This window comes from Variovorax sp. J2P1-31 (assembly GCF_030317215.1).
In the GTDB taxonomy this organism is placed as follows: domain Bacteria; phylum Pseudomonadota; class Gammaproteobacteria; order Burkholderiales; family Burkholderiaceae_C; genus Variovorax.
In genome coordinates this window covers 954508-1012178 of sequence record NZ_JASZYA010000002.1, presented here as the reverse complement: position 1 = coordinate 1012178, position 57671 = coordinate 954508, and the positions used below count along the sequence as shown (strand labels likewise).

Sequence of the window (57671 nt, the reverse complement as noted above, 5' to 3'; positions counted from 1 at the left end):
AGCGCGCGCTTCCGCAGCGAGGAAGAGTCGGCCGCGCTGATCGCCCAGGCCGAGGCCGCGGGCGATGCCGTGGCCGCCGCGCGCTGGCGCAAGCTGGCCCACAACGCGCACTACTACGAAGAGGCACGCGCCTTCGGCAAGCTGGTGGCGCAGTACAGCCAGGACAAGGACCCCGAGGACAAGCTGTTCATCTGCACCGGCGGCGGCCCGGGCATCATGCAGGCCGCCAACCGCGGCTCGCACGAGGGCGGCGGCCTCAACATCGGCCTGGCGATCGCGCTGCCGATGGAGGAAGAGCCCAACCCCTACGTCACGCCGGCGCTGAGCTTCAAGTTCCATTACTTCGCCATCCGCAAGATGCACTTCATGATGCGGGCCAAGGCGCTGGTGGCCTTCCCCGGCGGCTTCGGCACGCTCGACGAGCTGTTCGAGGTGGTCACGCTGGTGCAGACGCGCAAGGCCAAGCAGGTGCCGATCGTGCTGTTCGGCTCCGAATACTGGAAGCGCCTGATCGACTTCGACTTCCTGGTGGAAGAAGGCGTGATCTCGCCCCAGGACATCGACCTGTTCCGCTACGTCGACACGCCCGAGGACGCCTGGGCCGCGGTCAAGCGCTTCTACGCGCTCTGACTTTTCCGCATCTCAGGCGTCGACGTCGTCGGCGTCGGGGTGCAGCGCCTGTTCGAAGAAGCGCGTGAGCGCGCGCACGCGCCGCCGGCGATCGGCCACCGGATCGGCCGCCGGCCCCATGGCCACCGCATCGTCGGCCACGCCGTGCAGCGCGTTGAACAGAATCACGGCCGTCAGGGTCGCGTCTTCCACGTCCCAGACGCCCGCCGCGTCGCCCCGTTGCAGCAGGCCCACGAGCTGGGTGATGACCGCGTTGTCGTTGCGCATGCGGCGGTCCTCGGGCCGGTACTCGTGGAACACTACGTCGTGCAGCGCGACGTTGTCGAGGTAGGTCTCCAGACCCGTCGCCACCCACGCCCTGAGGCGCGCGCGGTGGTTGTCGGCGCGGTGCCGGTCCATCGCCTCCTGCAGGCGCGTGCAGAAGCTGTCGACGAAGCGCTGCTGCAGCGCGCCGAGCAGCGCCTCCTTCGAGGGAAAGTACAGGTAGAAGGTGCCCTTGGCCACCTGCGCACCGGCCGCGATGTCGTCGATGCCGGTGGCGGCGATGCCCCTGGCGATGAACAGCCGCTCGGCCGCATCCATCAGCGCGAGGGCGCGGGTCTCGGGAGCCTTGGTGCGGCGGCGCGGCGCGGGCTCGGCGTCGGCATCGGCGATCGGGGGCACGGCCATCTCGCGCTTCGTCACGCTGCCGGCCTCAGCCCGCGACCGCGGTCTTGCGCGCGGCCCCCAGGGCCTCGCGCACGGCGGCCAGGTCGAAGGGCAAGCCGCGCGGCACCATCACGCGTTCGCCGATCCACGCCAGCGCCTCGTCGGTGTCGGCAAAGGTGCTGACCGGCACGCCGAAGAGTTTCTCGACATTCATCTTGCGCATCCTCTCGTACTGGTCGACGGGCACCACGCTGGCCATGCCCATCACGTGGCGGCGGATGTCGGCGCCGCGCGCCTGCAGCCACAGCTTGGCATTCTGGGCGCTGCCTTCGGGATGCACCAGCGCATCGGCGTCGGCGAACACCCGCAAGGACACGAAGGGCTCACCGCGGTCGAGCCAGCGGTTCCAGTCCTCGGTGAAGGCCTGCATGCCCTCGAGGGTCTGCGGTCCGGACGAAACGCTGATGACGAGCGGCCACTGGCCGAGGTCGTGATGGATCATGGAAAGCTCCTGGGAAAGAATCGAACGAAGGCGTGCGCCGAGGCGCACCGGCACCAGCGCGGCGGGCATGCGCGCTGGGCCTCAGGCGCGGGCCGGCCGCACGGCGCGGCGCGGCCTGACGCTCAGCAGCAGCCCCGCCGCCAGCAGGCCGGCCAGCCCGGCACAGGCCATGGCGGCCTGGAAGCCGCCCGCGAGCGCGCCGGCCAGAAGCTGGTGGGCCGTGGCCGCGTCGAGCGAAGCCAGCGCCCCCAGGTCATGGCGGCCGACCGCGGCCACCGCCGCCTGCTGTGCATCGAGCAGCCCCGCCTGCGCGAGCGCGTCGGCCAGCAAGGCGGTGGCGCGCGTGCTCATCAGCGTGCCGAGCAGCGCGATGCCGATCAGCATGCCGGCCTGGCGCAAGGCATTCGTGGTGGCCGAGGCCATGCCCGAACGCTGTGCCGGCACCGAGGCCATCACGGCCGTGCTCGTGGCCGGCACCGCCAGGCCCGAACCCGCGCCGAGGAACACGAAGAGCAGCGCCAGCCAGGGGTACGGCGTGTCGGCGGAGAACAGCGTGAGTAGCAGCATCGCGGCGCCGATGAGCCCGTAGCCCGCGACCATCAGCGTGTGCACCGCGTACCGCCGGGCCAGGCGGCCGAACTGCGAAGCCACCAGGCCGGTCGCGACGAACTGCGGCACCAGCCGCCAGCCGGTCTCGCTGGGCGACAGGCCCTGCACCTGCTGCAGGAACAGCGAGAAGAAGAACAGGCTGGCATAGGACGAGAAGCCCAGCACGAACGATGCGAAGTTGGTGACCGAGAAACGCGCATCGCGGAACAGCGCGAGCGGCAGCAGCGGCCGTTCGACCCGCGCCTCCACCCCCAGGAACAGCGCCAGCCCGACGGCGGCGGCCAGCAGCGCGGTCGCGGCCTGCGCCGAGCCCCAGCCGTGCTCGCCGGCCGCGATCAGGCCGTAGGTCAGCGCGCCGAGCCACAGCACGCTGAGCACCTGCCCCACCGGGTCGAGCGCCGCATGCTCGGGATGGGCGCTCTCGCGGATGCCCCAGAGCCCAAGGCCCACGGTCAACAGGCCGATCGGCAGGTTGATGAGGAAGATGCTCTGCCAGCCCGCATGGTCCACCAGCACCCCGCCCAGCAGCGGCCCGAGGATCAGCGACAGCGCGGTGAACGAGGACCAGCCGCCGATCACCCGCGCCCGGGCCGCGGGCTCGGGAAAGGCATGGGCCAGCAGCGACAGCGCGCCCGGAATCATCAGGGCACCGGCCAGGCCCTGCACCGCCCGCCCGGCCAGGAGCACGGGCAGGCTGCCGGCCAGCGCACACATCGCGGAGCCCAGGGTGAACACGCCCACGCCGACCAGCCAGGCGCGCTTGCGGCCGTAGCGGTCGCCCAGCGGGCCGGCCGACAGCATGAACGCCGACAGGCACAGCGCGTAGATGTCGATCACCCACTGCAGGCCGGCGAGATCGGTGGAGAGCGCACGCTGCAGGGTGGGCAGCGCGACGTTGACGATGCTCACGTCGAGCGTGGCGATGAAGCTGCCGAGGTACACGGCCGCGACGAGCGCGAGGCGCCGGCGCGGATCGGTCGCCGGCGGGGAAAGCGGGTCCATGGACGCCTTCAAGGTCATTGAGGAAGGCGTCGATACTGACTCGAAGTCAGTATTTCGTCAATCAAATGAGAATTGCTCTCATTTGAAACATGGTTTTCACCGGAGCGTCAGCTCAGAGCTTCAGCCCCCAGGTCGCGCGCGCCCCGACCACCAGCACGCCACCCACCACCCAGAACACGCCGGTGATGCCGATCAGCGCGCCGAGCGAGCCGAACAGCATGGGCATGGCCACGCTCGAGGCGTTGATGGTCATCAGGCGCAGGCCCAGCGCCTCGCCGTGCCGCGCGTGCGGCGTGATCTGGTGCAGCATGCTCATCACCATCGGCTGCACCGCCCCCAGCGCGAAGCCGAGCATCACCGAGCACAGGCCCATGGTCCAGGGCGACACCAGCAGCGGATAGATCGAGAACATCGCCGCCGTGACCAGCGTGGACGTGAGGATCACGCTGCGCTCCGAGGCGCGCGAGGCGATCAGGGGCAGCACCACGCGGATGACGGCCGCGGCGATCGCGAAGGCGCCGAGGATCGAGCCGATCACCGAGGCGCTGATGCCGCGCTCGTGCCCCAGCACCGGCAGCACGAAGGCATGCACGTCCCAGCTCGAGGACTGCAGCCAGTTGACGAACAGCAGGCGCCTGAACATCGGCTCGCGCAGCAGGTCCCAGGCGCGCGTGGGCACGGCGCCCGCGACGGCGACCACCAGCGGCGGCTCGTGCGCGCCGCGCGCCAGCATCCAGCACAGGAGGGGCAGCACCGCCATCACGCCGAAGCAGATGCGGAAGGCCATCAGGTCCGCCGGCGCCAGCCCGGCGTGGTCGATCAGCATGCCGGCCAGGAAAGGGCCGACGAAGTTGGCCGCGGCCGGCGCGATGGCCAGCCAGCTGAACACGCGCTTGAGCTGCGTCGAGTCGGTGGCCGAGCGCCCCACGTGGCGCTGCAGCGCGATCACCGTCGCGCCGGTGGCGCCGCCGGTCAGCAGGGCCGCCAGGCACATCACGGGGAAGAACGGGAAGACCATCACCAGCCCGGCGCCCAGCGAGGCCGCGATGACCGAGAACCACAGCGGTCGCTTGAAGCCGTAGCGGTCGGCGAAGCGCCCCGCGGGCAGCGCCAGGAAGACCTGGGTGAGCGCGAACAGCGCGATCAGCACGCCGACCGCGGCCGCGCTGTAGCCCTGCTGCAGCGCCAGGAGCGGCGTGGCCAGCCGCATGCCCGCCATGGTGGCGTGCAGGCAGACCTGGGCCCCGATGACGCGCAGCAGTTCGGCGCCCTTCACAAGGGGCCGTCGCTTTCCGTGTCGGCCGTGCCCGGCAGCAGCGCCTGCGACTGCGCCTCGGGCAGGGCTTCGACCTTGCGCAGCGCCAGGCGCATCTGCTTGGCGCGCGTGTCGGCCTTGTCGAGCGTGTCGGAGGCCTTGGCCACCTGCTCCTTGATGCGCGCCACCCATTCGCCGTAGCGCTCGAACTCGGTCTTGACCGCGCCCAGCACCTTCCACACCTCGGAGGCCTGCTGCTCCAGCGCCAGCGTGCGAAAGCCCATGTGCAGGCTGTTGAGCATGGCCAGCAGGGTGGTCGGGCCGGCCAGCGTCACGCGGTGCTGACGCTGGATCGCGTCCATCAGGCCGGGCCGGCGCAGCACCTCGGCATAGAGGCTCTCGACCGGCAGGAACAGGATCGCGAAGTCGGTGGTGTGCGGCGCCGCGAGGTAGTTCTCGGCGATGGACTTGGCCTCGGCGCGGATGCGCGCCTCCAGCGCCTTGGCCGCGAGCTCGGCGCCGGCGGCGTCGGCGCGTTCGTGGGCGTCGATCAGGCGCTCGTAGTCGTCGCGCGGGAACTTGGCGTCGACCGGCAGCCAGACCGGCGCCCCGTCCTCGCCGCGGCCCGGAAAGCGGATCGCGAAGTCGACGCGCTGGTTGCTGCGCGGCTTGGTCTCGACCTGCTTGGCGTACTGGTCGGGCGTGAGCACCTGCTCGAGCAGGGCCTCGAGCTGGACCTCGCCGAACACGCCGCGGGTCTTGACGTTGGTCAGCACGCGCTGCAGGCTGCCCACGCCAACGGCCAGCGTCTGCATCTCGCCCAGGCCCTTGTGCACCTGGTCGAGCCGGTCCGCCACCTGCTTGAAGCTCTCGCCCAGGCGCGCCTCCAGCGTGGTCTGCAGCTTCTCGTCGACCGTCTGGCGCATCTCGTCGAGCTTGGCGGCATTGCTCTGCTGCAGCTGCGCGAGCTGGGTCTCCATGGTCGCGCGCACTTCGGCCAGCCGGCGCGCGTTCGATTCCGACAGGCCCTGCAGCTGCGTGCTGAGGGTGTCGGCCAGCGTCTTCTGCAACAGCGTGAGCTGCTGCGCGAAGGCGTCGATCTGGGCGTTCTGCGTGCGTGTGGCCTCGGCCCCCTGCTGCACCAGCGCGGCCTGGAAGCTGGCGAAGTTCTGGCCCAGTTCCTGCCGCGTGCCGCGCGCGGATTCGCCGATCTCCTGGCGCAATCCGCGTTCGGTGCGTTCATGGCCCGCGGCGAGCGCGGCCGCCAACTCGGCGTGAGGGTCCGCCGGCGGGCGCCGCAACAGCAGCACGACCAGCAGGATGAAGTTCAAGGCCACCAGGGCCAGCAGGATCCAGAGTCCGGTTTCGGCAGTCGGCACGTGGGGGTGCCTCGCTTACTTGCTGGCGGCGATGGCGGGCGCGACGGGAACGATCGGCGTCAGCGGCCCCTTGCCGCCCAGGAAGGAGATCAGGTTGTCGGCCGCCAGGTTGGCCATGGCCAGGCGCGTGGGAATGGTCGCGCTCGCGATGTGCGGCGTGAGCACCACGTTGGGCACGGTGAGCAGGTCGGGGTGCACCGAGGGCTCGCCCTCGAACACGTCCAGGCCGGCGGCCGAGATGGTGCGCTCGCGCAGCGCCGCGGCCAGCGCGGCGTCGTCCACGATGCCGCCGCGCGCGATGTTGATCAGCGTGGCGGTGGGCTTCATCTGGCGCAGTTCGGCGGCGCCGATCGCATGGTGCGAGGACGGCGAATAGGGCAGCACCAGCACCAGGTGGTCGGCCGACCTGAGCAGCGCTTCCTTGCTCACGTAGTCGGCCTTGAGCTCGGCCTCGATGCCGGCGTCGAGGCGCGAGCGGTTGTGATAGATCACCTTCATGCCGAAGCCCAGCGCCCCGCGCCGCGCGATGCCCTGGCCGATGCGGCCCATGCCCAGGATGCCCAGCGTGCTGCCGTGCACGTCGGAACCGGCGAACATGTCGTAGCGCCAGGTCTTCCATTCGCCGCGGCGCAGGAAATGCTCGCTCTCGGTCACGCGGCGCGCGGTGGCCATCAGCAGCGCGAAGCCGAAGTCGGCGGTGGTCTCGGTCAGCACGTCGGGCGCGTTGGTCGCCATCACGCCGTGGCGCGTCATGGCCTCGATGTCGAAGTTGTTGTAGCCCACCGCCATGTTGGCGCAGATCTTGAGCTCGGGGCAGCCGGCCAGCACCGCCGCGTCGATCTTGACGCCGCCGGTGGTGAAGGCGCCCTGCTTGCCCTGCAGCCGGCGCACCAGTTCCTCGCCCTGCCATTCGACGTCGTCGGTGTTGGCCTCCACCTCGAAGTGAAGCTGGAGCTTCTCGATGATCTCGGGGAACACGGCGCGGGTGACGAGGACGTGGGGCTTGGGCATCGGAACGGACTCCAGGAAGTTCAACGGAAGAAGATGAAGGTGACGAGCACGAACAGCGGCAGCAGGCACATGCCCGACCACGCCATGTAGCCGAAGAAGCTGGGCATGCGCACGCCGCGGTCTTCGGCGATGGCCTTGACCATCAGGTTGGGCGCGTTTCCGATGTAGGTGTTGGCGCCCATGAACACCGCGCCGGCCGACACCGCCGCCAGCGTGCTGGCATAGGTGGTCATCAGCGCGACCGGGTCGCCGCCGGCGGTGTTGAAGAACACCAGGTAGGTCGGGGCGTTGTCCAGGAAGGAACTCAGCGCGCCCGTGGCCCAGAAGTACATCGCGGGATTGGGCTGGCCGTCGGCGCGCGTGACGGCCGCCATTACCGCGCCGAAGGGCCCGTTCGCGCCGGCCTTGAGCATGGCGATCACCGGCACGATGGTCAGGAAGATGCCGGCGAAAAGCTTGGCCACCTCGGCCATCGGCGCCCAGCCGAACTGGTTGGCGTCATGCACCGCGCGCGGCGTGATCCTGAGCGACAGCAGCGTCAGCGCCACCAGCCCCAGGTCGCGCAGCAGGCCGGGCAGGCCGACCGGCGTGCCATGCACCTCGAACACGACGGGCAATTGCCAGGTGCCGCTCATGAGCACCAGCGCGACCACGCCGCCGAGCAGCCAGAAGTTGAGCGCGCCGTCGAATCCGATGCGCCGGGTGTCGGGGGTCGGGTCGACCGGCAGCACGCCTTCCTTGCGGTAGAAGTGGCGGTCGATCAGCCAGAACATCGCCAGCAGGGCCGCGGTCACGAACAGCGTCTCGGGCAGGATGTTGCGCGCCGTCCAGAAGAAGTCGACGCCCTTGAGGAAGCCCAGGAACAGCGGCGGATCGCCCAGCGGCGTGAGCGAGCCGCCGATGTTCGACACGATGAAGATGAAGAACACCACCACGTGCGCGCGATGGGTGCGGTTGTCGTTGGCGCGGATCAGCGGGCGGATCAGCAGCATCGAGGCGCCGGTGGTGCCCATGAAGCTCGCCAGCACCGCGCCGATCGCGAGGATCGCGACGTTGAGGCCGGGCGCGCCCCGCAGGTTGCCGCGGATGTGGATGCCGCCGGCCACCGTGTAGAGCGCCGTGAGCAGCACGATGAAGGGCAGGTATTCGGCCAGCAGCGCATGCACGAACTCGGCACCGGCCACCGGCAGTCCGAACACCAGGGCGAAGGGAACCAGGAAGGCCAGCGCCCACCCCGCCGTGACCTTGCCGTAGTGGTGGTGCCAGAAGGCCGGCACCAGCAGCGGCATCAGCGCGATCGACAGCAGCATGGCGGCGAAGGGGATGCCCCAGGCCGCGGACAGCTGGCTGCCGTCGAAGGCCGCGGCCTGCGCCAGCGCGGGGCACAACAGCAGCAGCATCAGCGCCGGCAGCAGCACGCGCCGCGACAGCGGCGTGGCAGGAAGGCCGCGGCTCATGCCGCGGGCTGCGCGATCTCGAAGACCTGGCGCAGGTAGGCCAGGTAGCGCTCGTCTTCGCACATGTTCTTGGAGGGGGTGTCGGACAGCTTGGCGACCGGCTGGTCGTTGCAGCGGATCATCTTGATCACGATCTGCAGCGGCTCGTGGCCCAGGTCGTTGGTCAGGTTGGTGCCGATGCCGAAGGCCAGCTGGCAGCGGCCGCGGAACTGGCGGTAGAGCTCGATGGTGCGCGGCACGGTGAGCCCGTCGCTGAAGATCAGCGTCTTGGTCAGCGGATCGACGCGGTTCGCGATGTAGTGCGCGAGCATGCGCTCGCCCCACTGGAAGGGATCGCCGCTGTCGTGGCGCGCGCCGTCGAAGAGCTTGCAGAAGTACAGGTCGAAGTCGCGCAGGAAGGCGCTCATGCCGTAGACGTCGGACAGCGCGATGCCCAGGTCGCCGCGGTACTCGCGCGCCCACGACTCGAAGCCGAAGATCTGGCTGTCGCGCAGCCGCGGCCCCAGCGCCTGGCAGGCCTGCAGGTACTCGTGCGCCATGGTGCCCAGCGGGATCAGGCCCAGCTTCATCGCATAGAGCACGTTGCTGGTGCCGGCGAACTGCGGCGGCTTGGCGCCGAGCTCGGGCGGCGAGACGACCGGGCCCAGCCGCGCGCTGAGCGTGCGCAGCACCTCCTCGTGCCAGGACTTGGAGAAGCGCCGCCGCGTGCCGTAGTCGGCGATCTTGAGGTCCGACAGGCCCTCGGCCTGCAGCTCGCCGATCTTGGTCTCGAGCCGGCGGCGGCCCTCGGCCACGTCGGCCGAGCGCTGCGTGTTGCGGAAGTAGACCTCGTTGACGATGGCCAGCACCGGGATCTCGAACAGGATCGTGTGCAGCCAAGGGCCCTTGATGCTGATGTCGAGCTCGCCGCTGGGCAGCGGCGTGATGTCGATGTACTTCTCGTTGAGCCGGAACAGCCCGAGGAAGTCGACGAAGTCGCTCTTGATGAAGCGCATCGAGCGCAGGTAGGACAGCTCGGCGTCCTTGAACTGCAGCGAACAGAGGCCGCGCACCTCCTCGCGGATCTCGCTGGCGAAGCGCGCCAGGTCGACGCCGGGGTTGCGGCACTTGAAGCGGTACTCGACACGCGCCCCCGGGAAGTGGTGCAGCACGACCTGCATCATCGTGAACTTGTAGAGGTCGGTGTCCAGCAGGCTGTGAATGATCATGGTTCGGCGCGCTTGTCTCGGTGTCGTTAACGGCGTGCGCTCGATTATCACGGCCCCCGTCGGCTTGTGCCTACGGTCGCATCCCCGGGCGTCCTACCGGGTCGGGAATGCCACTGCTTCTACAGTGACTTCACACCGGCCGCAGAGCTCCACCGCAAGGCGGAGCGGCCATCGATTCACCGACCCTGAAGGAGACCGTCATGAACAAAGACACCATCGAAGGCAACTGGAAGCAGCTCAAGGGCAAGGTCAAGGAGCAATGGGGCAAGCTGACCGACGACGACTTCGACGTCATCGCCGGCAAGCGCGACCAGCTGCTCGGCCGCATCCAGGAACGCCATGGCATCAGTCGCGACGAAGCCGAACAGCAGGTCAAGACCTGGGAGTCGGCCGAAGGCCGCACCCCCAGCGCGCTCTGGTTCGAGAAGTACTGAGCGCCGCGAATTTCCCCTCTCCAAAAACCCACCCAAAACTCAACAGAGAACTCTCATGAAAAAACATCTGCTCATGCTCGCCATCGCTTCGACCTGCTTCATCGGCGTCCAGGCCAGTGCCCTGACCAAGGACGAATACAAGGTCGCCAAGGAAAAGATCGAAGCCGACTACAAGGTCGCCAAGGCCCAGTGCGACACCATGAAGGACAACGCCAAGGACGTCTGCAAGAAGGAAGCCGAAGGCACCGAGAAGGTCGCCAAGGCCGAACTGGAACAGCAGTACAAGCCCACTGACGCCCACGCCCGCAAGGTCGCCGAGGAAAAGGTCGCGATGACCTACAACGTCGCCAAGGAAAAGTGCGACGACCAGACCGGTGACGCCAAGAGCGCCTGCGTGAAGCAGGCCAAGGCCGACGAAGCCAAGGGCAAGGCCGACATCAAGGCCATGAAGAAGATGTAATTCGTCCGTCCCGGACGGTTCGATGCGGCGCCTTCGGGCGCCGTTCGTCTTTCAGGCCCGCAGCGACTCGACCACCTGGCGCAGCGCGTCGGGCAGGGGCACCGGGCGCTGCGTGGCACGGTCGACATACACATGGACGAAATGCCCCTGTGCGGCCGCCTCGGCAGCGCCCTCGGCGAACAGGCCGATCTCGTAGCGCACGCTCGAGCCTCCCGCATGCGCCACCCGGATGCCGGCTTCCACCGTCTGCGGGAAGGCCAGGGGCGCGAAGTAGTTGCAATGCGTCTCGACCACGAAGCCGATGGTCTGCCCCTGGTGGATGTCCAGTGCGCCGCGCTCGATCAGCAGCGCGTTGACCGCGGTGTCGAACCAGCCGTAGTAGACGACGTTGTTGACGTGCCCGTACATGTCGTTGTCGGCCCAGCGGGTCGAGATGCGGCGGAAGGCGCGGTAGCTGTCGCGCTGCGCGGGACGGGGGCGGGGGGACGGAGAAGACGTCATGGCGGCGCATTCTGCCAGCCCGGCCCCGCGGGGGCGCCGCCCCGATCTGGCGCAAACCGGCCCGGTTTTAGACAGCGCCTCCTAAACTGCGGCAACAGGCGCCCAAACCCTTGCTTGCCGCGCGCATCTCCCTATACTTGAGCCCATGCTGCACCGCAACATAGACGAGACAGGCGCAGCGCAAACGTGATCCATCCATCCACCATTTCTGGAGCTAACACCATGGCACTGACCGCTGACCAAATCCTCGCCGCCCAAAAAGCCAACCTCGAAACCCTGTTCGGCCTGACCTCGAAGGCCTTCGAAGGCGTCGAGAAGCTCGTCGAACTCAACGTGACCGCTTCCAAGGCCGCCCTGAGCGAAGCCGCCAACACCACGCAAGCGGTGCTGAGCGTCAAGGACGCCCAGGAACTGCTGGCCCTGCAAGCCAGCCTGTTCCAGCCCCTGGCCGAGAAGACCGCCGCCTACAGCCGTCACCTGTACGACATCGCCCAAGGCGCCGGCAGCGAATTCGGCAAGGCTTTCGAAGCCAAGGCCGCTGAAGCCCAGCAATCCTTCGTCGGCCTGGTCGACAGCGCCGCCAAGAACGCCCCGGCCGGTTCGGAAACCGCCGTCGCCGTGATGAAGAGCGCCGTCGCCGCCGCCAACAACGCTTTCGAGTCGGTCCAGAAGGCCGTCAAGCAAGCCTCGGACGTGGCCGAAGCCAACTTCAACGCGGTCTCGACCACCGCCGTGAACGCTGCCAAGACCACCGCCCAGACCGCTTCGCGCAAGCGCTGAGCCCCCGACGCAAGTTGTCTCCGGGTCCTCCGCGGACCCTTTCGAGGCCCCGTCTTTCGACGGGGCCTTTTTTCATGGGCGCGGGCCTGGCCCCCCCGGCCGGGCCAGTCTTCGATAATCCCCGTTCTACATCAGGAGATACGAACATGCAGATCGAAGGCAAGGTTTTCATCGTCACCGGCGCCGCCTCGGGGCTGGGCGAGGGCACGGCCCGGATGCTGGCGGCCCAGGGCGCCAAGGTGGTGGTGGCCGACATGCAGGCCGACAAGGGCGAGGCCGTGGCCCGCGAGATCGGCGGCGTGTTCGTGCGCTGCGACGTGACGCAGGAAGCCGACGGCCAGGCCGCCGTGGCCGCGGCCCTGAAGCTGGGCAAGCTGGTCGGCCTGGTCAACTGCGCCGGCATCGCGATCGGCGAGAAGACGGTGGGCAAGAACGGCCCGCACGCGCTGGCGGCCTTCAGCAAGACCGTGACCATCAACCTGATCGGCAGCTTCAACATGATCCGCCTGGCCGCCGACGCCATGGCCAGGAACGAGCCCGAAGCCACGGGCGAGCGCGGCGTGCTGATCTCGACCGCCTCGGTCGCGGCCTACGACGGCCAGATCGGCCAGGCCGCCTACGCCGCCTCCAAGGGCGGCGTGGTGGGCATGACGCTGCCGATCGCGCGCGACCTGGCGCGCAGCGGCATCCGCAACATGACCATCGCCCCCGGCATCTTCGGCACGCCGATGCTGTTCGGCATGCCCCAGGAAGTGCAGGACGCGCTGGCCGCCAACGTGCCCTTCCCTTCGCGCCTGGGCACGCCCGAGGACTACGCCAAGCTGGCGAAGCACATCATCGAGAACGAGATGCTCAACGGCGAGGTGATCCGCCTGGACGGCGCGATCCGTCTCGCGCCGAAGTAATCGGCCCCCCCCGAAGGCGTCGCGGCACTTCGTGTCCGCGTCGCCCGCCCCCAGGGGCGACACCTGCGGCCCGGCAAAGCCGGTTCCGCGGTGTCCCTGGCACTTTCCTGCGCGCTACGCCGTGGCCTGCCTGGCCTCCAGCCGCTCGTACTGCGCGATGACCTGGGCGCCGAAGAGCACCAGGGTGGCGGCGATTTCCAGGCTCAGCAGCACCACGATGGCGGTGGTGAGCGAGCCGTAGACCACGCTGACCTGCGACAGGGTCGAGAAGTACCAGACCAGCACGCGCCGCGTGATCTCCCAGAGCAGCGCGGCGGTCACGCCCCCCAGCAGGGCGTGGCGCAGCGAGAGGTGGCCCACCGGCATCACCAGGTAGAGCGAGGTCAGCATGAAGATCTCGCCCGCCAGCCCCAGCAGGTAGAGCAGCACGCCCGAGACGCCCGACAGCGACCAGCTGTAGCCGAACAGGTTGACGCTTTCCTGGCCGATCAGCTGCAGCGCACCCGACACCAGCGTCACCAGCAGCAGGCCCACGCACAGGAACAGGATGTAGAGGTAGGGCATCACCGCCGACACCAAGAAGTGCCGCGAGCGCTCGGCTTTGCGGTGGTGGAAGATGTTCGCCATCGCGCTCTCGAGCACGGTGAAGGCCAGCGAACTGAAGAAGATCATGGTCACCAGCAGCACCGGCCCGAGCACGTCGCGGTGGGCCAGGAAATTGCGCAGCTCGTCGACCACCGCGCGCGACTGGCCGGGCAGCAGCCATTCGAGGTAGCGCCCCACGGTGGTCAGCAGCTCGGCCTGCTCGATCACGTGCGACAGCGCGATCACGCTCAGGATCAGCAGCGGCACCATCGACAGCAGCGCGTAATAGGCCACCGCGCCCGCGAGCAGCAGGCCCTGGTTGGCCTTGAAGCTCTTCAGGGCCGACCACAGGAAGCGCAGGGGATGCTGGAGCAGCGGCGTGAGGTGGGCGAGGCGGAGGCTGGGCATGGAATGGGCGGGATGTCGACGCAGTATGCCGGGATGCCCGCGCGCGCCGTGTCAGCCGCTTGCGTATGATTTGCCGCTCCCCGCCACCATGACCATCCCCGCTTCTTTCATCCAGGAACTCATCGCGCGCGCCGACGTGGTGGAAATCGTCGGGCGCTACGTGCCGCTCAAGAAGGCCGGCGCCAATTTCATGGGGCTGTGCCCCTTCCATGGCGAGAAGTCGCCCTCGTTCTCGGTCAGCCCGACCAAGCAGTTCTATCACTGCTTCGGCTGCGGCGTGCACGGCAACGCCATCGGTTTCCTGATGGAACATGCGGGCATGGGCTTCGTCGAGGCGGTGCACGACCTGGCCGGCCAGTACGGCCTGCAGGTGCCCGAGGACGACGCCTCCCCCGAGGAGCGCGCCCGCGCCGCCAACCAGCGCCAGAAGCAGGCCACGCTGACCGACGTGCTCGAAAAAGCCGGCGAGGCCTACCGCAAGCACCTGCGACAGGCGCCCGGCGCCATCGAGTACCTCAAGGGCCGCGGCGTCTCGGGCGAGGTCGCCAAGCAGTTCGGCATCGGCTATGCGCCGCCGGGCTGGCGCACGCTGGCCGGCGTGTTCCCCGAGTACGACAACCCGCTGCTGGCCGAAAGCGGCCTGGTGATCGTGGGCGAGGACGGCGAGGACAAGCGCTACGACCGCTTCCGCGACCGCGTGATGTTCCCGATCCGCAACGTCAAGGGCGAGTGCATCGGCTTCGGCGGCCGGGTGCTGGGCGACGAGAAGCCCAAGTACCTCAACTCGCCCGAGACGCCGGTGTTCAGCAAGGGCCGCGAGCTCTACGGCCTGTACGAGGCCCGCGCCGCCTTCCGCGACCGCGGCTACGCGCTGGTCACCGAGGGTTACATGGACGTGGTGGCGCTGGCGCAGCTGGGCTTTCCCAATGCCGTCGCCACGCTGGGCACGGCCTGCACCACCGAGCATGTGCAGAAGCTGTTCCGCTTCACCGACTCGGTGGTCTTCAGCTTCGACGGCGACGCCGCGGGCCGGCGCGCGGCGCGCAAGGCGCTCGACGGCGCCCTGCCCTATGCCACCGACGTGCGCAGCGTCAAGTTCCTGTTCCTGCCGGCCGAGCACGACCCCGACAGCTTCATCCGCGAGCACGGCGCCGAGGCCTTCGCCCGCTTCGTGAGCGAGGCCACGCCGCTGAGCCGCTTCATGATCGAGGCCGCGCGCGAAGGCTGCGACCTGGGCAGCGCCGAAGGCCGCGCCCACATGACGGCCAACGCCCGCCCGCTCTGGAGCGCCATGCCCGACGGCGCCCTGAAGCGGCAGCTGCTGGGCGAGATCGCCGAGCTGGTGCAGCTGGGCGCCGCCGACATCGAGGCGCTGTGGTCCGCCGCGGCCCCGGCGCGCGGCGGGGCCCGCCGCGACGCGCCCCGCGAGGCCTCGCGCGACGCGCCGCCGGACTACCTCGACTTCCCGGAGGCTTCTTCCTCGGACTACCAGGGCTACCAGGCCCACCCGGGCCCGCAGGAGGGCGGCGGCCAGCGCTACGAGGACGACGGCACGCCGATCAGCGCGGGCTGGGGCAAGCGCAAGGACCGCGGCAGCTGGGGCGGCAAGGGCAAGGGCAAAGGCCAGGGCGGCGACTGGCGCAGCGCACGCGGCAGCTTCGGGTCCACCGAGGGCTCGGCGACCCGGCCGCGCCTGCGCCCGCCGGGCCGGGCCGACGTGGCGGCGCGGCTGCTGCTGTCGAACATGCACGAATGGGAAGCCCAGTCGCACGAGCTGCACGAGCTGCTGTGCGCACTGCCGGGCGAGCATGGCCAGCTGTTCACCTGGCTCGACGGCCAGATGCACGAGCATGGCGTCCAGCCCTGGGCCGCGCTGCGCGAAGGCCTGCGCGGCCAGCCTTTCGAGCCCATGGTCGAACGCCTGATGAGCGGGCCGGACGGCGGCCCCGTCGCCGATCCCGAGGGCGAGCAGGCGGCCGATGCCGCCAAGGAACTGCGCAACGTGCTCGACTTCATGCTCGACGACCTGCTCAAGGCCCGCCAGAGCGAGGCGATCGCCGCCGTGGGCAGCGATCCGCAGGCGCTGGAGCGCTACAAGGCGCTCGAGAAGCGGCGCCTGGAACTGCGCCATCGGCTCAAGCCTTCGGTGCCCGGCTAGACCCGGAAAACAGCGTGAACGGGCCCCGGCAGGGTAAACCACCCCTTGAAAAAGGGCTTGACGCTATAATGTAAGGCTTCGCCTCGCGGCGAATGGAAGCAAGAGCGACAGCAACACCTCCGGGCCGACCCCACGCGCAATGCACTTCCCATAGGGAAACGGGTCAATACACCGCAAGGATTGCATACCAAATGTTCGCCCTACATCTTGCTTCTTGAGGGGACTTCGGTTCGCTCGCACGACAGAGCCCTGCTCCCTCGTGTCGACGTGGCCCGCTTCCTCGTGACTTGTGTCCGTGCCCGCGCCGGGTCAGTGGCGCCTGTGATTCCGCTTGTTTCATTCTTGTCCTACGAGGTCGTATGCCCAGTTCAAAGAAGCCTGCCGTGTCCGTCGCCAAGAAACCCGCCGGGGCCAAACCGTTGAAAGCGGCAGCGTCGCCTGCACCTGCAAAGAAGAGTGCCTCCGCGTCCAAGGCGACTGCCGCAACGAAAGTGAAACCCGTGCCCACGAAAACGCCTCCTGCCGACCCGACCAAGACCGCCGCCGCCAAGGCCGCCGCCCCCGCCACCGCCAAGAAGGTCGGTCGCCCTCCCAAAGCCGCCGGCACCGCCACGGCTGCCACCGGCGCCAAGCGCGGCCGCAAGCCCAAGGCCGGCGCCGACGCCGGTGAGATCGAAGAGGACTTCTCCGACGTCGAAGCCGAGTTCGCCGAGGAAGAGACCACCACCGCCAGCACCGAGACGGCCACGGTCGAGAAGGTCAAGCCGCTGCGCATGAAGATCAGCAAGGCGAAGGAACGCGCCTTGATGAAGGAATTCGGCCTGGACGAGACCGTCCTGTCCGAAGAGGACATGGCCAAGCGCCGTTCGCGCCTCAAGACCCTGATCACGCTGGGCAAGACCCGCGGCTACCTGACGCAGGGCGAAATCTCCGACCACTTGCCCGACAAGCTGGTCGACGCCGAGACCATGGAAGTCGTGGTCACGATGCTCAACGACATGGGCGTGGCCGTCTACGAGCAGACGCCGGATGCCGAGACGCTGTTCCAGAACAACGTCGCGCCGACCGCCGCCACCGTCGAGGAAGCGGAAGAAGAAGCCGAAGCCGCGCTGTCCACCGTGGACAGCGAATTCGGCCGCACCACCGACCCGGTCCGCATGTACATGCGCGAAATGGGCACGGTCGAGCTGCTGACCCGCGAAGGCGAAATCGAGATCGCCAAGCGCATCGAAGGCGGCCTGATGGCCATGATGGAAGCGATCTCCGCATCGCCCGCGACCATCGCCGCGATCCTGGAAATGGCCGGCACCATCCGTGAAGGCAAGGTCGTGATCTCGACCATCGTCGACGGCTTCTCGAACCCCAACGAGGCCGACGACTACGTGGCCGAGGAAGACTTCGACGAATTCGACGAGGAAGACGACGACGACGGCAAGGGCGGCTCCAAGGCGCTGACCAAGAAGCTGGAAGAACTCAAGCGCGACGCGCTCGAGCGCTTCGACCGCATCGCCGCCATGTTCGAGAAGATCCACAAGATCTACGAGAAGGAAGGCTACGGCACGCCGGCCTACGACAAGGCGCAGCAGGCCATGTCCGACGAGCTGATGACCATCCGCTTCACGGCCAAGACCATCGAGAAGCTGTGCGACCTGGTGCGCACGCAGGTCGACGACGTGCGCAAGAAGGAACGCGAGCTGCGCCGCATCATCGTGGACAAGTGCGGCTTCCCGCAGGAAGACTTCATCCGCGACTTCAGCGGCTACGACAAGAACGGCAACCGCATCGCCTCCAACCTGCTGAACCAGAAGTGGGTCGAGAAGCAGGCCGCGGCCGGCAAGCCCTGGAGCACCGTGCTCGCGCGCAACATCCCGCCGGTGCAGGAACTGCAGCAGAAGCTCGCCGACATCCAGTCGAGCGTGGTGGTGCCGCTGACCCAGCTCAAGGACATCAACAAGCGCATGAACGACGGCGAACGCTCGTCGCGCGATGCCAAGAAGGAAATGATCGAGGCCAACCTGCGCCTCGTGATCTCCATCGCCAAGAAGTACACCAACCGCGGCCTGCAGTTCCTGGACCTGATCCAGGAGGGCAACATCGGCCTGATGAAGGCGGTCGACAAGTTCGAATACCGTCGCGGCTACAAGTTCTCGACCTACGCCACCTGGTGGATCCGCCAGGCCATCACGCGCTCGATCGCCGACCAGGCCCGCACCATCCGGATCCCGGTGCACATGATCGAGACGATCAACAAGATGAACCGCATCTCGCGCCAGCATCTGCAGGAATTCGGCTTCGAGCCCGACGCCGGCATCCTGGCCGCGAAGATGGAGATCCCGGAAGACAAGATCCGCAAGATCATGAAGATCGCCAAAGAGCCGATCTCCATGGAAACGCCGATCGGCGACGACGACGATTCGCACCTGGGCGACTTCATCGAGGACAGCAGCAACACGGCGCCCATCGAGGCCGCGATGCAGGCCGGCCTGCGCGACGTGGTCAAGGACATCCTCGACTCGCTGACGCCGCGCGAAGCCAAGGTGCTGCGCATGCGCTTCGGCATCGAGATGTCGACCGACCACACGCTGGAAGAAGTCGGCAAGCAGTTCGACGTGACGCGTGAACGCATCCGCCAGATCGAGGCCAAGGCGCTGCGCAAGCTCAAGCACCCCTCGCGTTCGGACAAGCTGCGTTCGTTCATCGACACGCTGTAAAGCCCCTAGGCGCACTTCCTGACGCAGTGGACGCGGAAGTGACGCAGAGATCGCAAAAAAGGAACCCCATACTGGCGGTTCCTTTTTTTGCTTCTGCCTCTTCCGCGCCTTCTGCGAAACCTTGGCGTCCCCTGCCTTCCGTACCCGTTTTCCATGAATCCTGACGCACAAACCCTCTGGAAAGCGCCCCGCTGGGCCCTGGCGGTGCTGCTGGCCGTGCTCGGCATGCTGGGCCCGTTCTCGATCGACACCTACATCCCGGCCTTCTCGGGCATCGCGCGCTCGATCGGCGCCACGCCGGTCGAGATGCAGCAGACGCTGTCGGCCTACCTGTTCGGCTTCGCCTTCATGAACCTGTTCCACGGCGCGCTGTCGGACAGCTTCGGCCGCCGGCCGGTGGTGCTCTGGGGGCTGGCGGTGTTCACCCTCGCCTCGCTGGGCTGCGCGCTGTCGCAGACCATCGGCCAGCTGGTGCTGTTCCGGGCGCTGCAGGGCCTGTCGACCGGCGCGGGCATCGTGGTCTCGCGCGCGGTGATCCGCGACATGTTCCCGCCGGCCGAGGCGCAGAAGGTGATGGCGCAGGTCACGATCTACTTCGGCGTGGCGCCGGCCATCGCGCCCATCGTGGGCGGCTTCCTGTTCGTGCACGCGGGCTGGCACAGCATCTTCTGGTTCCTGGTGGGCGTGGGCGTGGTGCTGTTCGTGGCCAACTGGAAACTGCTGCCCGAGACGCTGCACCCCACGCATCGCCAGCCCTTCCATGCGCGCCACCTGATGCGCGGCTACTGGGACCTGTGCTCCGACCCGCGCTTCCTGCTGCTCGCGCTCGCCAGCGGCGTGCCCTTCAACGGCATGTTCCTCTACGTGCTGTCGGCGCCGGCCTTCCTGGGCGACCACCTGCAGCTCGCGCCGACCCAGTTCTTCTGGTTCTTCCTGCTGACCATCGGCGGCATCATGGCCGGCGCCTGGGCCAGCGGCCGCATGGCGGGCAAGGTGCCGCCCAAGCGGCAGATCCGCGACGGCTTCGTGATCATGCTCGCGACCTCGCTGGTCAACGTGGCGGCCAACGCGCTGTTCGCGCCGCATCCGGCCTGGGCCATGTGGCCGATCGGCTTCTTCGCCTTCGGCTGGGCGCTGATGGTGCCGGTCGTGACCCTGCTGGTGCTCGACCTGCACCCCGAGCGCCGCGGCATGGCCTCGTCACTGCAGGCGGTGATCGGCTCGACCGCCAACGGCCTGGTGGCCGGCCTGATCGCGCCGCTGGTGATGCATTCGACGCTGGCCCTGGCCATCACCTCGATCCTGATGATGGGGATCGGGCTGGTGGCGTGGGTGTGGCTGCACAAGCGCTGGCCAGAAATCGGGCGCCAGGTGACTGAATATTAGCCCCCCGAAGGCTCGCGGCACTTCGTGTCCGCTTCGCCCTCCCCCCAGGGGGCGACACCAGCGGCCCGGCAAAGCCGGTTCCGCGGTAGCACTTGGCTCTCCCCCGAGGGCTCGCGCACTTCGTGTCGCTTCGCCTTCCCCCTTCCGGGGGCGACACCAGCGGCCCGGCAAAGCCGGTTCCGCGGTGTCCCTGGAAAAGACCGGACGTACTCAGGCGGCTGCTGATGCAGTCCGGCGCTTGGCGTCGTGGTACTGCCCCGTGCCGCGCACCAGCACGCGGTCGCTCGGCAGCACGTCGCCGGGCTGGTGTTCGGGTTGGCCGGCGATGCGTTCGTAGATCGGCGCGAAGTCGATCTTGGCGAGTTCGAGCAGCTGGGCCAGGCTGTCGATGACGAAGTAGCTTTCCTGGAAATCGTCGATGCGGTAGTTCGTCCGCATCACGCGTTCCAGGTCGAAGCCGATGCGGTTGGGCGAGGCGTCCTCGAGCGAGAAGACGCTCTCGGTGCGCGAGGACGCGATGCCCGCGCCGTAGATGCGCAGGCCGTCGCGCTGCTGGATCAGGCCGAACTCCACCGTGTACCAGTAGACCCGCGCCAGCTTGTCGAGCACGCCCAGCTCCTTCGCGCGGAGGCCGCCCTGGCCGTAGGCCTGGATGTAGTCGGCGATGGACGGGTTCATCAGCATCGGCACATGGCCGAACACGTCGTGGAAGACGTCGGGCTCTTCCAGGTAATCGAGCTCGTGCGGCTTGCGGATGAAGTTGCCCGACGGGAAGCGCCGGTTGGCCAGGTGCTCGAAGAACACCTCGTCGGGCACCAGGCCCGGCACGGCCACCACCTGCCAGCCGGTGCGCTGCATCAGCACCTCGCTGAGTTCCTCGAAGTCGGGAATGCGCTCGGCACCGATGGGCAGGTTCTTCATGCCCTCGACGAATTCGTCGCAGGCCCGGCCGGGCAGCAGCTTGGTCTGGCGCTCGAACAGCGTCTTCCACACCGCATGCTCGGCCGGCGTGTAGTTGCTCCAGCCCTGGTCGATGGTCCAGTCCGGACGCTCGGGCGGGGCCGCATCGCCGGCCGCGAGCCCGTGCTTGGTCCCTTCGGCGGCGAGCATGTTCAGGCCTCGGTGGTGTCGAGGACGCCGCGGCGGATCTGGTCGCGCTCCAGCGATTCGAACAGCGCCTTGAAGTTGCCCTCGCCGAAGCCTTCGCGGTAGTCGCCGCGGCGCTCGATGAACTCGAAGAACACCGGGCCGAAGGTCGGCGTGGAGAAGATCTGCAGCAGCAGGCGCGCATGGCCGCCTTCGGTGGTGCCGTCCATCAGGATGCCGCGCGCCTGCAGTTCCGCCACGTTCTGGCCGTGGCCCGGCAGGCGGCCGTCGAGCATCTCGTAGTAGATGTCGTTGGGCGCGGTGGCGGTCTGCACGCCGGCCAGCGCCAGCTTGTCGACCGCGTCCTGGAGGTTGTCGCAGATCAGCGCGATGTGCTGGATGCCTTCGCCGTTGAACTGCATCAGGAACTCCTCGATCTGGCCGCCGCCCTTCTTCGATTCCTCGTTGAGCGGGATGCGGATCATGCCGTCGGGCGCGGTCATGGCCTTCGAGGTCAGGCCGGTGTACTCGCCCGAGATGTCGAAGTAGCGGATTTCGCGGAAGTTGAACAGCTTCTCGTAGAAGTCGGCCCAGAAGGTCATGCGGCCGCGGTAGACGTTGTGCGTCAGGTGGTCGATGAGCTTCAAGCCGTGGCCGACCGGGTGGCGCTCCACGCCTTCGATGAATTCGAAGTCGATGTCGTAGATCGACTTGCCTTCCTCGAAGCGGTCGATCAGGTACAGCGGCGCGCCGCCGATGCCCTTGATGGCCGGCAGGCGCAGTTCCATCGGGCCGGTGGGGATCTCGATCGGCTGGGCACCGAGTTCGAGCGCGCGGTTGTAGGCCTTGTGGGCATCCTTCACGCGGAAGGCCATGCCGCAGGCCGACGGGCCGTGCTCGGCCGCGAAGTAGGCGGCCGCGCTCTTGGGCTCGCGGTTGACGATGAAGTTGATGTCGCCCTGGCGGTACAGCACCACGTCCTTCGAACGGTGCTTGGCCACGAGCGTGAAGCCCATCATCTCGAACACCGGTTCGAGCACGCCCGGCGTGGGCGATGCGAACTCGACGAATTCGAAGCCTTGCAGGCCCATGGGGTTGTCGTACAGGTCGGCCATCGTGTGTCTCCAGAAAATGCGGGTGGGGTTGCACTCGATGCTAGGCCCTCGCCACACACGATTCCTGCAACTTGGGGCCGCACCGAGGCAGGCAACGCAGGATTCCTGCAAAATATAGCGCATGAGCGCTCCAGTCGAACTCGACACCATCGATCTGCGCGTGCTTCGCGCGTTGCAGGCCAACGGCCGCGCCACCTACGACGAACTGGCGGCGCAGGTCAGCCTGTCCTCGTCCGCCACCTTGCGGCGGGTCAAGCGGCTGGAGGAATCGGGCGTGATCCAGGGCTATGTGGCGCTGCTGCGGCCCGAGCGCGTGGGCCTGCCGCTCACGGCCTACATCAACGTGCGGCTGGAAAAGCACACCGAGAGCCACAAGCGCAACCCGATGGACGCCTTCCGCGCCTCCATCCAGGGCTGGCCCGAGGTGATCGAGTGCGCCTCGCTCACCGGCGACATGGACTACCTGCTGCGCGTGGTGGTGGCCGACATGGCGCACTACTCGCGCTTCGTGATGGACACGCTGCTCAAGCACCCCAGCGTGCAGGACTGCAAGACCAGCTTCGTGCTCGACAAGGTCAAGACCACCACGGCTTTACCGATTTAGCCCCCGCGCAATGCGGGGGCCGCCCGATCAGAACTTCCCGAGCACGTTGAGGAAGAAGCCCTTGCTGCGGTAGCTCAGGTCGGTCAGGTCGTCGGAGTAGTCGGTGAAGTTGTAGCCCACGCCGACCTTGAAGTTCTCGTTGACGTGGTAATAGCCGGCCGTGAGCCAGCCGGTCTTGCGGTCCTGCAGTTCCTTGGCGCGCAGCGAGCGCAGTTCCAGCATCCAGTCCCAGTTGCGCACCAGCTTCCAGTCGACGCGGACCACGGCGAGTTCGGCCGTGCTCTTGAACCAGGGCGCCGAGTTGTCGCGGCTCGCGCGCAGGTCGCCGCGGCGCCAGGCGTATTTGCCGCCGATCGTCCAGCGCTGGTTGATGTCGTAGGTCGCATCGACCGCGAACACGTGGCTGCGCTGCTGGTAGTCGATGCCGGTGCTGTTGACCGTGCCCATGTTGCTGTCCAGGCCGGTGTTGACCACCTGCCCCGGCGACGAGAGGTCGTAGAGGAAGGTGTACTTGAACAGCAGGTTCAGCTTGTCGTTGAGCGCCGGGCGCAGGCCGTAGCCGATCATGGCCTCGGTGTACTTGGCGGCATTGAGCGCGCCGCTGCTGCTGTCGCTGTCGGCCCAGTTGAGCTTGCCGATCCAGCGCGCGTCCCGGTCCACCTTCCAGCTGAAGGAATTCTTCAGCAGCCAGCTGGTGCGCTCTTCCACCGCGCCCGCGTCCTTGCGGTACTCGATGCCGCCGCTGTACTTGACGGTCTCGCTCGAATAGCCGGCCGTGGTGGCCACGGCCTCGCGCTTCATCACGCCCAGGGTCTCGGCGCCGATCCAGCCGTTCTCGAAGTTCAGGCCGAAGGTCCAGCGCGTGTCGGGCGCGTACTGCACGCCGTAGGCATGGGTCAGGCCTGGCTGGGTGCCGGTGCTCTGGCGGTGCTCGGTGAACAGCGTGAGCCCGTCGCCGACGCGCGAGCGCGCGCCGGTCACGAGGTTGCCGCCGCGGCCGATCAGGTTCTCGTCGGTGCGGCCGGTGTCGGCCACATAGGTCATGTAGACGCTGGAGCGGTCGTCGTACTGGTAGTCGACGCCGGCCTTGCCGGCCGCGCCGCCGTCGCCGCCCGAGACCTCGGCGCGCAGCGCCAGCTTGTCGTTCACGCGGTACTTGCCGCCCAGGCCCAGGCGGTCGTTCTCCTGCCGCGTGCCGGTCGTGCGCAGGCTCTTCTGCGCGAAGCCGTAGAGGCTGTAGCGCTCGGCGCCGGTGTACTCGAGCTGCACCGCGGCATCGGTGCGCTCGCCGTGCACCGCCTGCGTGCTGGGCAGCGAAGGGCTGGTGATGACCGCGTCCCCACTCTTCTCGTCATGGCGCAGGCCCAGGCCCAGCTTCCACGCCGGCGCGAACTGCCAGCCGTACTGCACATCGAGCACGTCGCTGTTGTAGCCGTCGCGTTCGTCGCGGCGGTCGGCCTTCAGGCGCAGCTCGCCGGTCTCGCCGATCGGCACGTTGGCCGAGGCGCCCACCTGCGTGGTCTGGTTGCTCGCGTACTGGCCGGGCGCGGAGAAGCCCGCGTCGCGCGACTGGGTGTAGGCGCCGATGCGGCCGCCCGAGGCGATGCCGAAGTCGCGCAGGTCGCCCTGGCCTTCGAGGCGCCAGGCGTTGGCCCGGCCCGACGGCCCGTTGCCGAACTGCGTCGAGCTGAAGTTGAAGCCGCCGTCCAGCGAGTTGAGCTGGTGCGTGCCCGGGCCTTCGCTGCGCGCGACCTCGGCCTTGAGGTAGGTGCTCTCGGTCTTGCGCAGCGTGAGGTCGGCACCGGCCAGGCGCTGGTCGGCGCCGATCTGGTCCTGGCGTGCGGCGGTCACGCCCACGCCCACGTGGTCGTTGGCCCACCACGACACGCGCGCGCCCGTCGCCATGGTGTCGAGCGAACTCGTGAGCGGCGTGTACTCGTAGTCCACCACCAGGTAGACCGGCATGCCCGCGAAGCCGCCGGCGCGCACCAGCGAGCCGTCGTCGGCCAGGCTGGACAGCGGCGAGGACAGCAGCACACGGCCCTGCAGGTAGTCGATCTCGTAGTCGGAGGTCGGCACCAGCTGCGAGCGCTTGAGCACGAAGCCCGAGTCGCGGTCGCGGATCTCGATGCTCACGCGCTCGGCGCCGCGCGTGATGTCCTGGTTGCGCAGGTAGTAGAGCGAGCCGCCGGTGCCGCGGAATTCCTCGCGCGCCGCCAGCGTGCCAGGCTCGGCCGCATAGGCGTCGACCTTGAGCCGTGCCTCGCCGAAGGAGGTGGTCTCGTCGCCCAGGTAGCGGCCGTAGAAGCCGTAGAGGCCGCGGCTGATGCGGGTCAGTTCGGTGTCGCCGAAGTTGAGCTTGAAGTTGCCCCACATGGCCTGCGAGCGGCCGTCGTCCACGCGCAGGTAGAAGCGGCCCTGGGTCGGCGCGTCCTCGATCGAGGTCGAGTCGTCGCCGAAGGTGCTCCACGACTCGGTCGGGTCGAAGCGCCGGAACAGCGAGGTCGGGTCCTTGTGGTCGAGGTTGCGGAACATCTCGTCGAGCGGACGCTCCTCGGTGTCGAGGCTGGCGGTCAGTGTCCACCGGTCGTTGAGCTGGCCCTTGGCATAGCCCGCCAGGCGGCCTTCGCTCCAGCTGCCGCCGCCGTAGCGGTTGCGGTCGTTGGTCACCAGCGCGGCCGGGCCGCTGACGCTGTTCTTGCCGATCGTGAGGTCGGCCTGGCCGATGAAGAACCAGTCGCTGGTCGGCAGGTCGAAGTCGCGGCGGTAGATGCGCGCGGCGCCCTGCGCGTCGACCACGGCGATCTCGCCGGTCTGCACGCGGCGCGGCACCAGCTGCTGGAACACGAAGCGGCCGTTGTCGTCCACCGGCACCGCGAAGCCCAGTGCGCGCACCGTCTCGCCCGGGCGGATCGACGCGCCGCTGGCGGTCACCGTGCCGGCCTGCAGCGGGATGTTGGCGATCGCGAGGTTGCTCTTGCCGTAGGCCTGCAGCAGCTCGCGCTCGGGCTCGGGCGTCTTGAGGTCGGGCACGTGGCGCTCGGCCACCGACAGCGACAGGTCGTCGGTCTCGTCGAAGCGGCCCTGGCGGTCGTAGACGCGCAGGCGGTAGTAGATCTTGCCGCCACCGGCGTCGGCGTGGCGTTCGAGCAGGCCGGCGGGCACGGTCCACTCGCCGCGCATCTCGGCGTCGAGCGGCACGGTGGCCAGCGGACGGCGCTGCATCACGTCGTTGGCGGTGAACAGGCGCAGCTCGGCCTTGGCGGTGAACAGGCGGTAGTTGCTGTAGCCGGCGAAGCGCACGGTGTCGCCGGCCACCACGGTGGCGGGCCATGCGGCGGCGCTCAGGCGGCGCGGTGCCGACAGGTTGTCGTACTGCAGGCGCAGCTGGTTGCGCTCGAGCTGCACGTCGACGCAGCGCTGGCGGTCGGCGCTGGTGGCGGCGATGCCGTCGGCGCCCAGCAGCTGGCCGTCGACCGTGATGCGCAGCGGCGCCTCGTCGGTGCCGAAGGCGGTCAGCGTGCCGCAGGCCGTGGGGTCGGTGGCGGGCGTGCCGGGGCGCACGATGGCCGGCGTCACCTCGGTCCAGTAGACGCGCACCTCGACGCGCCGGTTCGCGGCCCAGTTGGCCGGGTCCTGCGCCGGCGTGGCCAGCGGCTCGCGCTCGCCGCGCGAGGCGGCACTGGCCGCGCCCGCGGGCAGGCCCAGCTGCTGCGTCAGGTAGCGGCCCACCTGCTCGGCGCGCGCCAGGCCCAGGGCCTGGTTGTCGACGAAGCGCGGCTGCAGCTGCGGGCTGATGCGCTGCACGTCGGTGTGGCCGACGATCTCGAAGCGCAGGCCGGTGCGGCCCTTCACCTGCGCCACGATCTGGTCGAGGCGCTCGCGGTCGTCGGGCCGCAGCAGGTCGGCGCCGGAGGCGAAGCGCGGCGTGCTGCTGTCGCTGCGCGGCACCTGCTGCGCGGCGATGGTGCTGGCGGGCGTGCCGCCCACGCGCTCGCGCGGGTCACCCAGCACGAAGACCGCCTTCGGCAGTTCGCGCTCGGCGCTGCGCGGAATAACGTCGGTGCCGGAGATCTCCACCGCGCGCGGGTCGGCCGCGCTGCGGTCGAGCATGCGGCCGCGCACTTCGGCGCTGCCGTGGCGGCTGTCTGATCCCGGGGTCTGGGCCGCGGCCCAGCCCATGGCGAAGCAGGCACTGGTGACGGCGCTCGCCAGGGCGATGCGCTTCGGAAGCTTTCTCATGGAGGCTCGCTGGGTCGAAATCGGTTGCGGGGTGTCGTTCATGGCGGTGGGGGCTCCGGGCCTCATGGCGTCACGGAGGCGGGCACCAGCTCGACCTCGATGTCCAGGTTGAAGAGAGGCGCGTCACCCTTGTCGACGCGCGCGCGGCCGAGTTGCTTCCAGCGCGCCAGCAGCTCGGCCTTGAGCGCCGCGGTCCGGGCCTCGCCCAGCGACGCCGGCTCGCCGGCCGCGGCGCGGTAGGCCAGGCGCAGCACCGAGGGCTTCTCGGCCAGCGCGGTCACGGTCTGCGCGATCTGCGCCGCGTGCTCGGCGCGCAGCGCGGTGCCGCCGGCGTCGAAGGCGTTCGACTGCAGGGCCAGACGCACCACGCGGTGCACGGTGGCGCCGAAGTTGACCTTCAGCACCTTGCCGCGCGTGGCGCGTTCGGCCGCCGGGTTCTCGCTGGTGGTGCGGTAGCCCGAGGGCAGCGTGCGTTCGTCCACCTTGAGCACCAGGTTGCTGCCGGTGCCTTCCTTCGGGATCGCGGCGCAGGCGATGTGGTAGCGGCCTTCGGCATCGGTGGTCACCAGCACGCCGTTGACGGTCGCGACGCGCACGTTGGCCAGGCCCGGCTCGCCCTGGTCCTGGTAGCCGTTGGCGTTCTTGTCGTCGTACACGGTGCCGATCACGTCGGTGCAGTCGAAGAGCGCATCGGGGATCACGCGCACCGCCGCCGTGGCGAGGTTCGACAGCACGCGGCCGCCCACGCCCTGGTTGACGATCACCTGGTTGACGTACTCGCCCTCGCCCACGCCCACCCCCACGCCGGCGACCATCACGTATTCCTTGGTCTCGTTGCCGGCGAAGTTCTGGCCGGGCACGATCAGCTGGCGGCCGTTGACCTGCGGCACCACCGGCAGCGCCACGCCACCGGGCAGCGTGCGCACCGAGAGCGAGCCCTGCACGTAGCGGAAGCCCGGCGGCAGCGTGTCGACCACCGCCAGGTTGCTCAGCGGCACACCGCGCGTGTTGCGCGCCGTGATGCGGTAGGGCAGCAGCTCGCCCTTCTTGACCGTCAGCTTCGAGGTGGTCTTGCGCAGCTCGATCAGGGTCGAGTTGGCCGGGTCCAGCGGGATGTTGTTGGCCACCACGCGCTGTCCGCCGCCCGCGGGCATCTGGAAGCTCAGGTAGTAGCCCGCACCCGCGACCAGCGCACCGCCCGGGCTCATCACGCAGGGGTTGGTCTGCGCCGGCACCGGGCCGTTGGCCGGCGCCGAGCAGTTCTGCGTGCCGAAGGTGCCGGCCGCGGCCGGGAAGATCGACGACGGCAGGTAGGCGCCCGGCGGCGTGATCGCCAGCCGGTACTCGCCTGCCGGCGCGCCCGGCAGCAGGAAGAAGTCGTAGCCGCCGGCCACGCCGGTGGTGTAGCTGTCGCGGCCGTCCAGCAGATGCTGGGCCGGGTCGAAGCCGGGCGGGCCGACCAGGGTCACGACCGCGCCGGGCACGGGCGTGGCGCTGATGCTGTCGTAGACCACGCCACCCGGGTCGTAGGGCAGGTCCTGCTGGACGATGTTGGCGCCCGGCGTCACGCGCACCTTGATCGAGTAGCGCGGGTCGCTGGCCGGCGGCGTCGGGTAGGCACCGCCCGCGCCGTTCTGCGCCGGGTCGGTGGGCCAGGTGCCGCCGACGATGCGGCCGTCGGGCGTGCGGAAGCGCACGCGGTACTCGCCCGGCGTGAGGTCGCCGAAGCGGTAGCTGCCGTCGGCGCCGGTGACCACGCTGTACTGCGGCACCAGCGCGTTCTCGGCGCAGGCGTTGCCGCCGTCGGCGCAGCGCATCAGCTCGACGGTCCAGCCTTCGCCGCCGCCCTCGCCGCCGTCCTTCGTGCGGTTGTGGTTGGCGTCGAACCAGACCTTGCCCGAGAGCGCCGCGGGCTGGTTGCTGCGCTCGCTGAAGTCGTAGCCCGTGCCGTCGACGGCCGGGGTGTTGAACTTCACCACGATCACGTTCGGGCCCTGCGCCGTGCCGCCCAGCGTGCCGGGCTTGGCGATGCCTTCGTCGTAGCCCGCGGGCTGCGTCTCGGTCAGCGTGTAGCCGTTGCCGTCGGGCATCGGCAGGTTGGGCAAGGTGTACTTGCCGTTGGCGTCGGTGACGGCGGTGCGCGTCACCGGGTTGCCGGCCGCGTCGGTGCCGGTCAGCGTGATCGTCACGCCGGCGATCGGCAGGTCCTGCGGGTCGCGCGTGCCGTTGCCGTTCGCGTCGTTGTAGACCGCGCCGGCCAGCGAGGCGCCGCGTTCGCCGAAGTTGTAGTCGTCGCCGTTGCCGCCCGCATAGGCGATGGCGCCGATCACGTCGTTGCCCAGCGTGCCGCTGCGCACGCCCTCGAGCGTGCCGACCGCGTCCAGGCCGTCGGCGTAGGTCACGGGTTGCGTCTCGCGGATGGTGTAGCCCGCCGCGTCGGCCGGCAGCAGGCCGGTGAAGACGTAGCGGCCGGTGGCGTCGGTGACGACGGTGGCGTTCACCGCCAGTCCGCTCGCGGAGCGGCCGGTGAGCGTCAGCGTCACGTTCGGGATGCCGGGCTCGCCAGGCTGGCGCACGCCGTCGTTGTTGCCGTCGACGTAGACCCAGCCGGCGATCTGGCCGCCGAGCTCGCCGAAGTCGTAGCCGATGCCCACCTCCTCCGAGGCCAGCACGATGTCGCCGATGCGGTCGTTCACGCCGCCGGGGTTGGCGGTGCCGCGCGGCACGCCGCCCACGGTGCCGACGCTCTCCCTGCCGTCGGCCATGCCGGCGGGTTGGGTCTCGTCGATGCGGTAGGTGCCGGGCAGCAGGGTCTTGGTGCTGTAGAGGCCGTCGACGTCGGTCGTCAGCGTCTGCGTCACGGTGTTGCCGAGGAAGTCGGTGCCGGTGACGGTGACGGTCACGCCCGCGATGCCGGGCTCGCCCGTATCGCGCACGCCGTTGGCCGGCGCCACGTCGGCATAGACATGGCCCGACAGGCTGGCCGGCTTGACGGCCGAGAAGTTGTTGCCGGTGGAGCCCGCGCCGTTCGCGCCCAGCACGATGTTCTGGATCACGTTCGAGGTCGAGCCGCGCGGGCCGGAGGTGGTGCCGTTGCCGGTGGCCGGCACGCTGCCCGGCGCGCTGTTCGTGCCGCTGACGGTGCCGGCGCGCGTGAGGCCCGGCTCGTAGCCCGCGGGGCGCGTCTCGGTCAGCGTGTAGCTGCCCGGTGCGAGGTTGGGGAAGCTGTAGTCGCCGTTGGGCGCGGTGGTGGTCGTGCGCGAGACCGCATTGCCGTTGGCGTCGGTGCCGCTCAGCGTGACGGTCACGCCGCCCAGGCCGGGCTCGGTGCCGGTCTGCACGCCGTCGCCGTCGCGGTCGTAGTAGACCCGGCCGCTGATGCCGCCCGGCACCAGTTCGCCGAAGTAGTAGGGGCCTTGCGACAGCGGCGGTGCCGTGCCCGAGACCGTCACGCCGGTGATCACGTCGCCGCCGGGCTGCGCCGTGCCGGGGTTGCCGTTGGCGTTGGCCTTGCCCGGCGCGTAGTTGGCGGGCTGGGTCTCGGTGATGGTGTAGCCGGTGCCGTTCGAGGGCGGCACGTTGCGGAACTCGTAGCCGCCCGGCGTGCCGGTGGGCACGGCCAGCAGGTTCACCGGGTTGCCCGCGGCGTCGGTGCCGGTCAGGCGCACGATCACGTTGGGGATGCCGTTCTCGCCGGCCTGCGGCACGCCGTCGTTGTTGTCGTCGACGAAGACCTGCACCGGGATGCGGGTCAGCAGTTCGCCGAAGTCGTAGCCGGTGGCGGCCACGCCCGAGCCCAGCGCGATGGCCGTGATCTGGTCGCTGGTCGCGGTGCTGCCGCCCGCGCTGCCCGCGGTGTCGGGGCCGTCGGCGAAGTTCGCGGGCTGCGTCTCGGCCAGCGCATAGCGGCCCGGCTGCAGGTCGGGGAAGCTGTAGTTGCCGGTGCCGGCCGCCGTGGTGAGGGCGATCGGCGTGATCGCGTTGCCGAACATGTCGGTGCCGCTCAGCGTCACCGTCACGTTGCCGATGCCCGGGTCGCCCGCGCTCGACGCGCCGCTGTAGTCGGCGTCGTGGTAGACCCGGCCCGCGATGGATGCGGGGCGCACCTCGCCGAAGTTGTTGCCGCTGGAGGAGGCGCCCGCGCCCAGCACGATGTTCTGCACCGTGTTGGCGTTGGAGCCGTTGGGCCCGCTGGTGACGCCCGCGCCGGTGGTCGGCACGATGCCGGCGTTGCCGGTGCCGGTGACGGCGCCGGCGCGCGTGATGCCCGGCTGGTAGGCCGCGGGCTGGGTCTCGGTCACGGTGTAGGTGCCGGGCGGGACGGTGAAGGACCAGTTGCCGCTGGCGTCGGTCACGACCGTCATCGGCGGCACGGCGTTGCCTTGGGCGTCGGTGCCGGTGAGCGTGAGGGTCACGCCCGCGATGCCGGGCTCGCCCGCGTCGGGTTGGCCGCTGCCGTTCAGGTCCTCGTAGACCCGGCCGCTCAGCGTGCTGTTCTGCACCGTCACCTGGCCCGCGTTGTGGTTGTTGCCCGCCATCGGATCGCTGCCGCCGTTGGTGTCGCCCGAACCGGTGGTGACGATGGTCGCGGTGTTGGTGAAGACCGCGTTCTGCGCCGGCAGGTTGCTCGGCGTGAAGCGCACCGGGATGCGGACCGTGGCCGTGCCGCCGTTGGGCATCGAGGCGATCGGGCAGACCACGCTGTTGCCGCCGACGGTCGCGACGCAGCTCGGCGCGGCCGGCGTGAAGCTGCCGCCGGTCACGGTGAACACCGGCGCCGCGGCGATCTGCATGCCGCCGGGCAGCGTGTCGCGGAAGGTGGTGTCTTCGGCCGCCTGCGGCCCGTTGTTGCGCACCTGCACCAGCCAGTCGAAGACCTGGGTGCCGGCCACGGTCGTGAGCGGTGTCGTGGTGCCGCTGGCGACGGCCTGCTTGCCCACCACCTCGACGTCGGCGCGGAAGCGGAAGGTGGTGTTCTCGCCGATGGCGTTGTTGCCGGGCTGGGCGTCGTACTGATCCAGCGAAGCGTCCGCGAACGAGGCCTTGACGTTGTTCGTGAAGATGCCCTTGCCGACGCCCTTGAGCACCACCGTGAACTGCAGCGTGCTGAGCTCGCCGGTGTTCCCGCTGCCGCTGCCGCCGAGCACGGGCACGTTGAACACGACCTGCCCGCCGGGCTGGCCGACGGTCACGCCGCTGAGGTCGATGGTGGTGCCGGGCGGTGCATTGGCCGGAATGGCGGCAGAGACGAAGGTGGGCGCCGCCTGGCCGGGGATCGTGCCGACGGTCGGCAGGGTGTCGACCAGCCGCACGTTCTCGGCGGTCGAGGGACGGTTGTTCGACAGCGTGATGGTGTAGCGCACTTCCTCGTCCGACATCGCCGGGTCGACCGAGTCGGTCTTGGCCACCACCAGGTCGTAGTCGGGCGCGGTGACGTTCGCCGGCGCCGAACTGCTGTTGTTGTTGTTGACGTTCTCCGGCGTCTTCGTGGAGACCACCACGTTGTTGGTGACGGTGCTGCCGTTCAACACCGCCAGCGGACGCATCTCGACCCGGACTGTCTGCTGCGCACCGCGGGCGATGCTGGTCCAGCTGCAGGTCAGCTTGTTGTTCGCTGACGGACCGACCGGCTGCGTGGTGTTCGGCTGCACGGCACATGTGCCGCCACCGCTCGGCGTGGCCGAGATGAACATCAGGTTGGGCGGCAAGGTGTCGTCGATCTGCACGTCGTAGGCCGTGCTGTAGCTCAGGTCGGCGAAGGTGCGGTTCTTCGCGGTGATCACGTAGGTCAGCAGCTGCCCGACCTTGACCGGCGTGGGGTTGGCGCTCTTGTCCACGGTCACGTCGACCAGCGCCGTGTAGTAGGCGGTCGCGTCGGCCTTGTTGTTGGCGAGGTTGGGGTCGGCCGGCGTGGCCGCCAACGCGTTCGCCGTGTTGGCGATCGAGAAGTCGTGGCTGGTGGCCGACGTGCCGTTGCCGTAGTGGCGCACATCCACCGCGATCACCGGGCACAGGGGCAATGCACTCGGTGCCTCGGTGCTCGCGCGGCAGACCGGCAGCGTCGTGATGTTGCAGTCCTGCAGCGGGGCATCGCCGCCGGCCGCGCCGGGCGTGCCGACGCTGCAGCTGCCGCCGAAAGTGGCGCCGTTGGGCGTCTGCAGCACCGTGCTGGCGCTGGACCCCACCACGCTCCGGAAGGTGTCGGTGACCGCCACGTCCCGGGCCACCGACTGGCCGCGGTTCACGATTTCGATCTCCCACTTCACCGGCTGGCCGGCCACCTGCCGGTTGCCAGCGGTACTGCCGATGCCGACCACGCGCTTGAGCACGAGCACGTCGGCCTGTGTCGCCGACTCGTCGATGCCGGTGCCGATCGTGGTGCAGTCGTTGCCGGTCTGGGTGTCGGGATCGGTGCCGTTGCCCAGAGCGACGTTGACGCAGGCCTGGTTGCTGATCGGGCCATTCGCCGGCAATGTCGGGACGATGGACGGGATGTTCACGGTGCCGCCCGACGCATTCACGGGGAGATCGGCGCTCAGCGTGCGTTCGCACGACACCAGGGCCGGGCCGTTCACCGGGTAGGCGGCGGGCACGCCTCCGTTCACCGTGCAGACGTAGCCGGTGCCCGAGGGCCGGGCGGTGATCTGCACGCCGGCCGGCACGTTGTCCACCAGCGTGATCCTGCTGCCGCTCAGCAGGCGGGTGCCACCGAGGTTCATGGAGCTCAGCACGTAGTTGAACGCCGTGTTCAGCGGCACGTTCAACTGGCCCGTGGACAGGCTCTTGCCGACGCGGAAGTCGGTGTCGGACAGCGCCACGTTGGCCGCGGCCGTGCCGGTCTTCGAATCCGCCAGCGGGCCGCCGGAGCGCACCGTCGCGCTGTTGGTGATCGGTGCGCCGGGCGTCATCGCGGTCACCGGCACGACGATGTTGCCGAGCGCGACGTTGGAGCCACCGGCGCCGCCGATGTCGACGCGCGTGCAGGTCACGGTCTGGCCGTCGACCCTGCAGGTCCAGCCGGCGGGCGCGGCGATGGGCGGTTCGATCCGGAAGTTCGCCGGGATCTCGTCGGTGACCGTCACGCCGACCGGTGGGCTGCCGCTGAACGACGGCGACAGCGTGAAGTTGAAGCGCTGGCCGGTCAGGATCTGGCCGCCGTCGTGGCTCTTGGCCATCGCCAGCGCACTGCCCGCGCTCACCGTGGTGTTGGCGGTGGCGGCGTTGTTGCTCGAGACGCCGTCACCGACGCTGCCGGTCGGCGTCACGCTCGCCTGGTGGGTGATCGTCGAGCCCGTGGCGGCGCTGACCGTGCCATTGACCGTGAAACTCTGGCTCGCCCCCAGCGCCAAGGCGCCGGCCGTACAGCTCAGCGTGTTCGCGGCGATGGCGCAGCCCGCGGGCGCTTGCGTCACGCTGAAGCCCGGCGGCAGCGGATAGGTCAGCGCCGAACCCGAGCTCGCATCCGGGCCGTTGTTGGTGAGCCTGAACACCACCGACTGCGTGCTGCCGCTGCCGGCCGTGCTCGGCGCGGTCATGACGAGCGCGATGTCCGCGCCCTGGTTCACCGTGATGGTCTTGGGCACCGGCGGGTTGCTGCCCTGGGGCGTGGCCACCACGGTGAGCGTGCCCTGGGCCCGCGTCTGCAGCAGCACCTCGAACACCCGGGTCTGGCCGCCGGCCAGCGTGATGCCGCTGCAGCTGACCGTGCCCGGCCCCGCGTCGCCCACCGCCACGCTGGACGTGCAGCTGCCCACGGGCACGGCGCCCGTGCCCCGGTAGACGGTGTTGGCCGGGATCGTGAAGGTGAACGAGGTGCCCGGCGCGCCGACCGCGTTGCCGTTGTCGTCCGAGACGCCGATCGCCGTGCTCACGGTGCCCCCCGCCGGGACGATCTCCGGCGTGGGCACCACGCTGGAGATCTGGGTGGCGGCCTGCGCGGCGCCGGCCATCAGCAGCGACGAGGCGGCGAGAAGGACGAAGCGCCTGGCGGCTTGCGCGGCGGTGGCGAGGCCCGTGAGGGAACAGACTCTCGAAATACTCAGGATGGTCATTGCGTGCGGTCGGTCATGAGTGACGCCGCCCGGATGCCGCGCATGGCGCGCGGCGTCCGTCGTGGGCGGCAGTGCTCCGAAAAACCTCCTTGCGCGATCAAGCGCGTTGCGGGGGAGGCTTTCGACGGCCGCGATTGTTCTTGTGCATCCCGGTTACATTCAAACCGAGTTATTGACACTTATTGACAATTTGTGACGATCCGGAATACTTTGGAATTCGTCAAATGCAAACTGCCCGCGCAATTGCAGATCAATTCCATCCAAAACCGGAAATACCACACACTTTTAAATGCGAAATGCGCAGCACGGCATGGCACCCGACGGTTTCGGGCGCCTGTTCTTTGCCGACGGACGGAGGGAAAGGTTTTCTACTTGGCCAGCACGTAGCCGGTGCCGCGCACCGAATACAGCGGCAGGCGCATGCCCAGCTTGCGGGCCTTGCGGCGGACCCGGCTGGCGATGGCGTCGACGCGATGGCCGTCGAAATCGAACACGTCGCCGCCCAGCGCCAGGATCAGTTCGTCGCGGCTCACGGTCTGGCCGCGGCGGCGGAACAGGCAGCCCATGAAGGCCCGTTCGCTGGTCGTGAGCTTCATCTCCAGCCCGTTGGGATCGGCGACGATCCACTCGCCTTCCAGCAGCCGCCAGGTGCCGGCGCGCACCTCGGCGGGCGCGGGCGGCGCGCTCGCCGCCACCGGCGCCGGCGCCGCCGCGGGGGGCAGGCGTCGCCCCAGCGCGTTCAGGGTCTCGGCCAGTTCGTCGATGTGCACCGGCTTCACCAGGTAGGCGTCGGCGCCGCTGCGCAGGCCCAGCAGCCGCTCGTCGAGCTGGCCGCGCGCCGTGACCAGCACCACGCCCACGCCGCCCGCGGCGCGCAGATGGGACACGACCGACAGCCCGCTTTCACCCGGCAGGCCGATATCGATCACTGCCACATCGCAGGGCGCGATCGCAAAAGCCTTGTAGAACTCGGGCGCCGTCGGAAAGCCGGCGGTCTGAAAACCCAGCGCAGCCAGGCTAAAGAGCATTTCTTCGCGAAGATCGTCATCGTCTTCCAGAACATGAACACGCAAGCGCCGAGGTGTGGTGATAATTTTCATCATTCTTAATAAATTGTAATTACGTCATTTCGATGGCGTTCGGCAGAAATTCGCTCCTGCCGGTCTTTTGTTCTGCGACGCCCCTCCTCCGATGTCTTTTTTCCCGTTGCTGCGACGCTGCCTGGCGGCGCTTTGCCTGTGTCTGGCCGCGCCGGCCTGGGCCTTCTTGACGCTGGCGCCGGCGGACGGCCTGGCGCACGCCCTGCTGCCGGCGGGCGCCGTCGACGTGCTGAGCGATCCGTCGGGCGCCTGGGACATCGGGGCCGTGAGCCAGGGGCAGCCCAGCCAGGACTTCGTGCCGCTGACGCGCCCGCTCGCCGCGGGCTTCACCCACGACGTGGTCTGGCTGCGCCTGGCGCTGGCCCGGGCGCCCGAGACGCCGGAACGCTGGCTGCTGCGTGTCCTGCCGGCGCGCCTGCACGCGCTGACGCTCTACGCGCCCGACGGCCGAGGCGGCCATGTCGCCACGGCCCTGGGCGCGGGCCTGCCCTTCGCAGAGCGCGAGATCGCCGACCACCACTTCGTCTTTCCGCTGACGGTCGGCACGGCACCCGCGCACTACTTCGTGCGGCTGCACAACGAGGCCGGCCCCCTGCAGGCGCAGTTCGAACTCTGGCAACCCGCGGGCTTCGAGCGCGAGCGCGGCACCGACTACGTCCTCATCGGCGCGCTGCTGGGCGCGGTGGCGCTGGCGATCTGCATGAACCTGTGCTTCTGGGCCTGGCTCAAGGAAGGGCTCTATGCCCACTACGCGCTCTACCTGTCCGTGCTGTGCGCCTTGCTGGTGCTGCGCATGGGCTATGCGACCCAGTGGCTCGCACCCGCGCGCGCGCTGCCCTTCGACCAGATCATGCTGGCGACGCAATGCGTGTTCAACGCGGTGGCCACGGCGTTCATGGCGCGGATCTTCGGCTTCCGGCGCCATTCACGCTGGGCGGCGCGCTTCTTCGACCTGATGGTCGCCTGCAACCTGGCGGCCCTGGCGCCGGTGCTGGCGGGCCACCCGGCCACGGTCGCGCCCTGGCTCGCCACCGGCGGCCTGGTGTCGACGCTGTTCGGCGCGCTCTTCGTCTGCTACCTGATCGGGGTGCGCCGGCGCTGGCGCTACCTGCTGCCCGCCGCCGCGTTCTCGGTGAGCACGCTGCTGGGCCTCTATGCGATGTTCCAGACCTGGCTCGGCCAGGCCCTGCCCGGCAGCCTCGGCGAGGACCTGCATCTGCTCGGCACCCTCACGCACCTGGTGCTGCTCAACGTGGCGGTGGCCGACCGGACCCGGCATGCGGAGCGCAACTACCGCCTCGAGAAGGAACGCGTGTGGTCCGTCACGCGCGATGCCGAGCAGGCGCTCGAGGTCAAGGTGATGCAGCGCACCGCCGAACTGGCGCGCGCCAACGTGGCGCTGCGCGACGAGATCAAGAAGCGCGGGCTGTTGGAGACACGGCTGCTGCAGTCGATCGAAGTCAAGCGCAATGCGATCAAGCAGCAGCACGAGTTCGTCTCGATGGTGTCGCACGAATTCCGCACGCCGCTGGCGGTGATCGACGCGGCCGCGCAATCGCTCGACATCTCCGCGCTCGGCGCCGACCCGACGGTGAAGCCGCGCACCGCGAAGATCAGGCGCTCGGTGCAGCGGCTCTCGATGCTGATCGAGAACATCCTGACCGCCGACCGGCTGCAGCTCGAGCAGCGCCCGCTGCGGCTGGAGCCGGTGGACGTCGAACTGCTGCTGCGCGGGCTGTGCGACACCTTCAACCTGCCCGGCGCCCGGCGCCTGCGGCTCGAGGCGCGGGTCCACGCGCCCGAGGTCGAGGCCGACCGCTCGCTGCTGGAGATCGCGCTGCAGAACCTGATGCACAACGCACTCAAGTACTCGCCCTCCGAGCGCGGCGTGCGCGTGGTGCTCACGGGCGAGGCGGACGGCGTGTCGATCGACGTGATCGACCAGGGCGTCGGCGTGGCGCCCGACGAGGCGCAGCACATCTTCGAGCCCTACTACCGTTCGGCGCGCATGGCCAAGGTGCCGGGCTCGGGCCTGGGGCTGCACCTGTCGCGCGAGATCGCGCGCCGGCATGGCGGCGAGGTGCGCCTGGTCGCGACCGGCGACGGCGGCTCGACCTTCCGCCTGGTGCTGCCCACCACGCCGCCTCCGCCGCCGCCGCGCTCGGATTTCGCGGCGCTGTAACTACCGCGCCACGCCCAGCAGGCGGTCGAGCAATTCGGGCTGCGCGCGCAACGCGGGTGCGCTCGAGGCATGCACCACGCGGCCGTGGTCGAGCACCACCGCCTCGTCGGAGATCGCGAGCACGGCCTGCGGATGCTGCTCGACGATGATCGCCGCCAGGCCCTCGGCCTGCGTGATGCGGCGGATCGCGCGCAGCAGCTCTTCCACGATGATCGGCGCCAGCCCTTCGAGCGGCTCGTCGAGCAGCAGCAGCCGCGGGTTGAGCACCAGCGCGCGGCCGACCGCGAGCATCTGCTGCTCGCCGCCGGAGAGCTGCGTGCCCAGGTTGCCCTTGCGCTCGGCCAGCCGCGGGAACATCGCGTAGACGCCCTCCGGCGTCCACTTGCCCGGGCGCTGCACCGAGCTCAGGTTCTCGTGCACGGTGAGCGACTTGAAGATGTTGCGTTCCTGCGGCACCCAGCCGATGCCGGCGGCCGCGCGGCGGTGCGGCGCGAGCCGGTCGAGCACGGTGCCGGCGAGCGCGATGCGCCCGCCGTGCTGGCGCGTGACGCCGGCCAGCGTGTTGATCAGCGTGGTCTTGCCGGTGCCGTTGCGGCCCAGCAGCGCCAGCGTGCGGCCCTCGGCCAGCGCGAAGGACACGCCGTCGAGCACCACCGCCTCGCCGTAGCCTGCACGCAGGTTCTCGATCTGCAGCAGCGTTTCACTCATGCGTGGCTCCATGGCCCAGGTAGACCTCCTTGACGCGCGGATCGGCCGCGATGGCCTCGGGCGTGCCCTCGGTCAGCACCGCGCCGTTGACCAGCACCGTCATGCGGTCGGCAAAGCCGAACACCAGGTCCATGTCGTGCTCGATCAGCAGCACCGTGACTTCGGCCGGCAGCGCGGACACGGTCTGCAGCAGCTCCTCGCGCTCGCCCGCGGGCACGCCGGCCACCGGCTCGTCGAGCAGCAGCACGCGCGGCTCGCAGGCCAGCGCGATCGCGATCTCCAGCAGCCGGCGCTTGCCGTAGGCCAGCTGCCTGGTGGGCTGGCGCGCCACGTCGGCCAGGTGGAACTGCTCGAGCAGCTGCGCCGCGCGCGCCGTCACCGCCGTGTTCGAACCCAGCGGCCGCCACCATTGCGCGCCCAGGCCGCGGTGCTGCGACACCACCAGCACCAGCGTCTCGAGCGGCGTCATCGAATCGAAGAGCTGGTTGATCTGGAAGGTGCGCACCAGCCCGCGCGCCACCCGCTTGTGCGGCGCCAGGGTCGTGATGTCTTCGCCCAGCAAGGTGATGCGGCCTTCGCTCGGCGTGAGCACACCGGTCAGCTGGTTGATCAGCGTGGTCTTGCCCGCGCCGTTGGGGCCGATCAGCGCATGGCGTGCGCCGCGCTTCAATTCCATCGACACGTCGTGGGTGGCGGTGATGCCGCCGAAGCGCATCACCAGGCCATGGGTCGAGAGCACGGTGTCGCTCATGCCGCGCCCTCCTTCTTTTTCTTCGCGCCGGCACCGAACCAGGTCCAGGGCTTGAACAGGCGGTCGCGCCCCACCAGCACCAGCAGCACCAGGATCAGGCCGATCCAGAACATCCAGTACTGCGGCGTCACGGCCGACAGCCAGGTCTGCAGCAGCTTGAACACGATGGCGCCCACCACGCCGCCATAGAGCCAGCCCACGCCGCCGATCACCAGCATCAGCAGCACGTCGGCCGAGCGGTCGAAGGCCAGCACGTCGAGCGAGGCGAAGCCCGTGGTCTGCGCCAGCAGCGCGCCCGCGGCGCCGGCCACGCCGGCCGCGAGGGTGTAGATGACCGCGACCCGCGACACCACCGGGATGCCGATGGCCATGGCGCGCAGCCGGTTGTCGCGGATCGCCTTGAGCGTGGCGCCGAAGGGCGAATGCACCAGCCGACGCATCAGCAAAAACAGCAGCAGCATCACGGCCAGCGAGTACCAGGCGGCCGTGCGGCCGTAGAGATCGAATTCGAACAGGCCCAGCACCGGCCCCATCACCACGCCCTGCAGGCCGTCGGCGCCGCCGGTGAGCCAGTCGAGCTTGTTGGCCAGTTCCAGCAGCAGCAGCGCGGTGCCCAGGGTGACCATAAGCCGCGTGAGGTCGCTGCCGCGCAGGATCGTGACGCTGGCGACCAGGCCCAGCACGGCCGACAGCACGGTCGCGAACACCAGGCCCACGGTCGGGTCGGGCATCACGAGCTTGGCGAACAGCGCGGCCGCATAGGCGCCGAAACCGAAGAAGGCCGCGTGGCCCAGCGAGACGATGCCGGTGTAGCCGAGGATCAGGTCGAGCGACATCGCGAACAGCGCGACGATGGCGATCTCGTTGACCAGCAGCGAATGCGAGGGCATGACCAGCGGCAGCGCGAAGGCCGCGGCCCAGGCCACGAACTCGAGCGGGTGCCAGCGGGCCTTGCGCAGCAGGACCGACTGGAAGTCGGCGGCGGACGGGGCGTCCATCAGCGACCTCCCTTGCGGGTGAACAGGCCCTGCGGGCGCCACATCAGGATCAGGATCATCAGCAGGTAGACGGTGAACGCGCCCATCTTCGGAATGAAGTACTTGCCCGCCACGTCGGCCACGCCGAGCAGCAGCGCGGCCGCGAGCGGGCCGGTGATCGACGAGGTGCCGCCGACCGAGACCACGATCAGGAAATAGATCATGTACTTGAGCGGGAAGGTCGGGTCGAGCCCCAGGATCTCCGCGCCCAGCGCGCCGCCGAGGCCGGCCAGGCCCGAGCCGACCGCGAAGGTCAGCAGGAACACGCGGTTGACGTCGATGCCCAGGCCCGAGGCCACGCGCGGGTCGTCGACCGCGGCACGCAGCCGGCTGCCGAAGCGCGTCTTCGACAGGATCAGCTGCAGCACCACGGTGAGCACCGCGCACACCGCGACGATGAACAGCCGGTAGTGGCCCATGCCCAGCATCCAGGCGCCGTCGCCGAGTTCGGTGCGCCCGCGCAGCCACTCGGGCAGCTGGATGTTCTGCTGCGAGGAGCCGACGAAATAGTCGATGGCCGCCACCGCCATGAAGGTCAGGCCGATGGAGAACAGCACCTGGTCCAGGTGCGACTTGCCGTACATCGGCCGGTAGAGCGTGCGCTCCAGCAGCGCGCCGGCACCGCCCACCACCACGAAGGCCAGCGGCAGGCACAGCAGGAAGGGGATGCCCAGCTTCTGCATCGCGAACACCGTGAGGTAGCCGCCCGCCATGGCGAACGCGCCGTGCGCGAGGTTGATGAAGTTCATCAGCCCCAGCGTCACGGCCAGCCCGACCGCGAGCACGAAGAGGAGCATGCCGTAGGCGATGCCGTCGAAAAGAATGGTCAGCATGGTTCAGTCGGGACGCGGGAATACGGATGGCCGGACGCAGAGGACGCGGAGGTTTCGCAGAGGACGCAGAAAAGAAAATCAGAAATGTCTTCTGCTTCCTTTTGCGCCTTCTGCGTCGTTTGGGACTTCCTTCTGCGTCCGGAAGCCCGATCCTGTGCTCACTTGGCGGACCCTGGAATACGGATGGCCGGACGCAGAAGACGCGAAGGTTTCGCAGAGGACGCAAAAGAAGATCGAAGAAATCTTCTTGGTTTCTTTCGCGTCTTCTGCGTCATCTTGGTTTTCCTTCTGCGTCCGGAAGTCCGGTCCCGCTTTTACTTGGCCTTTCCAGGGTCCTTCACGCCCTTGATGACGTCGAACTCGACGTTGTACAGCTGCCCGTCCTTCTTCTCGACCTTGCGCAGGTACACGTCCTGCACCACGTCGCGGGTCTGCGCGTCGATCAGCACCTGGCCGCGCGGGCTCTCGAAGATCTGGCCCTTCATCTTCTCCAGCAGCGCGGTGCCGTCGCCCTTGCCGCCGGTGGCCTTGAGCGCTTCGTAGATCACGCGCATGCCGTCGTAGCCACCGATGGCCATGAAGTTGGGGCGCATCTTGGGATTGGCCTTCTCGAAGGCCTCGACGAACTTCTTGTTCATCGCCGACGGGTGCGCGGCCGAGTAGTGGTGCGAGGTGACCACGCCCAGCGCGCCGTCGCCCATGTCGTTGAGCTGGTCGTCGTCCGTCACGTCGCCGGTCGCGATCAGCCGGATGCCGGCCTTGTCCATGCCGCGTTCGAGGAACTGCTTCATCACCGCCGCGCCCGCGCCCGAGGGCACGAACACGAACAGCGCATCGGGCTTGGTGTCGCGCACCTTCTGGAGGAAGGGCGCGAAGTCGGGGTTGCGCAGCGGCACGCGCAGCTTGTCGAGCACCTTGCCGCCGTTGAGCTGGAAGCGCTCGCTGAAGAACTTCTCGGCGTCGTTGCCGGGGCCGTAGTCGGCCACCAGCGTGACCACGGTCTTGATGCCGTTCTTGGGCGCCCAGTCGCCCATGGGCACCGACACCTGCGGCAGCGTGAAGCCCGAGCGCACGATGTAGGGCGAGGCCTCGGTGATGCTGGAGGTGGCCGCGGCCATCACGAGCTGGGGCGTCTTCGACTGGGTGGCGATGGGCGCCACGGCCAGTGCCAGCGGCGTCAGGCCGAAGCCGGCGAGCACGCCGACCTTGTCGTTCACCACCAGCTCCTGCGCCAGGCGCTTGGTCACGTCGGGCAGGCCGGTGTCGTCCTTGACGATCAGCTCGATCTTGCGGCCGGCCACGGTGTCGCCGTTCTGGGCCATGTACAGGCGCGCGGCCGCTTCGATCTGGCGGCCGGTGGACGCCGATTGGCCGGTCATGGGCAGGATCAGGCCGATCTTGAAGGGCGTGGTCTGCGCCTGCGCGGCGAAAGGCAGGGCCAGTGCGATGGCGGCCAGGCCTGCGGCCTGGACCAGATGGCGACGTTGCATGGTTGTCTCCTGAGGAATATGGAATGCCGTAACCGGCGTCATTGTGAACACGCCCGGGCGCGCCGACTTCGCGGCAATCCCCTAGGCGACCGATGCTGCGGCGGCATTGTGCGCGAACACCATGCACGATGTGCGGTGATCGCGCAACAGGACGGGGCGGCCGGCATGTCCCCCCGTGCCGCACACCCAGGAAACGCATGTGGGCATGCCCCCGGGCTCGCGCCCTGGCCCGAGAGATCCCGCACCGGCTGGAGTGATCGGCTCGGCATCGCGGCCTCAGGCGTCCGGGCGGTAGGCGGAGTCGAGCGTGAGCGTGCCCACGGCGCGCGACACGCAGGCGCAGATGCGCGTGTTCGCCGCTTTCTCGTGGGCGCCGAGGAACACGTCGCGGTGGTCGAGCTCCCCGTCCAGGGCCAGCACGTCCATCGTGCACAGGCCGCATTCGCCGCGCTTGCAGTCCGAGAGCGTCTGCACACCGGCCGCCTCGAGTGCGTCGAGCAGCGTGCTGTCGGCCGGCACGGTGATCGTCAGGTCGTGGCGCGGAATGCGCACCTGGAAGGCCTGCGTGGGCAGCCGGCCGCTGCTGCCGAAGGTCTCGAAGCGCAGGTCCTCGAGCGGGCGGCCGGCCGCCTGCCAGGCGCGCTTGATCGCTTCCAGCATCGGCACCGGGCCGCAGGTGTAGAGCTGGCCGCCGGGCGGCAGCGCGGCGATGGCGGCGTCGAAGTCGATGGCGGTCGCGCCTTCGTGGGCCGACACCCGCTCGCCCAGCGCCGCCCGCAGTTGCGGCAGGTAGCCGAGCTCGCCCGCATGGCGCGCGCCGTAGAGCATCCGCACCGGCACGCCGGTGCGTTGCGCATGGGCACCGAGGCGCTGCGCCATCCCCACCAGCGGCGTGATGCCGATGCCACCGGCCACCAGCAGGTAGCCGGGCGCGGCCAGGTCGAGCGCGAAGTGGTTCTGCGGCGCGCTGACCTGCAGGCGGTCGCCGACGCCCAGCCGCCACATCGCCAGCGAACCGCCGCGGCCGTCGTCGAGCCGCTTCACCGCGATGCGCCAGCACCGGCCGTCACCCTCGCCGACCAGCGAGTACGAGCGGGTCTGTAGCCTGCCCTGTGCGGTCATCACCTGCACCTGCAGGTGGGCGCCGGGCTCATGGACGCTGGCGAAGCCGCCGTCGGGGCGCAGTTCGAATTCGCGCACGGTGGGTGTGACGTCGCGCAGCGCGACGAGCTGCGCCTGCAGCCATTGGAGATCGCTTTTCATCCGAGGGCACCCAGGGGAACCGGCGGCCGCTCAGCCGCGGCGGCGGATCAGCTGCACGCCGGGCAAGGGGCGCTGCGCGGCGGTGGGCGTGCCATGCAGCGCCTCGCGCAGGTTGCGCCGCGCGATGCGGCTGTGCTCGCGCATCAGCGCCTCGGCACGCGAGCCCTCGCCCGACTCGATGGCGTCGAGCACCTGGACGTGCTGGTCCTGCGCGATCACCAGCATGTCGCGCGCGGCCGGCGCATTCGCCTGCACGATGACGAAGCCCGAGGGCGAGGCGAAGGGCAGCTTGACCACGCGCTCCAGCTGCTGCGCGATGACCGGGCTGCCCGCCATCTCGCACAGCAGCGCATGGAAGCGCTCGTTGTGCGTCACGTAGCGCGAGAGGGCGGCGTCGTCGAGCGCGGGCTCGCGCAGCAGCTCGTCGATGCGGCTCAGGCAGGCGCGCGCCTCGCGCAGCACCACCGGCGCCGCGCCGCGCTCGGCCGCGAGCCGCGCGACCAGGCCTTCGAGCGTGCCGCGCAGCTCGATGGCGTCGGCCACGTCGCGTTCGGAAAAAGTGCGCACCGCATAGCCGCCGTTGGGCAGCGCTTCCAGCAGGCCTTCCTGTTCGAGCCGCATCAGCGCGGTGCGCACCGGCGTGCGCGACACGCCGAGCTGCTCGGCGATGGCCACTTCGGCGATGCGCGCACCGCCGGGCAGCTCGCCCGCGAGGATCATTTCGCGCAGCCGCAGCTGCGCCTTCACGGCCTGCGAGCTGCCGCTGTCGCCGGGCTCGGCGGCGGGAGGAACGGCTGCCACCTTCATGCGACCTGCCCCTCGGCGGCGTGGATCGGGATCGCGGCGCGCGCCGGCCGCTCCTTCTCGACCATGCGCTCGATCAGCTTGCGCGCCCACATCGAACCGGCGTCGATGTTGAGGTTGTAGAACCGGTGGTCGGGGTGGTCGTCCATGGCCTTCTGCTGCGCCTCGAGCACCAGTTCGTCCTCGCGGAAGATGCCCGAGACGCCTTCGCGCAATTCGTGCGTGAGGCGCTGCTCGCCGATGCAGTAGTTGCGCGAGAAGGCCCAGAAGTACAGGCAGGTCTTGTCGGTCTCGGGCGTGATGGTGTTGAGCACGTAGCCGTTGACGCCCTTGCTGCGGTCGCCCGGGTGCTCGCCCTTCGGCACCGCCCCGCTGCCGGCCTCGGCCACGCCGACGTCGATGTTCACCGTGCACGGCCCTTCGAAACGGATGATCTGCCAGCGGTCGACCTTGCCGGTGTAGCCGCGCGCGTGGCGGATCTGGCTGCCCCAGAAGGGCGGCGGGTCGATGTCCTCCATCCAGCGCGTGACGGTGGCCGAGCGGTCGCCGTGCGTGGCGACGAAGGGCGCCTCCGCCACTGCGCGGTTGCCGATGGACGAGCCGTGCACGAAGGTCTCGTGCGTGAGGTCCATCAGGTTGTCGACCACCAGGCGGTAGTCGCAGTTCACGCGGATCATCTTGCCGTCGCCGGCCCAGGCCGGGTCGTCGTTCCAGTGCATGTCGGGCACCAGCGCCGGGTCGGCCTTGGCCGGGTCGCCGGGCCAGATCCAGACGAAGCGGTGCTTCTCCACCGCCGGAAAGCTGCGCACGCAGGCCGAGGGATTGAGCGTCTCCTGGCTCGGCATGTGGGTGCAGCGGCCCTGGCTGTTGTAGACCAGGCCGTGGTAGCCGCAGACCAGCTCGTCGCCCTCGAGGCGACCCAGCGACAGCGGCATCAGCCGGTGCCAGCAGGCGTCTTCCAGCACCGCCACCTGGCCGTCGGTGCGGCGGAACAGCACCAGCTTCTGGTTGCAGACGGTGCGCGGCAGCAGCGCGTGGCGCACTTCCACGTCATAGGCGGCGGCGTACCAGGCGTTCAGCGGAAAGGCACTCGTGGGCGTTTTCATGAATACTCAATGTATACAGAAATTCCGAAAAATCCAGTGCTTCAACGCATTTCAAGGGTAAGTACCGAGCCTTCTGTACACATCATCCTCCGCCCCGGAGGCGATACGATGCTGCGCTCGTTCCCCATCCGACGGAGACCTCCCATGTCACAGCACGCCGCCCTCCCCGCCCGCTACGACCATGTCGGCAGCTTCCTGCGCCCCCAATACCTGCTCGAAGCCCGCGAGCAGAAAGCCAAGGGCGCCATCACGCCCGAGCAGCTGCGCACGGTCGAAGACCGGGCCATCACCGAGATCGTGCAGTTCCAGCAGGACGTGGGCCTCAAGAGCATCACCGACGGCGAGTTCCGCCGCACCTACTTCCACATCGACTTCCTCGACCAGCTGGGCGGCGTGAAGACCGACATCCCGGTCACGGTCCGCAAGCCCGATGGCCGCGAGGAACTCGCGCCGCCGGTGCTGCGCGTGATCGACAAGGTCCGGCACGCGAAGAACATCCAGCTGGCCGACTTCGAGTACCTCCAGAGTCAGGTGGCCGCCGGCCGCACGCCCAAGGTGACCATCCCCTCGCCCACCATGCTGCATTTCCGCGGCGGACGCGCCGGCATCAGCAAGGTCGCGTATCCCGAGCTCGACCCGGTGTTCTACGACGACGTGGCCCAGGCCTATGGCGACGAGCTGCGCTCGCTGGCCGCGGCCGGCTGCACCTACGTGCAGATGGACGACACCAACCTCGCCTACCTCTGCGACGAGCACATGCGCGAGGCGGCCCGCCAGCGCGGCGACGACCCCAACGAGCTGCCGCACCGCTATGCCGCCTTCATCAACAAGGTGGTGGCGCAGAAGCCGCCCGGCATGCTGCTGGCCATGCACCTGTGCCGCGGCAACTTCAAGAGCACGCACGCTGCGGCCGGCAACTACGAGCCGGTGGCCGAGGCGCTCTTGAAGGAGATGGACCTGGACGCCTACTTCATGGAGTACGACGACGCGCGTTCGGGCGACTTCAAGCCGCTGCGCTACCTGCCCAAGGGCAAGACCGTGGTGCTGGGCCTGGTGACCACCAAGTTCGGCGAGATGGAAGACAAGGACGAACTCAAGCGCCGCATCGACGACGCCGCGAAGTACGTGCCGCTCGAGCAGCTCGCGCTGTCGCCGCAATGCGGCTTCTCGAGCACGGTGCACGGCAACAACATCGCGGTCGAGGCGCAGCGCAACAAGCTGCGGCTGGTGATCGAGACGGCGCGCGAGGTCTGGGGCACAGACTAAGGCCCCTGTCCGCGTCAGCGCTCAGCCAGGCGTGTCGGCAAAGGCCCGCTGCAGCGCCTCACGCACCGTGTGGGCCACGCCCTCGCGGCTGCCCTTGCGCCAGACCAGGTGCAGCTCGGATTCCAGCGCCGCGTGGGGCTGCAGCGCGCGGAAGGCCACGTGGGCATAGCCCAGGCGTTGCGCCGATGCGGGCACCAGCGCCACGCCCATGCCGGCATCGACCAGCGACAGGATCGAGTGCGTGTGGCTCAGCGTCTGCACGGTCTCGGGCGCCACGCCTTCGGCGCGCAGGCGCCCGGCGATGAGTTCGTAGAGATAGCGCGTCTCCGACGGACAGAATTCGATGAAGGGCTGGCCCTGCAGGGCCGACAGCGGCATCGCCGGCCCCTCGGCCAGCGCATGGCCGCGCGGCGCGGCCAGCACCAGCGGCTCGCGCATCAGCGTGCTCGCGTCGGCGAAGCTGCGCGGCACGAAGGGCCGCACGATGCCGAGCTCGATGCGGTCGCCGGCCAGCGCGTCGAGCTGGTCGGTGGTCTGCATCTCGCGCAGCATCACCTGCACCTCGGGCAATGCGGTGCGCAGCGCGAGCAGCACCGTCGGCAGGACCGAGAAGCTGGCCGCCGCGATGAAGCCCAGCGTCACGCTGCCGGCGTCGGCCCGCATCGCGCGGCGCGCGGCCAGCGCCGCGGCCTGGCTGCGGCGCAGGATGTCCTCGGCCTCGCGCAGGAACACGCTGCCCGCCGGCGTGAGCCGCACCGTGCCGCCCGCGCGCTCGAGCAGGCGCGCGCCCACCTCGTGCTCGAGCAGCTGGATCTGCCGCGTGAGCGGCGGCTGGGTCATGTTCAGCAGGACGGCGGCGCGACCGAAATGGAGTTCGGTCGCGACGGCCACGAAGCAGCGGAGTTGGGAGAGCTGGAACACGATTCAGTTTTTGAATGGCGGCATCGCCTGATTGGATTGGACGCGATCGTCGCCGGTTTCTAGAGTCGCCACTCGGCTTTCATGATTCTGGAGACAAGCGATGAGTTTCTTTCACGGCGCGGACCTGCGCCAGGCGCTGAACGGCATTTCGGGCATTCTGGTCACCCCCTTCGACGCGAACGACGCGATCGCGCCCGCACCGCTGCAACCGGTGGTCGACCGCGCCATCGCGGCCGGCGTGCAGGTGCTGGTGGCCAACGGCAACACCAGCGAGTTCTACGGCCTGCAGGCGCACGAGGCCGAACAGGCGGTGCGCATCTCGGCCGACTGCGTGCGCGGCCGCGTGCCGCTCCTGGCCGGCATCGGCCGCAGCGTGCACGAAGCCTGCGCGCTGGCCCGGGTCTCGCGCGCGGCCGGCGCCGATGCGCTGATGGTGCACCAGCCACCGGACCCCTTCGTGTCGCCGCGCGGCGTGCTGGCCTATGTGCAGCGCATCGCCGAGGCCGGCGAGGGACTGCCGCTGGTGCTCTACCTGCGCAACGAGAACATCGGGCTCGACGCGATCGAGGCCCTGTGCCGCGTGCCCGAGGTGGTCGGCGTGAAATGGGCCTCGCCCACGCCGCTGGTGCTGGCACAGGCGATGCGCCGCACCGCCGACCGGCAGCTGGCCTGGGTCGGCGGGCTGGCCGAGGTCTGGGCACCGCCCTTCTATGCGGTCGGTGCGCGCGGCTTCACCTCGGGACTGATCAACGTGATGCCCGAGCGCTCGGTGGCAATCTACAACGCACTGGAGGACGCCAACCACGCGCGTGCCATGCGGCTCATCGACGAGATGCTGCCCTTCGAGGAACTGCGCGCGCAGGAGAACAACGGCACCAACGTGACCGTGGTCAAGACCGCGCTGCAGATGATGGGCAACGACTGCGGCGCCACCCGCGCGCCCTCGGCCTGGCCGCTCACCGATGCACAGCAACAGTCGCTGCATGCGCTGCTGCAGGGCTGGCAGCTCACCCGCTGAGCCCGCCTCCGTCTCTTTCTCTCGCGCACCCCATAACGATTAAGGACAAACCATGAAACTGCGTCGCTCCCTGCTGCTCTTCGCCGCCCTGCTGCCCCTGGGCAGCGCGGCCCTGGCCCAGGCCTATCCCGCCCGGCCCATCACCATCGTGCTCGGCTCCACCGCCGGCAGCGCCACCGACGGCCTGGCGCGCGCCATCGCGGCCGAGGTCACCAAGTCCAGCGGCCAGCCGGTGATCGTCGACAACCGGGCCGGCGCCTTCGGCGGCATCGCGGCGCAGTACACGGCCAACGCGCAGCCCGACGGCTACACGTTGTTCATGACCACCAACACCACGCAGTCGGCCAACCCGCACCTGCTGAAGAAGCTCAGCTACGACCCGATCAAGGACTTCGCGCCGGTGGCGCTGCTGGCGCGCGGCTACCTGGCGCTGGTGGTCAACCCCAAGGTCAAGGCGAACAACGTGGCCGAGCTGGTGGCGCTCGCCAAGAGCGCGCCGGGCAAGCTCAACTACGGCTCGGGCAGTTCGTCGGCGCAGGTGGCGACCGAGCTGTTCCAGCAATCGACCGGCACCAAGTTCACCTACGTGCCCTACAAGGCCAACCCGCCGGCCGTGCTGGACCTGGTGGGCGGGCAGATCGACCTGATGATCGTCGACCTCACGACCAGCCTGCCCCAGGTCAAGGCCGGCAAGCTGCGCGCGCTGGGCATCAGCAGTGCGAAGCCCTCGCCGCTGGTGCCCGAGGTGCCGACCATTGCCACCTCGCTGCCCGGCTACGAGTTCGGCTACTGGAACGCGCTCTATGCACCGGCGAAGACGCCCGCGCCGGTGGTGCAGCGGCTCAGCGAACTCATGCGCGACGCGCTGGCCACGCCCTCGGTGCGCCAGGCGATCGAGAAGACCGGGCAGGAAGTCGCGTTCGCGCCGCCCGAGGAACTGGCGAAGTTCCAGCTGGCGGAGCTGGACCGCTGGGGTCGGATCATCAAGGCCGCGGGCATCGAACCCGAGTGAGCGTTCCCCACCTGCGGATGCTTTCACCGCGGTGTCCCTGGCACTTCACTGGGTAGTGCGAGGAGTTTTGCGCGGGCCGGTTAATCTCTGCGGACATGCCGCACCTGCTCCAGCCCTGGCTGCCCTCGCCCTCCCAGCATTTCCTGGTCGTGACCTTCGCGCTGCTCGTCTATGTGCTGACGACGCGGGCGCGGCGCGAGCAGCGGGCGCCGACCACGGCCATCGCCTGGGTCATGGGGCTGCTGCTGATTCCCTACGTCACGCTGCCGATCTACCTGTTGTTCGGCCAGCGCAAGCTGCGGCCGGTGGGCGCGCCGCGGCCACCGCGCACGCTGCCGGCGGGCCATTGGGCGGCCGAGCTCATCGAGAGCTTCGGCCTGGCCGCCCCCGGGCGCTGCGCGCCGCGCTTCCATGCCGACGGGGCCGCGGCGCGCGATGCGCTGTGGCAGGTGATCGACGGCGCGCGCACGCGGCTCGACGTCTGCACCTTCATCATCGGCGACGACACGCTGGGCCACGAGGTCGTGACCCGGCTCACGCGCCGCGCCCGCGACGGCGTGCAGGTGCGCGTGCTGCTCGACGGCTTCGGCGCGCTCACGCTGCCGGCCCACCACTTCGATGCGCTGCGTTCGGCCGGCGGCACGGTGGCGGTGTTCCGTCCGCTGTTCAGCCTGCGGCGCAACGGCCCGCGCAACCTGCGCAACCACCGCAAGCTGGTGATCGCCGACGACCGCTGGCTCTGGTCGGGCGGGCGCAACCTGGCGGGCGAGTACTTCACCGGCAACGACGAGCATCCGGTGCCCTGGCGCGACCTGTCCTTCGACCTGCACGGCAGCGTGGCCGAGGCCGCGGCGGTGCAGTTCGAGCACGACTGGTCCTCGGTGCGCGACACCACGCCGCGCGACATCCCGCCCAGCGCGACCGACACCCAGCGCGAAGACGGCACGCTGGCGCAGTTCCTGCCCAGCGGCCCCGACCAGACCGAAGACACGGCGCACGCGCTGCTGATCGACGCCTGCTTCCGCGCCGAGCACCGCATCCTGGCCATCACGCCCTACTTCGTGCCCGACGACGGGTTGCGCGATGCGCTGCGCCTGGCCGCGCGGCGCGGCGTGCAGGTGACCATCGCGGTGCCGGAATGTTCGAACCACCGGCTGGCCGATTTCGTGCGCGCGCGGGCGATGCGCGACCTGGCCGGCGCGGGCGTGACCTTCCGCATGCTGCCCTTCATGGCGCATGCCAAGGCGGTGGTGGTCGACGAGCAACTGGCGCTGTGCGGCTCGATCAACCTCGACCTGCGCAGCCTGCTGCTCAACCACGAGGCGGCGGTGGTGTTCTACGGCCGCGCGCCCATCGACTGGCTGGCGCAGTGGATCGAGACCACGGCCTCGGCCGGCGCGCCCTACCGTGCGCGAAGGCCGGGCCTGCTGCGCGACCTGGCCGAAGGCCTGTTGCTCACCATCGCCTTCCAGCTCTGAGCCTCAGCGCCTGGCGGCCTTGGCCGCCTTCGCCTTCTGCGCGTCCTCGATCGGCTTGAGCGGCTTCGGCGCCTTGCCGTTCTTGCCGGGCGCCTCCGCCGGCGGCACCTGCACCTCGGGCTTGTTGGTGTAGCTCGCGTTGCCCAGCCCGGTGCCGATGGTCAGGATGGCCCAGTGCTTGACGTCGCGCATGAAGGGCAGTTCGCTCAGGCCCTGCACCACTGCATCGTTGTGCAGCCGTGCGGTGGTGGGCGCGCCGCCGATGGTGGGCAGGCGCTTGCAGAGTTCGCTGGGCAGGTGGAAGGTGTCGCTCTCCCAGTCGCCCGGCAGGTTCTGGGTGCCGGCCGCGATCGAGCCGTCGGTGCGGATGCGGCCCGGGCAGGCGATGCCGACGAAGGGCGCGAGCCGCACGCCCTTGGCCGCGCAGTGGTCGATGAGCTCCTGCAGCATCTGCGCCAGCCGCTCGACCAGCCCGCTGCGGCTGGGCTTGTCGTCGGCATGGCGCCACTTCATGCGCCGCACCACCTTGGCCATCGACAGGTCGGGCGCCTTGCGCAGCCGCGTCTTCACGATGCCGCAGCGCAGGTTGGTGCCGCCGATGTCGACCGCGAGGATCGCGTCGTAGGCCGCCAGCATGTCAGGCGGCACCAGGTGCACCCAGCCGATCAGGCCGCCGTCGTCGACCTCGTGCGACAGCCGCGCCAGCGGCACCCGCACCTTCATCTCCTGCAGGATCGCCGCGGCCTGCAGGATCGCGCGCTCGCCCACGTCGCTCTCGGGAAAGCCGCCGCCGATCACGATGCGCTCGACCTTCTGCCAGGAAGGTTCGCGCAGGAAGCGCCGCGTGACGTGCGCCAGTTCCTCGGCGAACTCCTCGATCGCGCCGTGCAGCACGTCGGAGGCCTCGGAACCGTTGCGCGTGAGCATGCGGTCGAGCGCCTTCTTGCTCAGGTCGCGCGAGGGCAAGGGCCCCATCGGGTCCTCGCCGCCGTTCTTGCGCCGGCGCTTGCGCCACTGCTCGAGCAGGGCGCGGAAGGCGGTCTGGCTGGCCTGGTCGCCGGCAAAGCCGTCCTGGCTGTCGCGCACCTGCAGGCTGTAGCCGTCGACCAGCACCGAGGGAAGCTCGCGCGCGCCATGTTCGGCGGCAAGGTGGGACGGCACGGTCGATGGGGCCATGGGTGCTTTCGATGGAAGTGGGATGCATCGAATGTGGCCGCGATGGCCCCTGGCACGCATCGGCGCGGCGCACGAACGGCTGTAGGAGCGCGGCCTGACCGATACACTGGGCCGATGCGCCTGCCCACGCTCCGCCATGTCTGGTGCCTCTTCATGGTCTGCCTGGGGATGGCCCTGAGCCTGCCTGCCGTCGCCCAGGCCGAGCGCGACAACCTGCGCATCGGCTCCAAGCGCTTCACCGAGTCCTACATCCTGGCCGAACTGCTGGCCCAGAGCGCGGCGCCGCACACGGCCGCGCCGCCCGTGGTGCGCCAGGGGCTGGGCAACACCTCGATCGTCTACGAGGCGCTGCGCTCGGGCGCGATCGACCTGTACGCCGAGTACACCGGCACCATCGCGCTCGAGATCCTGCAGGGCGCGGCGACGATGACGCGCGAGGAGATGAACGTCCGGCTCGCGCCGCTGGGCCTGGGCGTGGCCATTCCGCTGGGCTTCAACGACGGCTATGCGCTGGCCATGCGCGCGGCCGATGCCGACCGGCTGCAGCTGCGCACCCTGAGCGACCTCGCGCGCCACCCCGAGCTCAAGCTGGGCCTCTCGAACGAGTTCATCGGCCGTGCCGACGGCTGGCAGGGGCTGGCCGCGCGCTACGGCTTCGCGCAGAAGCCCACGGGCCTCGACCACGGCCTGGCCTACGACGCCATCGCCGCGAAGCAGGTCGACGTGATCGACATCTACACCACCGACGCCAAGATCGAGCACCTGGGCCTGCGCGTGCTGAGCGACGACCGCAGCTACTTCCCGCACTACGACGCGATCGTGCTGCACCGGCTCGACCTGCCGGCGCGGCTGCCGCAGGCCTGGGCCGCGCTGCAGAAGCTCGAGGGCCGCGTCGACGAGCGCGCCATGATCGCGATGAACGCGCGCGCCGAGCTGCAGGGCGCGGCCTTCGACACCATCGCGCGAGACTTTCTGGCCGGCGGCACCGCCCCCTCGGCCCCGCGCGGCTTCGTGGCCAAGCTGTTCGGCAACGACCTGGGCCGGCTCGCGCGCCAGCACCTGCTGCTGGTCGCGGTGTCGGTGGGCCTGGCGATCCTGATCGCCGTGCCGATCGCGATCCTGGTGGCGCCGCATGCCCGCACCCGCGCCATGGTGCTGGGTGCCGCGGGCCTGCTGCAGACCGTGCCTTCGCTCGCGCTGCTGGCGGTGCTGATCTCGCTGCTCGGGATCATCGGCACCGGGCCGGCGCTGATCGCGCTCACGCTCTATTCGCTGCTGCCCATCATGCGCAACACCGTCACCGGCCTGGGCGAGGTGCGCAGCGGCCTGCGCGACGCCGGCACCGCGCTGGGCATGACGCCCGCGCAGAACCTGCGGCTGGTGGTGCTGCCGCTGGCCATGCCCACGTTGATCGCGGGCGTGCGCACCGCCACCGCGATCGCCATCGGCACCGCCACCATCGCGGCCTTCATCGGCGCGGGCGGCTTCGGCGAACGCATCGTGACCGGGCTGGCGCTCAACGACCGGCAGCTGCTGCTGGCCGGCGCGCTGCCCGCGGCCGCGCTGGCGCTCGCGAGCGAGCTGGTGTTCGAGGCCATCGAGCGGCTGCTGGTGCGGCGCGCGCCGGCCCCGCCCGCGGCCGCCTAGCGGCTACTTGGCGGCCGCGGGCGAAGAGGCGACGAAGGCACCCGATTGGGCCAGGGCCGCCACGCGCTCGCCTTCCTGCGCGATCACGCGGCGGAACGGCGCCGGGCCGCTCTCGGCCTCGCCCGGCCCCTGTGCCGCCAACAGCGCGAGCCGGCTCTTGAAGTCGGCGCTCGACACCACGGCCGTGAGCGCGCTCGTGAGCTTGGCCATGGCTTCGCCCGGCGTGCCCTTGGGCGCGAGCAGGCCGTTCCAGATGCTCAGGTCGAAGGCCGGCAGGCCGGCCTCGGCGAAGGTGGGGATCTCCGGATGCTGGGCGAGCCGCGCGCCGCCCGTGACCGCGATGGCCTTGACCCGGCCGTCCTTGTGCAGCGGCAGCATGGTCACGGTCTGGTCGATCACCGCGTCGATGGTGCCGGCCATCAGGTCGCTCAGCGCCGGGCCGGAGCCGCGGTACTGGATCATCTCGGCCTTCACCCCGGCCTGCTGCAGGAACAGCGCCTCGGCCAGGTGCGCGGTGGTGCCCGGGCCGCCCGAGCCGAAGTTGATCTTGCCCGGCGCCTTCTTCATCTTGTCGACCAGCGCGGGCAGCTGCGTCACGCCGGTCGCGTTGCTGACCGACAGCACCATCGGCACCTTGGCGATGATGCCGATCGGCTCCAGGTCGTTCGCCGGGCTGTAGGCCGACTTGGGGTAGAGGTGCGGCAGGATCAGCAGCGACTGGTTGATGAACAGCAGCACGCTGCCGTCGGCCGGCGAGCGCAGGAACTTCTGCATGCCGACCAGGCCGCCCGCGCCGGTGACGTTCTCCACCACCACCGAGCGCTCGAGCCGCGCCCCGAGCGCCGTCGCCGTGAGCCGCGCCAGCGCATCCGAACTGCCGCCGGGCGGCACGGTGACGATCATCGTGATCGGGCGGTCGGCCGCGGCCTGGGCCTGCGCCTGCGAAGTGGCGGCGACACCGAGGCCGAGCGCGATGAGGGTGGTGATGGCGGATCTTCTGAACACTTGCTGTCTCCTTCTGTTCTGATGTCTTGTGGCGATGTGCGAGCGTTTCCGCCAACACATCACATCAATTTATCATACAAGTCCAGGCGCCAAGCTTCGACTTCGGGCGATGGCACCGGGAATTACCCTCAGCGATCGCGCCAAGTCGTCTGATATATTCATCATACAACTCACTGCATTTCCACACTCTCTCCCCCAAGCCACCATGCAAACTTACGACATCGCGACCATCGAAGGCGACGGCATCGGACCCGAGGTCTGCCAGTCGGCCGTGTCGGTGCTCACCGAAGCCTGCGGCACCCAGCGCCTGCGCTTCACCCAGCTCGACGGCGGCGCGGCGCACTACGTCAAGACCGGCGCGGTGCTGCCCGACGACACCTACGCCGCCTGCAAGGCTTCGCACGCGATCCTGCACGGCGCCGCGGGCCTGCCCGGCGTCACCTACGCCGACGGCACCGAGGTCGGCAACGACCTGCACCTGCAGCTGCGCTTCCGGCTCGACCTGTTCGCCAACGTGCGCCCGATCCGGCTCTACAGCGGCGTGCAGTCGCCGCTGCGCGACTGGCAGCCGGGCCAGATCGACTACGTGATCGTGCGCGAGAACACCGAGGGCCTCTATGCGAGCCGCGGCGGCGGCGTCAACCTGCGCGGCGAGGTCGCGACCGACACGCTGGTGGTCACACGCAAGGGCGTGGAGCGGGTGGCGCGCTTCTGCTTCGAGCTGTCGCGCCGCCGCCAGGGCGCGCCGCGCGACGGCCAGCGCCGCGTGACGGTCTGCGACAAGGCCAACATCCTGCGCACCTACGCCTTCTTCCGCGCGGTCTGCGACGAGGTGGCGCGCGAGTACGACGACGTGCAGATCGACTACGCCTATGCCGACGCGATCACCGTGCACATGCTCAAGAAGCCCGACTTCTACGACGTGATCGTGGCCGAGAACATGTTCGGCGACATCATCTCGGACTTGGGCGCGGGCACCGTGGGCGGCCTGGGCATCGCGGCCTCGGCCGAGCTGGGCGAGACCCACGGCCTGTTCCAGGGCGCGCACGGCTCGGCCCCCGACATCGCGGGCCAGAACGCCGCCAGCCCGCTCGCGACCATCCTCTCGGGCGCGCTGATGCTGCGCTGGCTGGGCGAGCAGCACGGGGACGAGGCGCTCAAGCGCGATGCCGACCGCGTGGAGCAGGCGGTGGAAGCGGTGCTGGCCGCGGGCCAGACCGTGCCACGCGACCTGGGCGGCAGCGCCAGCTGCACCGACATCACCGCGGCGGTGTGCCGGCAGCTGGCGCGCTGAGCGCTGAGCGCTGAGCGCTACGGAAACACCTGAACCGCGGCACCCGGCGCCCACGCCGGGTACTTCTGCGTGGCCGCCAGCCATGCCTGGCTGGCCGTCAACGCCGCCAGCCATTGCGCCAGCGCAGGCCAGGGCTGCGCCGCGAACCAGTCGGCATCGACCTGCGCGAACTGGCGCACGAAGGGCGCGATCGCCATGTCGGCCAGCGTGGGCCGGTCGCCGAACAGGTGCGAGCCACACGCCAGGCGCTGGTCCAGGGCCTGAAGGAACAGCGCACCCCCGGCCCGCTGCTGCAGCGCATCGACGCCTTCGAAGCGGTTCGGGTACTTGTAGCGGTCGAGCTGCTGCTTGAAGGCGCCGTCGCATTGCGCGACCAGCGCCAGCATGGCCTCGAGCGTCTCGCGCGGGGGCTGCAGCCAGGCCTGCGGATCGTGGCGCGCCAGCGCCCACTGC

General features: G+C 69.5%; 43 protein-coding genes (2 of these 43 only partly in view). 16 read left to right on the top strand and 27 right to left on the bottom strand.

Going from position 1 to position 57671, the window contains the following annotated elements; translation table 11 throughout:
* Nucleotides 1–630 carry the 3' portion of an LOG family protein gene (locus QTI20_RS15775; protein WP_286552255.1) on the top strand. Its footprint begins 237 nt before the window's first position, so only the last 630 of its 867 coding nucleotides appear in the window; its start codon lies beyond the left edge, outside the window; it ends in the stop codon at nt 628–630.
* A gap of 12 nt (nt 631–642) precedes the next feature.
* Here the strand turns inward: QTI20_RS15775 and QTI20_RS15770 are convergent, their stop codons facing one another.
* The 8 genes from QTI20_RS15770 to pncB form a co-directional block, all read right to left on the bottom strand.
* The gene (locus tag QTI20_RS15770; protein WP_286552254.1) at nt 643–1299 is read right to left on the bottom strand and encodes a TetR/AcrR family transcriptional regulator; all 657 of its coding nucleotides are present in this window, start codon (nt 1297–1299) and stop codon (nt 643–645) included.
* A 25-nt stretch (nt 1300–1324) separates the two neighbouring features.
* Complete coding sequence (locus tag QTI20_RS15765; protein ID WP_286552252.1) at nt 1325–1780, bottom strand: hypothetical protein; 456 nt, start codon at nt 1778–1780, stop codon at nt 1325–1327.
* An 81-nt stretch (nt 1781–1861) separates the two neighbouring features.
* Nucleotides 1862–3391: an MFS transporter gene (locus QTI20_RS15760; RefSeq protein WP_286552250.1), complete on the bottom strand. Its 1530-nt coding sequence runs from the start codon at nt 3389–3391 to the stop codon at nt 1862–1864.
* Nucleotides 3392–3503: 112 nt separating this feature from the next.
* Nucleotides 3504–4667, bottom strand: coding sequence for an MFS transporter (locus QTI20_RS15755; protein ID WP_286552248.1), 1164 nt, complete (start codon nt 4665–4667; stop codon nt 3504–3506).
* Nucleotides 4664–5995, bottom strand: a complete 1332-nt coding sequence (locus QTI20_RS15750) for a DNA recombination protein RmuC (protein ID WP_503011422.1) — start codon at nt 5993–5995, stop codon at nt 4664–4666. The genes QTI20_RS15755 and QTI20_RS15750 overlap by 4 nt, the downstream gene beginning before the upstream one ends.
* 45 nt (nt 5996–6040) lie before the next feature.
* Nucleotides 6041–7036 (bottom strand): 2-hydroxyacid dehydrogenase, encoded by a 996-nt coding sequence (locus QTI20_RS15745; protein ID WP_286552244.1) that lies wholly within the window; start codon nt 7034–7036, stop codon nt 6041–6043.
* Between the two features lie 20 nt (nt 7037–7056).
* On the bottom strand, nt 7057–8436 hold the full coding sequence (locus tag QTI20_RS15740; RefSeq protein WP_286553437.1) for a sodium:proton antiporter: 1380 nt from the start codon (nt 8434–8436) through the stop codon (nt 7057–7059).
* Nucleotides 8437–8489: 53 nt separating this feature from the next.
* The gene (gene pncB, locus QTI20_RS15735; protein ID WP_286552242.1) at nt 8490–9701 is read right to left on the bottom strand and encodes a nicotinate phosphoribosyltransferase; all 1212 of its coding nucleotides are present in this window, start codon (nt 9699–9701) and stop codon (nt 8490–8492) included.
* A 200-nt stretch (nt 9702–9901) separates the two neighbouring features.
* Here pncB and QTI20_RS15730 point away from each other — a divergent pair, with 200 nt between their 5' ends.
* Both QTI20_RS15730 and QTI20_RS15725 read left to right on the top strand, forming a co-directional pair.
* Nucleotides 9902–10135, top strand: a complete 234-nt coding sequence (locus QTI20_RS15730; protein WP_286552240.1) for a CsbD family protein — start codon at nt 9902–9904, stop codon at nt 10133–10135.
* A gap of 55 nt (nt 10136–10190) precedes the next feature.
* Nucleotides 10191–10595 (top strand): hypothetical protein, encoded by a 405-nt coding sequence (locus tag QTI20_RS15725; protein ID WP_183023964.1) that lies wholly within the window; start codon nt 10191–10193, stop codon nt 10593–10595.
* 51 nt (nt 10596–10646) lie between these two features.
* On the opposite strand, the gene QTI20_RS15720 is transcribed toward QTI20_RS15725, so the two are convergent.
* Nucleotides 10647–11096, bottom strand: coding sequence for an acyl-CoA thioesterase (locus tag QTI20_RS15720; RefSeq protein WP_286552239.1), 450 nt, complete (start codon nt 11094–11096; stop codon nt 10647–10649).
* Nucleotides 11097–11318: 222 nt separating this feature from the next.
* On the opposite strand from QTI20_RS15720, the gene QTI20_RS15715 reads away from it, so the two are divergent.
* Together QTI20_RS15715 and QTI20_RS15710 are read left to right on the top strand one after the other, a co-directional pair.
* Nucleotides 11319–11876, top strand: a complete 558-nt coding sequence (locus tag QTI20_RS15715) for a phasin family protein (protein WP_286552238.1) — start codon at nt 11319–11321, stop codon at nt 11874–11876.
* Between the two features lie 146 nt (nt 11877–12022).
* Nucleotides 12023–12781: a 3-hydroxyacyl-CoA dehydrogenase gene (locus QTI20_RS15710; protein ID WP_286552236.1), complete on the top strand. Its 759-nt coding sequence runs from the start codon at nt 12023–12025 to the stop codon at nt 12779–12781.
* 114 nt (nt 12782–12895) lie between these two features.
* On the opposite strand, the gene QTI20_RS15705 is transcribed toward QTI20_RS15710, so the two are convergent.
* A complete protein-coding gene (locus QTI20_RS15705; protein WP_286552234.1) occupies nt 12896–13774 on the bottom strand; it encodes a YihY/virulence factor BrkB family protein in 879 nt (292 codons plus the stop codon).
* A gap of 88 nt (nt 13775–13862) precedes the next feature.
* Between QTI20_RS15705 and dnaG the strand changes: the two genes are divergently transcribed.
* The 3 genes from dnaG to QTI20_RS15690 all read left to right on the top strand — a co-directional run bounded on the left by dnaG (nt 13863) and on the right by QTI20_RS15690 (nt 20029).
* Nucleotides 13863–15932: a DNA primase gene (gene dnaG, locus QTI20_RS15700; RefSeq protein WP_286552232.1), complete on the top strand. Its 2070-nt coding sequence runs from the start codon at nt 13863–13865 to the stop codon at nt 15930–15932.
* A 359-nt stretch (nt 15933–16291) separates the two neighbouring features.
* Nucleotides 16292–18643 (top strand): RNA polymerase sigma factor RpoD, encoded by a 2352-nt coding sequence (gene rpoD / locus QTI20_RS15695; RefSeq protein WP_286552230.1) that lies wholly within the window; start codon nt 16292–16294, stop codon nt 18641–18643.
* 153 nt (nt 18644–18796) lie between these two features.
* Nucleotides 18797–20029, top strand: coding sequence for a multidrug effflux MFS transporter (locus tag QTI20_RS15690; RefSeq protein ID WP_286552228.1), 1233 nt, complete (start codon nt 18797–18799; stop codon nt 20027–20029).
* A gap of 210 nt (nt 20030–20239) precedes the next feature.
* On the opposite strand, the gene phhA is transcribed toward QTI20_RS15690, so the two are convergent.
* The gene (gene phhA / locus QTI20_RS15685; protein ID WP_286552225.1) at nt 20240–21139 is read right to left on the bottom strand and encodes a phenylalanine 4-monooxygenase; all 900 of its coding nucleotides are present in this window, start codon (nt 21137–21139) and stop codon (nt 20240–20242) included.
* Between the two features lie 2 nt (nt 21140–21141).
* Complete coding sequence (hppD, locus tag QTI20_RS15680) at nt 21142–22230, bottom strand: 4-hydroxyphenylpyruvate dioxygenase (RefSeq protein WP_286552224.1); 1089 nt, start codon at nt 22228–22230, stop codon at nt 21142–21144.
* 121 nt (nt 22231–22351) lie between these two features.
* On the opposite strand from hppD, the gene QTI20_RS15675 reads away from it, so the two are divergent.
* A complete protein-coding gene (locus QTI20_RS15675; RefSeq protein ID WP_183023974.1) occupies nt 22352–22834 on the top strand; it encodes an Lrp/AsnC family transcriptional regulator in 483 nt (160 codons plus the stop codon).
* A 27-nt stretch (nt 22835–22861) separates the two neighbouring features.
* Here QTI20_RS15675 and QTI20_RS15670 read toward each other — a convergent pair whose 3' ends face one another.
* From QTI20_RS15670 to QTI20_RS15660, 3 genes are all read right to left on the bottom strand, one after another.
* Nucleotides 22862–27076 (bottom strand): OmpA family protein, encoded by a 4215-nt coding sequence (locus QTI20_RS15670; RefSeq protein WP_286552221.1) that lies wholly within the window; start codon nt 27074–27076, stop codon nt 22862–22864.
* Between the two features lie 62 nt (nt 27077–27138).
* A complete protein-coding gene (locus QTI20_RS15665) occupies nt 27139–35127 on the bottom strand; it encodes an SdrD B-like domain-containing protein (RefSeq protein ID WP_286552219.1) in 7989 nt (2662 codons plus the stop codon).
* A gap of 368 nt (nt 35128–35495) precedes the next feature.
* Entirely contained in the window at nt 35496–36227 is a 732-nt protein-coding gene (locus QTI20_RS15660) for a response regulator transcription factor (RefSeq protein WP_286553436.1), read from the bottom strand.
* Nucleotides 36228–36318: 91 nt separating this feature from the next.
* On the opposite strand from QTI20_RS15660, the gene QTI20_RS15655 reads away from it, so the two are divergent.
* The gene (locus QTI20_RS15655; protein ID WP_286552216.1) at nt 36319–38409 is read left to right on the top strand and encodes a sensor histidine kinase; all 2091 of its coding nucleotides are present in this window, start codon (nt 36319–36321) and stop codon (nt 38407–38409) included.
* Here the strand turns inward: QTI20_RS15655 and QTI20_RS15650 are convergent, their stop codons facing one another.
* From QTI20_RS15650 to QTI20_RS15615, 8 genes are all read right to left on the bottom strand, one after another.
* On the bottom strand, nt 38410–39117 hold the full coding sequence (locus tag QTI20_RS15650; RefSeq protein ID WP_286552214.1) for an ABC transporter ATP-binding protein: 708 nt from the start codon (nt 39115–39117) through the stop codon (nt 38410–38412).
* Nucleotides 39110–39868 carry an ABC transporter ATP-binding protein gene (locus tag QTI20_RS15645; RefSeq protein ID WP_286552212.1) on the bottom strand — a complete coding sequence of 253 codons (759 nt, stop codon included), beginning with the start codon at nt 39866–39868 and terminating at the stop codon, nt 39110–39112. Before QTI20_RS15645 ends, QTI20_RS15650 begins: the two co-directional genes overlap by 8 nt.
* The gene (locus QTI20_RS15640) at nt 39865–40866 is read right to left on the bottom strand and encodes a branched-chain amino acid ABC transporter permease (protein WP_286552210.1); all 1002 of its coding nucleotides are present in this window, start codon (nt 40864–40866) and stop codon (nt 39865–39867) included. The genes QTI20_RS15645 and QTI20_RS15640 overlap by 4 nt, the downstream gene beginning before the upstream one ends.
* Entirely contained in the window at nt 40866–41738 is an 873-nt protein-coding gene (locus QTI20_RS15635) for a branched-chain amino acid ABC transporter permease (protein ID WP_219209814.1), read from the bottom strand. Before QTI20_RS15635 ends, QTI20_RS15640 begins: the two co-directional genes overlap by 1 nt.
* A gap of 314 nt (nt 41739–42052) precedes the next feature.
* Complete coding sequence (locus tag QTI20_RS15630; RefSeq protein WP_286552207.1) at nt 42053–43228, bottom strand: ABC transporter substrate-binding protein; 1176 nt, start codon at nt 43226–43228, stop codon at nt 42053–42055.
* 276 nt (nt 43229–43504) lie between these two features.
* Nucleotides 43505–44491, bottom strand: a complete 987-nt coding sequence (locus QTI20_RS15625; RefSeq protein WP_286552206.1) for a PDR/VanB family oxidoreductase — start codon at nt 44489–44491, stop codon at nt 43505–43507.
* 30 nt (nt 44492–44521) lie between these two features.
* Nucleotides 44522–45298 carry a GntR family transcriptional regulator gene (locus QTI20_RS15620; RefSeq protein ID WP_286552204.1) on the bottom strand — a complete coding sequence of 259 codons (777 nt, stop codon included), beginning with the start codon at nt 45296–45298 and terminating at the stop codon, nt 44522–44524.
* Nucleotides 45295–46401, bottom strand: a complete 1107-nt coding sequence (locus tag QTI20_RS15615) for an aromatic ring-hydroxylating dioxygenase subunit alpha (RefSeq protein WP_286552202.1) — start codon at nt 46399–46401, stop codon at nt 45295–45297. Before QTI20_RS15615 ends, QTI20_RS15620 begins: the two co-directional genes overlap by 4 nt.
* A gap of 144 nt (nt 46402–46545) precedes the next feature.
* Between QTI20_RS15615 and QTI20_RS15610 the strand changes: the two genes are divergently transcribed.
* Nucleotides 46546–47667 (top strand): 5-methyltetrahydropteroyltriglutamate--homocysteine S-methyltransferase, encoded by a 1122-nt coding sequence (locus QTI20_RS15610; protein ID WP_286552200.1) that lies wholly within the window; start codon nt 46546–46548, stop codon nt 47665–47667.
* A gap of 21 nt (nt 47668–47688) precedes the next feature.
* On the opposite strand, the gene QTI20_RS15605 is transcribed toward QTI20_RS15610, so the two are convergent.
* A complete protein-coding gene (locus tag QTI20_RS15605; RefSeq protein WP_286552199.1) occupies nt 47689–48588 on the bottom strand; it encodes a LysR family transcriptional regulator in 900 nt (299 codons plus the stop codon).
* Nucleotides 48589–48688: 100 nt separating this feature from the next.
* On the opposite strand from QTI20_RS15605, the gene QTI20_RS15600 reads away from it, so the two are divergent.
* The 3 genes from QTI20_RS15600 (at nt 48689) to QTI20_RS15590 (ending at nt 52096) form a co-directional block, all read left to right on the top strand.
* On the top strand, nt 48689–49606 hold the full coding sequence (locus tag QTI20_RS15600) for a dihydrodipicolinate synthase family protein (protein ID WP_286552198.1): 918 nt from the start codon (nt 48689–48691) through the stop codon (nt 49604–49606).
* 52 nt (nt 49607–49658) lie between these two features.
* Entirely contained in the window at nt 49659–50618 is a 960-nt protein-coding gene (locus QTI20_RS15595) for a Bug family tripartite tricarboxylate transporter substrate binding protein (protein ID WP_286552196.1), read from the top strand.
* 95 nt (nt 50619–50713) lie between these two features.
* A complete protein-coding gene (locus QTI20_RS15590; protein WP_286552195.1) occupies nt 50714–52096 on the top strand; it encodes a phospholipase D-like domain-containing protein in 1383 nt (460 codons plus the stop codon).
* Between the two features lie 3 nt (nt 52097–52099).
* Here QTI20_RS15590 and QTI20_RS15585 read toward each other — a convergent pair whose 3' ends face one another.
* A complete protein-coding gene (locus QTI20_RS15585; protein WP_286552193.1) occupies nt 52100–53272 on the bottom strand; it encodes an ROK family protein in 1173 nt (390 codons plus the stop codon).
* 153 nt (nt 53273–53425) lie between these two features.
* On the opposite strand from QTI20_RS15585, the gene QTI20_RS15580 reads away from it, so the two are divergent.
* On the top strand, nt 53426–54919 hold the full coding sequence (locus tag QTI20_RS15580) for a glycine betaine ABC transporter substrate-binding protein (RefSeq protein ID WP_286553434.1): 1494 nt from the start codon (nt 53426–53428) through the stop codon (nt 54917–54919).
* A 3-nt stretch (nt 54920–54922) separates the two neighbouring features.
* On the opposite strand, the gene QTI20_RS15575 is transcribed toward QTI20_RS15580, so the two are convergent.
* Nucleotides 54923–55924, bottom strand: coding sequence for a Bug family tripartite tricarboxylate transporter substrate binding protein (locus tag QTI20_RS15575; protein WP_286552191.1), 1002 nt, complete (start codon nt 55922–55924; stop codon nt 54923–54925).
* Between the two features lie 205 nt (nt 55925–56129).
* Here QTI20_RS15575 and QTI20_RS15570 point away from each other — a divergent pair, with 205 nt between their 5' ends.
* Nucleotides 56130–57218 (top strand): isocitrate/isopropylmalate dehydrogenase family protein, encoded by a 1089-nt coding sequence (locus QTI20_RS15570; RefSeq protein WP_286552189.1) that lies wholly within the window; start codon nt 56130–56132, stop codon nt 57216–57218.
* Between the two features lie 17 nt (nt 57219–57235).
* Here QTI20_RS15570 and QTI20_RS15565 read toward each other — a convergent pair whose 3' ends face one another.
* On the bottom strand, nt 57236–57671 hold the 3' portion of the coding sequence (locus tag QTI20_RS15565) for a glutathione S-transferase (RefSeq protein ID WP_286552188.1). It continues 233 nt past the right edge of the window; 436 of the gene's 669 nt are visible here — the last part of the coding sequence; its start codon lies off the right edge, out of view — the gene reads right to left on this strand; it ends in the stop codon at nt 57236–57238.

What these genes read in the sequence shown, in the direction of transcription:
- QTI20_RS15590 (WP_286552195.1), top strand. Translation starts at nt 50,714, where the DNA reads ATGCCGCACCTGCTCCAGCCCTGGCTGCCCTCGCCCTCCCAGCATTTC.
- QTI20_RS15630 (WP_286552207.1), bottom strand. Translation starts at nt 43,228, where the DNA reads ATGCAACGTCGCCATCTGGTCCAGGCCGCAGGCCTGGCCGCCATCGCA.
- QTI20_RS15650 (WP_286552214.1), bottom strand. Translation starts at nt 39,117, where the DNA reads ATGAGTGAAACGCTGCTGCAGATCGAGAACCTGCGTGCAGGCTACGGC.
- rpoD (WP_286552230.1), top strand. Translation starts at nt 16,292, where the DNA reads ATGCCCAGTTCAAAGAAGCCTGCCGTGTCCGTCGCCAAGAAACCCGCC.
- hppD (WP_286552224.1), bottom strand. Translation starts at nt 22,230, where the DNA reads ATGGCCGACCTGTACGACAACCCCATGGGCCTGCAAGGCTTCGAATTC.
- QTI20_RS15715 (WP_286552238.1), top strand. Translation starts at nt 11,319, where the DNA reads ATGGCACTGACCGCTGACCAAATCCTCGCCGCCCAAAAAGCCAACCTC.
- QTI20_RS15765 (WP_286552252.1), bottom strand. Translation starts at nt 1,780, where the DNA reads ATGATCCATCACGACCTCGGCCAGTGGCCGCTCGTCATCAGCGTTTCG.
- QTI20_RS15740 (WP_286553437.1), bottom strand. Translation starts at nt 8,436, where the DNA reads ATGCTGCTGCTGTTGTGCCCCGCGCTGGCGCAGGCCGCGGCCTTCGAC.
- QTI20_RS15745 (WP_286552244.1), bottom strand. Translation starts at nt 7,036, where the DNA reads ATGCCCAAGCCCCACGTCCTCGTCACCCGCGCCGTGTTCCCCGAGATC.
- QTI20_RS15670 (WP_286552221.1), bottom strand. Translation starts at nt 27,076, where the DNA reads ATGAGAAAGCTTCCGAAGCGCATCGCCCTGGCGAGCGCCGTCACCAGT.
- QTI20_RS15710 (WP_286552236.1), top strand. Translation starts at nt 12,023, where the DNA reads ATGCAGATCGAAGGCAAGGTTTTCATCGTCACCGGCGCCGCCTCGGGG.
- QTI20_RS15645 (WP_286552212.1), bottom strand. Translation starts at nt 39,868, where the DNA reads ATGAGCGACACCGTGCTCTCGACCCATGGCCTGGTGATGCGCTTCGGC.
- pncB (WP_286552242.1), bottom strand. Translation starts at nt 9,701, where the DNA reads ATGATCATTCACAGCCTGCTGGACACCGACCTCTACAAGTTCACGATG.
- QTI20_RS15705 (WP_286552234.1), bottom strand. Translation starts at nt 13,774, where the DNA reads ATGCCCAGCCTCCGCCTCGCCCACCTCACGCCGCTGCTCCAGCATCCC.
- QTI20_RS15620 (WP_286552204.1), bottom strand. Translation starts at nt 45,298, where the DNA reads ATGAAGGTGGCAGCCGTTCCTCCCGCCGCCGAGCCCGGCGACAGCGGC.
- QTI20_RS15770 (WP_286552254.1), bottom strand. Translation starts at nt 1,299, where the DNA reads ATGGCCGTGCCCCCGATCGCCGATGCCGACGCCGAGCCCGCGCCGCGC.
- QTI20_RS15760 (WP_286552250.1), bottom strand. Translation starts at nt 3,391, where the DNA reads ATGGACCCGCTTTCCCCGCCGGCGACCGATCCGCGCCGGCGCCTCGCG.
- QTI20_RS15610 (WP_286552200.1), top strand. Translation starts at nt 46,546, where the DNA reads ATGTCACAGCACGCCGCCCTCCCCGCCCGCTACGACCATGTCGGCAGC.
- phhA (WP_286552225.1), bottom strand. Translation starts at nt 21,139, where the DNA reads ATGCTCGCCGCCGAAGGGACCAAGCACGGGCTCGCGGCCGGCGATGCG.
- QTI20_RS15690 (WP_286552228.1), top strand. Translation starts at nt 18,797, where the DNA reads ATGAATCCTGACGCACAAACCCTCTGGAAAGCGCCCCGCTGGGCCCTG.
- QTI20_RS15615 (WP_286552202.1), bottom strand. Translation starts at nt 46,401, where the DNA reads ATGAAAACGCCCACGAGTGCCTTTCCGCTGAACGCCTGGTACGCCGCC.
- dnaG (WP_286552232.1), top strand. Translation starts at nt 13,863, where the DNA reads ATGACCATCCCCGCTTCTTTCATCCAGGAACTCATCGCGCGCGCCGAC.
- QTI20_RS15640 (WP_286552210.1), bottom strand. Translation starts at nt 40,866, where the DNA reads ATGGACGCCCCGTCCGCCGCCGACTTCCAGTCGGTCCTGCTGCGCAAG.
- QTI20_RS15600 (WP_286552198.1), top strand. Translation starts at nt 48,689, where the DNA reads ATGAGTTTCTTTCACGGCGCGGACCTGCGCCAGGCGCTGAACGGCATT.
- QTI20_RS15625 (WP_286552206.1), bottom strand. Translation starts at nt 44,491, where the DNA reads ATGAAAAGCGATCTCCAATGGCTGCAGGCGCAGCTCGTCGCGCTGCGC.
- QTI20_RS15720 (WP_286552239.1), bottom strand. Translation starts at nt 11,096, where the DNA reads ATGACGTCTTCTCCGTCCCCCCGCCCCCGTCCCGCGCAGCGCGACAGC.
- QTI20_RS15655 (WP_286552216.1), top strand. Translation starts at nt 36,319, where the DNA reads ATGTCTTTTTTCCCGTTGCTGCGACGCTGCCTGGCGGCGCTTTGCCTG.
- QTI20_RS15580 (WP_286553434.1), top strand. Translation starts at nt 53,426, where the DNA reads ATGGTCTGCCTGGGGATGGCCCTGAGCCTGCCTGCCGTCGCCCAGGCC.
- QTI20_RS15660 (WP_286553436.1), bottom strand. Translation starts at nt 36,227, where the DNA reads ATGAAAATTATCACCACACCTCGGCGCTTGCGTGTTCATGTTCTGGAA.
- QTI20_RS15585 (WP_286552193.1), bottom strand. Translation starts at nt 53,272, where the DNA reads ATGGCCCCATCGACCGTGCCGTCCCACCTTGCCGCCGAACATGGCGCG.
- QTI20_RS15675 (WP_183023974.1), top strand. Translation starts at nt 22,352, where the DNA reads ATGAGCGCTCCAGTCGAACTCGACACCATCGATCTGCGCGTGCTTCGC.
- QTI20_RS15570 (WP_286552189.1), top strand. Translation starts at nt 56,130, where the DNA reads ATGCAAACTTACGACATCGCGACCATCGAAGGCGACGGCATCGGACCC.
- QTI20_RS15725 (WP_183023964.1), top strand. Translation starts at nt 10,191, where the DNA reads ATGAAAAAACATCTGCTCATGCTCGCCATCGCTTCGACCTGCTTCATC.
- QTI20_RS15635 (WP_219209814.1), bottom strand. Translation starts at nt 41,738, where the DNA reads ATGCTGACCATTCTTTTCGACGGCATCGCCTACGGCATGCTCCTCTTC.
- QTI20_RS15730 (WP_286552240.1), top strand. Translation starts at nt 9,902, where the DNA reads ATGAACAAAGACACCATCGAAGGCAACTGGAAGCAGCTCAAGGGCAAG.
- QTI20_RS15595 (WP_286552196.1), top strand. Translation starts at nt 49,659, where the DNA reads ATGAAACTGCGTCGCTCCCTGCTGCTCTTCGCCGCCCTGCTGCCCCTG.
- QTI20_RS15665 (WP_286552219.1), bottom strand. Translation starts at nt 35,127, where the DNA reads ATGACCATCCTGAGTATTTCGAGAGTCTGTTCCCTCACGGGCCTCGCC.